Origin of the sequence: Bacillus cereus group sp. MYBK5-2 (assembly GCF_051915685.1) — a bacterium.
GTDB lineage: Bacteria > Bacillota > Bacilli > Bacillales > Bacillaceae_G > Bacillus_A > Bacillus_A cereus.
The window spans coordinates 1-51,112 of record NZ_JBQAFE010000016.1 but is presented as its reverse complement, the minus strand read 5'-3'; the positions used below and the strand labels follow the sequence as shown (position 1 = coordinate 51,112).

Genomic DNA, 51,112 nt, shown 5'->3' with positions numbered 1-51,112 from the left:
ATACACGTTTAAAAAGGAGGATTTAGAGAACCGAGCAGATCGAGGCGCTGAAGCCAGGAGGAGCGCAGTGTAGAAATACTACTCGAGCACCGGACTGGCGAAGCAACGATGAGATGCGACAGTTATCTAAACCGGACTTTTTAAACAACCTCTCAAAAAAAGTCTAGACGGTTATAGTATAACCATCTAGACCCTATTCTTACTTCTCTTCTTTCAAGCTTAATTTTAAGTTCAGTTCTTCAAGCTGCGCTTCTGCAACTGGGCTTGGAGCTTCTGTTAATAAGCAGCTTGCGCTTGCTGTTTTCGGGAATGCAATTGTATCACGAAGGTTCGTACGGCCTGCAAGTAACATAACAAGACGATCTAAACCTAATGCGATTCCGCCGTGTGGTGGTGTACCGTATTCGAATGCTTCTAATAAGAATCCGAATTGCTCTTGCGCTTCTTCTTGTGAGAATCCAAGTGCTTTGAACATTTTTTCTTGTACGTCACGCTCGTAAATACGAAGTGATCCACCACCAAGCTCATAACCGTTTAATACAAGGTCATATGCTTGTGCACGTGCTTTTTCTGGTGCTGTTTCTAGTAACTCAACGTCTTCACGGAATGGCATTGTGAATGGGTGGTGAGCTGCGAAGTAACGATCTGCATCTTCATCGTACTCAAGAAGTGGCCAATCAGTTACCCATAGGAAGTTAAATTTACTTTCATCAATTAACTCAAGCTCTTTACCTAGACGTAAACGAAGTGCGCCTAAGCTATCTGCAACAACGCTCTTCTTATCTGCTACGAATAGTAATAAGTCGCCAGCAGTAGCTTCTAATGTGCTCATTAACACATTTGCATCTTCTTCACCGAAGAATTTCGCAATCGGTCCTTTTAGTCCGTCTTCTTCAACTTTAAGCCAAGCTAGACCTTTTGCACCGTATACTTTCACGAATTCAGTTAATGCATCGATGTCTTTACGAGAATATTTACTTGCAGCACCTTTTGCATTAATTGCTTTTACTTGTCCGCCGCTTTCTACAGCACTTGTAAATACTTTAAAGCCACAACCTGCAGCAAACTCAGATAAGTCTGTTAGTTCCATTTCAAAGCGTGTATCTGGCTTATCAGAACCGTAGCGAGCCATTGCATCAGCATATTTCATACGAGGGAATGGTGCACTCACTTCTACACCTTTTGCATCCTTCATAACTTTCGTCATCATACGCTCCATCATATCTAAAATTTCATCTTGTGTTAAGAATGAAGCTTCGATATCGATTTGCGTGAATTCTGGTTGACGATCCGCACGTAAATCTTCATCACGGAAACAACGTGCTACTTGATAGTAACGCTCAAATCCGCCGACCATAAGAAGCTGTTTAAATAACTGTGGTGACTGTGGTAATGCATAGAATTCACCATCATGTACACGACTTGGCACTAAATAGTCACGAGCTCCTTCTGGCGTACTTTTCGTTAAAATTGGTGTTTCTACTTCTAAGAACTCTTCTGTATCTAAGAAGTTACGAATTGTTTTTGTTACGTCGTGACGCATTTTGAATGTGTTGAACATTACAGGACGACGTAAGTCTAAATAACGATATTTTAAACGCACATCTTCTGATGCATCTGTATCATCAGCAATGATAATTGGCGTTGTTTTCGCTGCATTTAGTACATTTACTTTTGTTGCTTGTACTTCAATACGACCAGTTGCCATATTGTCATTAATTGCGCCTTCACCACGTTCAACAACTGTACCTTCTACGTGTAATACGTATTCGCTACGAATTGTTTCTGCTACTTCTAACGCTTCTTTTGATGTTTCTGGGTTAAATACAACTTGTACGATACCTGTACGGTCACGTAAATCGATAAAGATTAATCCACCTAAGTCACGGCGTTTTTGTACCCAACCTTTTAATTGAACTGTTTGTCCAACAGCTTCTACTGTTACTTTTCCACATGCATGTGTTCTTTCAGCCACTGTAAGTTCCCCCTATATTAATTTCTCTGCTACGTATGAAGCAAATACATCTAACGCTACTTCTTCTTGTTCACCTGTTGCCATATCTTTTAAGTTAATGATGCCTTTATCTAGCTCATCTTCTCCTAATACAGCTACAAATTTCGCCTTTAGACGATCTGCTGATTTAAATTGTGCTTTCATTTTGCGATCTAAATAATCTTTTTCAACTGACAATCCAGCTTTACGAAGATCGAACGCAACTTTTGCAGCATGGTCTTTCGCTTTTTCGCCAAGCGCTACAACGTAACAATCAATGCTATGTTCAAGTGGTAATTCAATGTTTTCAGCTTTTAGCGCCATAATTAAACGTTCAATACTCATTGCAAAACCGATACCTGGCATTTCTGGTCCACCGATTTCTTGTACAAGTCCGTTATAACGGCCACCACCGCTTAATGTAGTGATCGCACCGAAACCTTCTGCCTCACTCATAATTTCAAAAACAGTGTGTTGATAGTAGTCTAAACCACGCACTAAGTTCGGATCTTTTTCAAATGGAACATCCATCATCGTTAATAGTTCTTGAACTTTGTCATAGTATACTGCTGAATCTTCGTTTAAGTATTCTGTAATAGATGGTGCTGTTCCCATTAATTCATGGTTACGGTCCTTCTTACAGTCTAAAATTCGAAGTGGGTTCTTTTCTAAGCGAGATTGACAGTCAGAACAGAATTCGCCGATACGTGGCTCAAAGTGTGCGATTAATGCATCACGGTGTGCTTGACGGCTCGCTGCGTCACCTAAACTGTTTAATACAACTTTAATATTTTTTAAGCCCATGCCGCGGTAAAATTCAACAGCAAGTGCAATTACTTCTGCATCAATTGCAGGGTCATTACTGCCGATTGCTTCGATACCGAATTGTACGAATTGACGATAGCGACCTGCTTGTGGTCTTTCATAACGGAACATTTGACCGATATAGTATAATTTCGTTGGTTGTGTCGCATCACCAAACATTTTATTTTCAACGTAAGAACGTACAACAGGTGCAGTACCTTCTGGACGTAATGTTAAGCTACGCTCTCCACGATCTTGGAATGAGTACATTTCTTTTTGTACGATATCTGTCGTATCACCAACACCGCGTAAAAATAGCTCAGTGTGTTCAAAAATTGGTGTACGAATTTCTTTATAATTGTAACGACGGCAAATTTCGCGTGCTTGCCCTTCGATATACTGCCATAACTCAACAGTGCCTGGAAGAATATCTTGCGTTCCGCGTGGGATTTGAATAGACATATTCAGTTCCTCCTCAAATTGTTTTAATCTTAATAAAAATAAAAAAACTCCCGCCTCTACTGTTTAAACAGTAGGGACGAGAGTATTATACCCGTGGTGCCACCCTAATTGAAGCACGTATGCTTCCACTTTTTTAATAACGCTTAAATATGCGTTCATCCCTACTAAGCATATATGCCGTTCAAGTTGAAACCTCTAGAGTGTCATTCAATCAGTCATCATGCAGAAATGTTTTCAGCCTAAGACATTCCTTCTCTTTCCATGTGTGTCTCATTTACTCTTCTCTATCAACGGTTATATTCATATGTAAATATAAAATTACTATACGTTTGTTAAGTAGGATTGTCAAGTGCTCTAAGAACGTTCAATCTGCTTCTTTAAACGCTTTACATCTTGAAGAGAAATCCCAAACTCCGAAGCAAGCTCCATTGAAGTATTGTTTTGCTCTTTTGAAATAAAATCATGAAAATTCACGTTAAACAGTTGATTTGCACCATTTGTAACAGAATGCCCTTTTTCATTCATACGCATACGTATATCCCTCACATTCAATATGGATGTTTTACTTTTTATTGTTCCATATTGATGAGAGAGTTATACATAACCGAAACTGCTATTGATTCCAAATAAATGAACAAAACATACAACAATGTATAAAAAAGAGAGGATTATATAACCCTCTCTTTTTTATCAACACTATTTACTTTCTACAATTAAGGTCACCGGACCATCATTGATTAAAGAAACGTCCATCATTGCTCCAAACTTTCCTGTTTCCACATGTAATCCTTGTTTACGAACTTCTTCATTAAAGAAATCGTATAAACGCTCTGCATAGTCAGGTTTCGCAGCATCCATAAAGTTTGGACGTCTGCCCTTGCGGCAATCTCCGTATAATGTGAATTGCGAAATAGATAGAACTTGTCCTTCTACATCAAGTACAGAATGATTCATCTTTCCGCTCTCATCTTCAAAAATACGTAAGTTTGCAATTTTTTCCGCAATGTAAGTTGCATCTTTTTCTGTATCTTCGTGCGTAATGCCAACTAGTAATGTTAAACCGAACGGAATTTGTCCTACGATCTCACCGTCTACTGTGACAGACGCTTTCTTTGATCGTTGTAAAACAACTCTCATCTTTCTACACTCCCTATTAATGCATCATGCGTCGTACTGCATAAATTTCTGGAACGCGTTTAATGCGTTCTACTACTTTTTTCAAGTGTTGTAAGTTACGAATCGAGATTGACATATTAATTGTTGCCATCTTATTACGGTCACTTCTACCAGAAACAGCTGAAATGTATGTTTTCGTCTCTGTAACAGCTTGCAGTACTTCATTTAATAAACCGCGGCGATCGTAACCTGAAATTTCAATATCAACGTTATACTCAATTTCTTTTTCAGGGCTACCTTCCCACTCTACCTCTAATAATCGTTCTACAGCTTCTTCTGTATGAACATTTACACAATCACGGCGGTGAATTGATACACCTCGGCCTTTCGTAATATACCCAACGATATCATCGCCCGGAACTGGGTTACAGCATTTCGATAAACGGATTAATAAATTATCAGCACCGCTTACCTTTACACCAGAATCCCATTTTCGAATTTTCATCGGTTTACGGACTTCTTTAACTTCAACAATTTCTTCTTCTTCGCGTTGTTTGCGGAACTTGTCCGTTAGTCGCGTAACAATTTGCGAAGCTGTAATTCCGCTATATCCAACTGCTGCAAACATATCTTCTTCATTTGCAAAGTTAAATTTCTCAGCGACGCGTTTTAAGTTATCCGGCGCCAATACTTCTTTCATCTCATACTCTAGACCACGTACTTCCTTTTCAACAAGTTCACGGCCTTTTTCAATATTTTCGTCTCTACGTTGTTTCTTAAAGAATTGACGAATTTTATTTTTCGCATGAGATGTTTGAGCAAGTTTTACCCAATCCTGGCTTGGGCCATATGAATGTTTCGACGTTAAAATTTCAATGATGTCGCCTGTTTTTAATTTATAATCCAGCGTCACCATTTTCCCATTTACTTTTGCACCAATTGTTTTATTCCCAATTTCCGAATGGACACGATACGCGAAATCAATTGGAACAGATCCAAGTGGTAATTCCATTACATCGCCTTTCGGTGTAAAGACGAATACCATGTCAGAGAATAAATCAATTTTTAATGACTCCATAAATTCTTCTGCATTAGAAGCTTCATTTTGCCATTCTAATATTTGACGGAACCATGTGAGTTTCTTCTCTAATGTACCTGTTGTTTCTGCTGTTTTTCCTTCTTTGTATGCCCAGTGTGCCGCGATCCCAAATTCTGCAATTTCATGCATTTCTTTCGTACGAATTTGCACTTCAAGTGGATCACCTTTCGGTCCAATTACAGTCGTATGAAGAGATTGATATAGATTTGCTTTTGGCATTGCAATATAATCTTTAAAACGACCTGGCATCGGCTTCCAGCACGTATGAATAATTCCAAGCACCGCATAACAATCTTTAATACTATTTACAACGACACGTACAGCTAATAAATCGTAAATTTCATTGAACTGCTTATTTTGCAGTGCCATTTTACGATAAATACTGTAAATATGTTTCGGTCTTCCAGAAATCTCAGGTTGAATTGCAACTTCTTTTAATTTCTCACGAATACCAGTCATTACTTCGTCTAAATATTCTTCACGTTCTGCACGTTTACGCTTCATTAAATTTACAATACGATAATATTGTTGTGGATTTAAATAGCGAAGTGACGTATCCTCTAGCTCCCATTTAATAGTACTAATTCCGAGTCTATGTGCCAAAGGTGCAAAGATTTCTAACGTTTCATTCGCTATGCGACGCTGCTTCTCTTGAGGCAAATGTTTCAATGTACGCATGTTATGAAGACGATCAGCTAGTTTAATTAAAATAACTCGAATATCTTGAGCCATTGCAATAAACATTTTGCGATGGTTTTCTGCTTGTTGTTGTTCGTGAGATTTATATTTGATCTTCCCAAGCTTTGTAACGCCATCAACAAGCATAGCAATTTCTTTGTTAAATTCCCGTTCAATATCTTCTAACGTAATCTCTGTATCTTCCACTACATCATGTAAGAAACCTGCTGATACCGTAGCTGGATCCATGTGTAAATCAACTAAAATACCTGCAACTTGAATCGGATGAATAATATACGGTTCACCCGATTTTCTATATTGTTCGCTATGCGCATCACGTGCATATTCATAGGCACGTGCCACTAGCTCAATATCTTCATCCGCTAAATATTGACTTGCTTTCTCGAGTACCTGTTCAGCTGTTAGTACCTGCTCATTTGCCATCGAATCACCTTTTATTGAAAATTGACTTTATCTTTATTTAATAGAATAAATTATATTCTATCATTATAACCCAATGATTGTGAATTGTGAAAAGGAAAAGATTTTACTGACATTTCACCATAATTTTTTGTTCAATTATACAAAAGTACCCGCTCCTCTCCAAGAGATTCACGGGTACTTTTTATCACCGTAGTTTTACCTATATAGTGATTAGTATTTTTCTAATACTAATACATCGTAACCATCTAACATTTTACGACCATCTAAGTAAGTAAGTTCTACTAAGAATGCAATTCCTGCTACAACTCCGCCTAGCTCTTCAACTAACTTAATTGTCGCTTCGATTGTTCCACCTGTAGCTAATAGATCATCTGTAATTAATACGCGCTGACCTGGCTTAATTGCATCTTTATGGATTGTTAAAACATCTTTACCATATTCTTTACCGTAGTCAACTGTAATTACTTCACGTGGTAATTTTCCTAATTTACGAACTGGCGCAAATCCTACTTCTAACGCATAAGAAACTGGGCAACCGATAATGAAACCACGAGCTTCTGGTCCTACTACAACATCGATATCTCTTTCTTTTGCGTACTCAACGATTGCGTCTGTTGCTGCTTTGTATGCTTTACCGTCATTCATTAAAGGTGTAATGTCTTTAAACACAATACCTTCTTTCGGATAATCCGGTACAATTGCGATATGTTGCTTGAAATCCATATTTCTGAATCCTCCTCAGATCTAAAAGGTTTGTAAATACAAATCCTTTACCCTAACTGTTCTACTTCTTTATGATTACGAATCGTTTCAAACCATGTATATAGTTGCTGATATGTGCTATAAACCAATTCTTTTTCTAATTGTAAGTGGTTCATTTTCTCACGATATGTGTTCGATTCAATTAAATCACGCTTTTGTTTTTTGTCTGCCATAAAAATGACGCCATCTTTTATTGTAACAAATTCTAACTCAAAAAACACCTGTGTCATGAAATTTACTGTATCTTTTGACCAACCTTTATGACGACATAGTTGTTCTCCATATTGTCTTAAAGAAAATGGTGTTTTTTGGCTTAAGAAAGAATAGTACCATTTAAAGTGTTCTCTCGTCGGAACTGTACTAAATAAGTGGTTATTCTCTTGATAAAATAGCGTATAAATTCGCGCTGGGAATCCTACCTTAAATAGCTCACGTAATTCATCTGTTCCTTTTGGTAAATCAAGTAACACGATATATTGATCATCTAAATGCGTTACTTCTGAAGCATGCATGAGCTTTTCTTTATAGCTCTCTAAAGAAAATTTATTCAATACCTCTTCAGAAAAATACACCATTGTTATTTTTTCTTTCGGAAGTTCTGCTAAATTTGCTTCTGCATTACGCATACTACGCCAATCAAATAATTGCCACGCCTCTACAGCAATATCTTGTACCATTAGTTGTGGCTTCTTAAAGTTATTCCATTCATTAATAGACGCTTCTCCTATTACAGATACTTTTGCAACTGGAGAGATTTCTTTCGCATATGCACCAAAGCCAAATCCAATTGTATCCAGTGTTGCTTGTCCATCACGAAGAGCCATTTTTAAATGAGAGCCATCTGATCCGATTGCGCGAATACTTTCTAACTCTGCATCTTTTACTGCAATACGTGGTTTCGGATTTCCAACACCAAACGGGGCTAGTTTTTGCATATCTTCAATTGCCGCTAGCGTTACATCCTCTACTTTACAAAAAACATCAACTGCTGTAATTGGAATAAAATCTTCTTCTGTTAACATTGCATCTGCTTGTTCATTTAAGCGGCGACGTAATTCATCTACATCATTCATATGTAGCGTCATTCCCGCTGCCATCGGATGCCCTCCGAAGTGTGGTAATAACTCTCTACAATCTGATAAATTTGCAAACAAATCAAATCCTGCAATACTACGTGCTGAGCCTTTTGCTGTTTCTTTTATAGGATCAATGCTTAATACAATCGTCGGACGATAAAAACGTTCAACTAATTTCGAAGCAACAATTCCAATTACCCCTGGGTTCCAGCCTTCTTTTGCAAGTACTAATACTTTATTTTCTTCTGGTGGGAAGTTATTTTCCACTTCAGCGATAGCTTCTTCTGTAATTTGCTTTACAATATCTTTTCGCAGTTTGTTCAGCTCATCAATTTCTTCAGCTAGCTCTTTCGCTTCCTCTGGATCATCTGATAATAAAAGGTGTACAGCCGGCGCAGCATCTTCTAAACGCCCGACCGCATTAATACGAGGTGCAATTGAGAAGCCAATACTCTCTTCGGTAATTTCACTTTGCGAAACGTTAGCAACTTTAAACAATGCCTTCAAACCAATATTTCTCGTCATACGCATATGTTTTAAACCGCGTTTCACTAGCAACCTATTTTCACCATGAAGTGATACTAAATCGGCTACTGTACCAATTACTGCGATCTCTAATAAATGTTCTGGTACACGGCCTAATAGTGCATGCGCAACTTTAAACGCAACACCTACACCAGCTAAATAGTGAAACGGATATACACCGCCATCTAATTTCGGATGTATAATCGCAAGTGCTTCTGGCAATTCTGGCGGTGGCTCATGGTGATCTGTAATAATTAGATCTATTCCAAGCTCTTTCGCTACATTCGCTTCATGTACCGCTGCAATACCAGTGTCGACAGTAATAATTAGCGAGAACCCTGCGCTATGCGCCCAACGAAATGCTTCTTCGTTCGGTCCATACCCTTCTGTAAAACGATTTGGAATGTAAAATTCTACTTCTGCACCTAATTCTTGAAGAGCAAGATATAAAACTGTCGTACTACTTACTCCGTCCGCATCGTAATCACCAAATATTAATATTTGCTCTCCATTTTGAATCGCCTTATTTACACGTTCTACCGTTCTATCCATTCCTTCTAATAAAAATGGATCATGAAATTCTTGATTTTCTGTATTTAAAAAATCTAAAATCTTATCTTCTGTATCGAGTCCTCTACCGAGGAATAACGAAACGACAAGTGGCGATAACTGTAATTTACTTGCTAATTCACTCACTCGCTCGTCATTATATTCTTTTTCTTTCCAACGCGTCTTCGGTTGTAACACGAAATCACCCCTTAACCTGTTCATTATACAAGACAGATTAAGGGGTGACAATATAATGCAAACTACGATGCAATATCTATATACTAAAATGTTAATGATGTTTAATTTGGAGAATACGGATTTATATGTACGAATACATTTTGTACATTATCTTGTTTCATAAGTATTTCTTTCACATGTTTTCCAATACGGTGTCCTTCTTCTACAGTAATGTATGGATCTACGGACACTTTAATATCGACAATAACATAATGACCATGCTCCCGTGCATATAAAGAACCAATTTTTTTCACACCATCTACTTGAAGAACTGCTTCTCTAAGCGGAATAACATCCTCCTCATGAAGAACATGGTCAAGCGTTGCATGAATTGCTTCCGCTCCAATGCTCCATGCCATTTTTACAACAAGAAGTGAAACAACTAATCCCGCAATTGGATCAGCGTATACAAGCCAGTCTATACCAAGCTTACCACCTATTATAGCTGCACAAATACCGATTAAAGCTGCAATTGAAGAAAATACATCCGAACGGTGCTCATATGCATTTGCAATAATTGCATCACTGTTTACTCTTTTCCCTAATCGGAATTTATATTGAAACATTCCTTCTTTCACGACGATTGAAAGAACAACAGCAAATATCGTAATTCCTTTCGGCGGTTCTAGTTCTTGCGAAAAAGCTTTTATAGACGAAATCGCGATTTCAAGTCCCACAATAAATAATAATACCGCAACAATAATCGCTGAAATCGATTCCGCTTTACCATGACCATACGGATGATCCTCATCAGGTGGCTGCTTTGCCGCTCGCAATCCAAAAAGTACAGCTAGCGAACCTATTACATCTGATGCAGAATGCACGGCATCCGCTAATAGCGCTTTACTGTTCCCAATATAACCAATTACCGCCTTTACAATCGCTAATATAATATTACCAACGATCCCGACAATAGCACCAAACTCGGCCTGTTTAAAACGTTCATCTTTTTCCATAATTAAAATCCCTTCTTTTCTTAACCTATCTTTTTATTTTAACAAAAACAGCGATAACACCACCACTTTCTTCCATCTTCTTTCTGTTAAAAAGTTGCTATCTTATTGTATCCACAAACGAAAAAAGAGATGCCTCATAAAGAGACATCATCTTTTCTATACTTGCGGTTCAGATTCTACTTTCTCAACCTTCTTCTTGTTTTTTCCCTTTTTCAAACGACGGTTTTCAAGCATTAACCAAATTTGAGAGGCAACGAAAACAGAAGAGTACGTACCTACAATTAATCCAACAAGTAACGCAAACGAGAAGTTACGTAGTGACTCACTACCGAAGATAAGCAGTGCAATTACTGGGAATAACACTGTTAATACGGTGTTAATCGAACGACCAAGCGTTTGGCGAATACTTGCATTTACGATTTCTTCTAGATCTTTTATATCGCGCACTCGTTTTTTCTGTTTGTATAATTCACGGTTTCTATCAAATGTAACAATCGAGTCATTAATAGAATAACCGATGATTGTTAGTACTGCAGCAATAAACGTTAAGTCTACCTCTAGTTGGAAAATACTAAACATAACAATCATAACGAATGCGTCATGTAATAATGCAAGTACTGCAGATAACGCATACGTAAAGCGGAAACGAATACTTACGTATAAAATGATAACCGCAGAAGCAATTAATACTGCGATAAATGCATTTCGTGCAATTTCTTTACCGATTGTCGGTGAAACTGTACTTACGTTTGGATCTGTACCATATTTATCGTGGAAGAATGTTTTTGTTTTCGCAATTTCATCTTTTGATAAAACACCTAATGTACGAACTGCGAAACCTTTATTGTCATCTCCAGTCGGTACAATATTTTCTTCCTTCACATCAATGTTCAATTCTTTAAAATCTTTATGAACATCAGACACAGTAACGGCTTGTTTTGATTGCAAGTCGATACGTGTACCACTCGCAAAGTCAATACCAAGGTTCAATTTGAAAATTGGTAAGATAATTGCTCCTGCAATTACAACTACAATCGAGAAAATAAGGAATTTATGACCGATATTTACGAAATTAATACGATCAAATCTCGTTGGCGGATGTACTACACCTTTTGTTAATGGAATAATATCCTTTTGTTTCACACCAAAATACCCTGGTTTTTTATCGAAGTTACGGCTCTTTACAAGTAAACCTAGTAAGAAACGAGTACCGAATACGTTCGTAATGAAACCGACTAAAATACTTACGATTAAACTTGTTGCGAATCCTTTTACAGAGCTATTACCATAAACGAATAACACACCAGCTGCTGCAAGAGTCGTAACGTTTGCATCTAGAATTGTTGCTAAGGAACGATGGTTACCAGCTCGGAATGCCGACATCATTGACTTACCAATTTTCAGCTCTTCTTTCAGTCTCTCGTACGTAATAATATTCGCATCAACTGCGATACCTACTCCGAGCACTAACGCCGCAATACCTGGCAACGTAAGAACTGCATGCATCCAGTTAAAGACAAGTAATGTAACGAAAATGTATAAACCTAACATAATAACCGCTACAAGTCCTGGTAAACGGTAGAATACAAGCATAAATAAGAAGATAAGAGCGATACCAATCGCACTAGCGAAAATCGTTTGCTCTAACGCTTGTTGACCAAATTTCGCTCCAACAGATGTTGAATACATTTCTTTTAAATCAACAGGAAGTGCACCTGCATTTAATAAAGATGAAAGTTGTTTCGCACTTTCAACTGTGAAGTTTCCACCTACGATAGATACTTCAGCTTGGTTAAATACTTGGTTTACTGTTGCTGCTGATAAGAACTTCGGATTCGGTTTTGCAGATTCTGCTTTGTACGAATCTTTTCCTTCTTCAAAATCAAGCCAAATTACCATTAAATTCGTTGGTGGTGGCATTTTTGAAATTTTTTCAGTTACTTCACGGAATTTTTCAGCGCTCTTTAGTGTAAGACCTACGCTCGCACGGCCTTGCTCATCAAATGTTTGCTTCGCTCCGCCGCCTTTTAAATCCGTTCCGTCCATAAGAAGATTATCATCTACATCACGGAATGTTAATTTCGCTTGTGTTGATAACATTTCACGTGCTTTTTGCTGATCTTGTACACCAGCAAGCTGTACACGAATTCGATCTTGCCCTTCGATTTGAATGTTCGGCTCACTTACACCGAGAACATTGACACGATTCTCAAGAGCACCTACTGTACTTACAAGTACGTCTCGATCGATTTTGTCACCTTTTTTGGCTGGTTTTACTTCATACAGAATTTCAAAACCACCGCGAAGGTCTAGTCCTAGACTAATTCCTTTTGCTATGTCTTTTCCTGCCGCACCAATTACTCCACCGATTAATAAAACGATGAGGAAAAAGGCGGCAATTCTCGTACCACGCTTTGCCATATGTACCCTCTTTCCGCTACTAACACTTTAAATAAATCTCTTACGATTCACTTTTACACGTGTGCATACGTCTAGTTAGTAGACTTCCTTTCTATAATTTTGCTAGCTCATCACTAGCTGTGCCGGTACGTTTTCACGATACCTGCACTTTCATTATTTGTTTTCTCTCTTCACTACCTCCTTTATATATGATCTTAGACATAATTATTTCCTGATTATCAATACCTATCATTATACTGCAAAAGGAAGAACAAACCAATTGCAGTCAGTTATTTATTTTCATATTCATCAAATGACCAAAGTGGCGCTTGATATGCTTCAACAGTTAAATATGTCATATATTCATTAGCACTTACTGTTAATACGTCATTAACTAATTCATACAATCTAACATCGCCGTCTATCTTCTTCCACTTTTTTACTTTAAGAAACTTCCAAATGTCATCATCTGTCACTCTGTCGTAGCCGAACATTTGAAACTCTTCTACTTTACTTTCTAAAACGACTTGTAACTGTCCGCGGTATGATTCTACCAAAGCCTCTCTATCTAACATCTATAACATCTCCTTCTTATTTCGCACGAAAAGTCGCTTTTATTCCCGCTCTAATGGACAGCAATAACTACTTTCAAGAGCACTATCATACTTCACTCTCTTAAATGCTTGTCATTCTTGTCTCGTACGTGCATATAAATTATTGTAAATCATTCCATTGATTTTGAGAAGGTAGGAGAAGAACATGACGAGACAAAGCTTTTTAAAAGGCGCATTTATTTTAATGATAGCCGGCTTCATTACAAAAATACTCGGCTTTATCAACCGCATAGTAATGGCACGTATTTTAGGAGAAGAAGGCGTTGGTCTTTATATGATGGCCGTTCCTACATTCATTTTAGCAATTACATTGACACAAATTGGTCTTCCTGTCGCAATCGCAAAATTTGTAGCAGAAGCGGAAGCTGTGAACGATAAACAAAGAGTTAAAAAAATATTAACCGTATCACTAGCTGTTACATCCGTTATTAGTATCATTTTAACAATCGGAATTATGTTCCTCACACCTATTTTAGCAAAAACATTATTAACCGACGAAAGAACGTACTATCCATTAATGGCCATTTTGCCCGTTGTTCCTGTTATTGCTGTTTCTTCTGTTTTGCGTGGTTACTTTCAAGGGAAACAAAACATGAAACCTAGCGCTTATGCGCAAGTTCTAGAACAAGTCGTCCGCATTACCATTATTGCTATATGCATTCAATTATTTTTACCTTACGGCATAGAATACGCTGCAGCCGGCGCTATGTTATCAGCTGTTCTCGGTGAAGTTGCATCGTTATTATTTTTACTCACGTTATTTCAGCGAGAAAAACATTTATCAATACGCTCTGGATTTTTCACTACTGTAAAGGAAAGCAAAGGGACATTTTATTCTCTGATGGATATTGCCCTTCCAACTACAGGAAGTCGTTTAATCGGCTCCGTTTCATATTTTTTTGAACCTATTGTCGTTATGCAAAGCTTAGCAATCGCTGGTGTCGCTGCTTCTGTTGCAACCCAGCAATACGGTATATTAAACGGTTATGCATTCCCGCTCCTATCACTACCCGCCTTTATTACATACGCTCTCTCTACAGCGCTCGTCCCTTCTATTAGTGAAGCAATGGCAAAAAGACAACATAAATTAGTGGAGCACCGTTTACAACAAGCACTTCGAATTTCATTAATTACCGGCGGATGGTCTGTCGTTATATTATACGTATTCGCTTCTCCTGTTTTAACTCTTATGTATGGATCAGACAGCGCAACAGCATTCATTCAACTTCTTGCGCCTTGCTTTTTATTTCATTATTTCCAAAGTCCACTTACCTCTGTTTTGCAAGCTTTAAACTTAGCAAGAGCTGCAATGATGAATACATTTATTGGTGCCATCGTGAAATTAATCGTTATTTTTGTACTAGCATCAAGGCCAGAATTTCAAATGATGGGGGTTGCTCTCGCTATTGCTGCAAATATTGTAACAGTAACATTTCTTCACTACGCTACTGTTTTAAAAAAGATTACATTTACCATTTACGCAAAAGACTATATTTTCGGTGGACTCGCCATCGGTATCGCGGGCGCCTTCGGTTTTTATCTTCATAAATATATTATTTTCTCTCATGCCCTTGGCATACAAACATTATGGGAAATCACTTTAACAACAATTGTTTATATCGTACTTCTCTTCACTTTCAAACTCATTCGAAAAGAAGAGTTAAGTCGTCTCCCTATCATTCGTAAACTTTCATTTTTGAAATAAGTTGAAACTTTAATCAGTGGGGTAATCTCCACTGATTATTAGTTAAACTAATCATTCTTACTCTTTCAAAGGATAAATCTCTAATCTTCTTTTACATCAACAAAAAATTTTCCGTTTTGAAAACTACAGTATAAAATTTGTGTTACATCGTTATAACCTAAGTTTTTTAATTTCTCAATAAGCCATGCATCTGTATGTTCAATCATTTGTAAATGACTAGATTGAATTTCTCCATCAATAATAAGAGGAAGCGTAAACTGCAATGTATCTTGTTTATTTTTTTGTTTTTGAAAGACAGATAACTTCCCAGACGGTTCCAAAATAGCATATTCTACATCCCGAATATCTCCAACTCCTTGTTCCCTTAATTGCATCATTAAATCATCTATATTATAACGTTGCTTTCTCATCTTCTTTTCATCAATCTTTCCCGCGTTTACAAGAATAGCCGGCTCACCTTCTATTAAATGCCGAAAGCGTTGATACTTTAGGGAAATGACTGACAAAATAATTTGGATGCACATAAGAAAAGTCATCGGAACTAATTGATGCCAAAGTGATTTATCGGTATTTTCAATTGCCACTACAGCCATTTCTCCAAGCATAATAAATACGACTAAATCTAATACACTTAGCTCTCCTATCTCACGTTTACCCATAAGACGAAAAATAATTAAGATGATGATATACAAAAGCATTGTCCGTCCAATTATTGATATCCATTCCATTTCTACATCTCCTTTTTTACGTATAGACTCCCCTATAAAAAAGAAACTAGTCTAACTTAGACAAAAGGAAAATATGCTTGTATTAAAAAGGGGGAATGCATAAATGGATGGAACGAAAAAATTATCAACTGCAATTGGCTTCGGTATTGTTACACTACTAATTCTCGCATCTATTACTAGCATGATTATGGCTCTTTTATTAAAGTTTACGAATATAAACGAAGGGACATTAACCGTTACTATTTTTATACTCGCTCTTTTATCTATGCTTATGTCTGGATTTACTGCCGGCAAAAAGGCTCAAGGAAAAGGTTGGCTAGTAGGTCTCACAACAGGTCTCACGTTCACTATACTCGTTTTTCTAGTTAACTATTTAGGCTTTTCTCAAACTTTATCGAACTCACAATTACTTTATCAATTAGCATTAATGGGGGCGAGTACACTCGGTGGTATTTTCGGTGTAAATATGTCAAAGCAAAGTAACTAAAAAAGGCCCTGCACATTTCATGCAGGGCCTTCCACATTAGTTTTTCACAACTTCACGAATCGCATTGCGATCGAAAGTTAAGTGTGAACCACCAGATTTAATAACGATTTTTGTCTCATCTACTGATTCAATTGTACCGTGTAAACCACCGATTGTTACGATAGCATCACCTTTTGCTAACTCACTTTGCATTTGAGCAACTGCTTTTTGACGTTTTTGTTGCGGGCGAATTAATAAGAAATAGAAAATCGCAAACATCGCAACGATCATAACGATATTCATCATACCTGCATTCATCTTTTGTTCCTCCTTTTAAATTATGTATTAGAAGTTTTTAGCATTCGGTTTATTAAAGCCATACTGTTCAAAGAACTCTTCGCGGAAATCGCCAAGACGGTCTTCACGAATAGCTTGTCTCACCTGCTCCATTAAGTTTAACAGAAAATGAAGGTTGTGATAAGACGTTAAACGAATTCCGAACGTTTCATCACATTTCATTAAGTGACGAATGTACGCACGTGAGTAGTTTTTACATGTGTAGCAATCACAGTTTGGATCAAGCGGACCGAAGTCTCTTGCGAATTTCGCATTTTTTACAACAAGGCGACCTTCACTTGTCATACATGTACCATTTCGAGCGATACGAGTTGGAAGTACACAGTCAAACATATCAATACCACGAATTGCGCCATCGATTAACGAGTCAGGAGAACCTACACCCATTAAGTAACGAGGCTTATTATCTGGAAGAAGTGGTGTTGTAAACTCAAGAACACGGTTCATAATATCTTTCGGTTCACCAACAGATAAACCACCTACAGCGTAACCAGGGAAGTCCATTGAAACAAGATCTTTCGCACTTTGACGACGAAGCTCTTCGTACTCCCCGCCCTGTACAATACCGAATAAACCTTGATCTTGCGGACGTTCATGCGCTTTTAAGCAACGTTCTGCCCAGCGGCTCGTACGCTCTACAGATTTCTTCATATATTCAAAAGTAGCTGGGAATGGTGGACACTCATCAAATGCCATCATAATATCTGAACCTAATGCATTTTGGATTTCCATCGCTTTTTCTGGTGATAAGAATAATTTATCTCCATTTAAGTGATTACGGAAGTGAACGCCTTCCTCTTCAATACGACGGAAGTCACTTAAACTGAATACTTGGAAACCACCAGAGTCTGTTAAGATTGCACGATCCCAGTTCATAAATTTATGCAAGCCGCCTGCTTCACGAATAATTTCATGACCTGGACGTAGCCATAAATGATACGTATTACTTAAAATAATGCCAGAATCCATTGCTTTTAATTCTTCTGGTGACATTGTCTTAACTGTTGCAAGTGTACCAACTGGCATAAATGTTGGTGTATCAAATGAACCGTGCGGCGTATGCACACGACCTAAACGGGCACCCGTTTGTTTACATGTCTTAATAAATTCATAACGAATTGCTGTCATAACTTACTCCTTTTATTTGTTTCTCATTTTAGCGTGAGATGCAACGAACATTGCATCACCGAAGCTAAAGAAACGATATTTTTCTTTTACTGCTTCATTATAAGCATGAAGTACATTATCTCTATTTGCAAATGCACTTACAAGCATAATTAATGTTGATTTCGGTAAATGGAAGTTTGTAATTAAACCATCAATTGCTTTAAATTCATATCCCGGATACATGAAAATATCTGTCCATCCAGAAGCGGCACAAAGCTTACCTTCATGATCTGTTGCAATTGTTTCTAACGTACGAGTTGATGTCGTACCTACAGTAATAATACGTCCACCATTCTCTTTCACACGATTTAATAATGCCGCTGTCTCTTCAGACATATGATAATATTCTGCGTGCATATGGTGTTCTTCAATCGTGTCTGCAGAAACTGGTCTAAATGTTCCAAGTCCTACGTGAAGTGTAATGAATGCTAACTGAACGCCTTTTTGCTTTAACTTCTCAAGTAACTCTTCTGTAAAGTGAAGTCCCGCAGTCGGCGCTGCTGCTGAACCGATTTCTTTCGCATATACTGTTTGATAGCGATCGCGATCTTCTAGCGTCTCTTTAATATATGGAGGAAGTGGCATTTCCCCAAGTTCATCTAAAATTTCATAGAAGATGCCGTCATATGAAAATTCAAGCTGACGTCCACCTTGATCTGCAGTTCCTGTGCAAGTTGCTTTTAATTTCCCTTCGCCAAAAGAGATAACAGTTCCTTCTTTTACACGTTTCGCTGGCTTTACAAGCGTTTCCCACTTATCACCTTCTTCTTGTTTTAAAAGAAGTACTTCAATGTGCGCGTCTGTATCTTCTTTCACACCGTGCAAACGAGCAGGCATAACTTTCGTTTCATTTAAAACTAAGCAATCCCCCTCATGTAAGTAAGAAAGAATATCCGTAAAATGTTTATGCTCAATATCACCTGTTTCACGGTCTAACACCATTAATCTTGATGTTTCACGCTCTTCTAACGGGACTTGTGCAATAAGTTCTTCTGGTAAATGAAAATCAAACAGATTTATATCCATAGCTATATCCACCTATTTCTTATTTAAATCGATTTATTATATACATAATAAAAGATAATACAATACTTAACACAATACATGTAATGATAGGAAAATAAAAGGTAACGTTTCCTTTTTTCACAAAAATATCGCCTGGAAGCCTTCCAATGAACTTCCAAGCTAATCCAACAACGATGAGTAAGATCCCGGCTGTAATAAGCAGCTTTGGCATCTCCGTCATACTTTTGGTATCTCCATTCCGAAATGTTCATACGCAAGCGGCGTTACAATTCGGCCCCTTGGCGTTCGTTGTAAAAAACCAATTTGTAATAAATACGGCTCATACACATCTTCAATCGTATGAGATTCTTCTCCAATTGTTGCTGAAACCGTTTCTAATCCAACTGGACCGCCACGGAATTTCTCAATAATACCAAGCAGTAATTTATGATCAATATGATCTAGACCTAATTTATCTACTTGCAGTAGCTCTAATGCCATTTGTGTAATTTCCATCGTAACCGTTCCGTTACCACGAACTTGCGCGAAATCACGTACACGTCTTAAAAGACGATTCGCAATACGAGGTGTACCACGAGCACGTCTTGCAATTTCTAATGCAGCTAACGAATCGATTTCAACTTCAAATACTTCTGCTGTACGTTCAACAATCGCAGAAAGCTGATCTACTGTGTAGTACTCTAACCTTGAAAGTACACCGAAGCGGTCACGAAGCGGTGCCGATAATGCTCCAGCACGTGTTGTTGCTCCAACTAATGTAAATGGCGGTAAATCTAGGCGTACAGAACGTGCTGAAGGCCCTTTTCCAATTACAATATCAAGGCAAAAGTCTTCCATCGCAGGATACAATACTTCTTCAATTGATCTATGCAAACGATGAATTTCATCAATAAATAATACATCCCCTGGCTGAAGCGCTGTTAATACAGCAGCTAAATCTCCTGGTCTTTCAATTGCGGGACCTGAAGTTGTTCTAACATTAACGCCCATCTCATTGGCAATAATATTCGCAAGCGTCGTTTTACCAAGACCTGGTGGTCCATATAAAAGCACGTGATCTAACGTTTCTTCACGCATTTTCGCCGCTTCAATAAATACTTCTAAATTATGTTTTGCTTTATCTTGGCCAATATACTGACGGAGCGTCTGTGGCCGTAATGAATATTCTAAATCCGCATCTTCATATGCAGATTCCCCTGAAAGGAGACGTTCGTCCATTATACTCACCTCTTACCATTTAGTAAAAGACTAAGTGCCTTTTTAATATACTGATCCGTCGTTAATGATTCTTTTAATAACTCTGGTACAACACGAGAAACTTCGCGTTCTGCGTATCCAAGTGCGCGCAGAGCTTCCAGTGCCTCATCAAGCTCAGCTGATGAACCTTTCTTCTCATCAAAACGTTCTGTGTCTGAGAATAAATCAACAAATGCATCTGGTACGACATCTGCTAGTTTTCCTTTTAAATCTAAAATCATTTGGCGTGCTGTTTTCTTTCCGACGCCTGGGAATTTCACTAAAAACTTCTCATCTTCATGCTCAATCGCTTGAACGACCTGTCCTGTTTGACCAGAAGCTAAAATTGCAAGAGCTCCTTTTGGCCCAATGCCAGACACGCCTAACAACTTTGTAAATAATAAACGCTCTTCACGTGTTTTAAACCCGTAAAGTGCCATAATATCTTCTCTTACATAATGATATGTATAGACACGGATTTCTTGCTTACTTCTTTGAAATACATACGGATTCGGTGTGAAAATTTGATAACCAATTCCATTATGATCAATTACGACATATTCCGGCCCTACATACTCCACGTAACCTGTAACATATTCAAACAAAATACGATCTCTCCCTCTTAAATCATGTATTCCATTTTAACATATTTAATGATAGAAAAGCGAGACTACCCCAACAAATGTTCTCCACTTGAAACTTCTGTTATTTTCCATTGACAGAAAGGTTAAAGCACCTTAATATACAGAAGTCGATAATGATTATCAATACTAATTAAAGGGGTTACATCAGGATGAAACGTAAGCTATTTATTTTATTTACTATTATGCTCGTTGTTCTTTCTATCGTTGGCTGTTCTTCTCAAAAAGAAGAATCGAAGGCAAAAGAACAACCGAAAACAAAAGTTGTAAAACATGCTAAAGGTGAAGCTACAATTCCAGTAAATCCAAAGAGAATTGTTGACTTATCTGGATCAACAGAAGAACTATTACTTCTTGGACACAAACCTGTTGGTACAGCAAATACATATAAAGATAAAATCCAAAATCACTTAACAGACAAGTTAGATGGAGTAAAAGCAGTAGGTTGGTACTGGGCACCTAAAGTTGATTTAGAAGCTGTTACTGCTTTAAAACCAGACTTAATTATTTTAAACAACCGTCAATTAAAAATTTATGATCAACTAGAAAAGGTTGCACCTACAGTTGTTCTAGAAACAAACTTAGAAGACTGGCGTGGTAAGTTTAAAGAAGTAGGTAAGCTATTTGACGAAGAGAAGAAAGCAGACAAATGGATTGCAGACTACGATAAGAAAGCAGACTCTTTATCTAAAAAAATTAAAGAGAAAACAAAAGATGAGAACTTTATGTTCGTTGCAGTTACACCACAAAACTTCCGTGTATACGGTAGCTTCGGATACGGTGACATCATCTTTAATGACTTAAAACTTCCAGCAACAAAAGGTACGGATTTAAAACAAACGATGGCGCAAGTATCACTAGAAGGTCTAGTTGCATTCCAGCCTGACCAAATGTTTATTGTAAACTTCGGCGGCGAAGCTGATAAAGTTTACGAAGACTACAAAAACAGTGCCGTTTGGAAAGACAATAAAGCAGTTAAAAATAATCACGTATATGAAGTATCAAATGAAGTCTTCAATACGAAAGCATTCAATCCAATCGGAAAAGATATGCTAATTGATGAAATCGCAAAAGAAATTTTAGCTAAAAACAAATAAGAAAAAAGCAGCTCACCATGAGCTGCTTTTTTTCTTACTTTGAACTGCGTATTGCTTCATTTTTTCAATCGTCTTCACAAAACCTTCTTTTGATTTAATACGAATGCCACGTTTCAATTTCGCACGTTCATAGCTCTCAAGCTTTTTCATATCAATTTGAAAGAAAGAATGGATCGCATTATCACTTTTCGGTACACCTTTGAAAATTTGTAATATCCCTTCCTCTGAAACACCAAAATACCCGCTCGTTTTCAATAACGGAGAAATATCATCAACTTTCTTTTGCAATACAATTTGTACATCATCACGATCAACGAGCTGCCATTCTTTATACTGCTGTAAAAACTTTTCTAAATCCGTCACTTTTTCTGTAAGTATTTCTTCGCTTACTTCGCCATCAACATACATACGCTCTAATAAAATTGTAACCTCAGGTTCTTTTTTCGTTACTTCTGGTACTGGCCCTTCCGCCTTCACATTCGTTCCATAAACGAAACAAAACATCATAACGAAAGCTTGCATCGCAATCAGTATCCATTTCATTTCCGTTCACCTCTTTTAGGCAAGATCATACTTTCATTAGTAGTTTTTCCGGAAATGGGGGTTTTATCCATATTACATTTCTTTCGAAAAATAAAAAATGCAGATAAGGGTTTACCTCATCTGCATGTATCATTTACTTTTATATAAAATGAAAGACGCCTGCAAAGCAGGCGTCTTGATGCGTTTACGGCGAGAGACCAGGCGACCACATTCGCGTGTTTAGCACTTAAGCATATCTCTCGTCTTACGTAAATTAGCTCATCGCTTTGCTAATATAACATTAATAAAGTATAAGTGCAACATGTTTATAAAAATATTTTATTTCCTCTTTCATCCAAATTATTTTATGTAAATTATAAATTGATAATTGCAATATATATGTTACAATTAATGTGACAGCGAAATCATAATAAGCAGGGGATGAATATTATGAAAAAAATAAAGGATGAACGCCTCATTCTTCAAATGTTAAAAAACATACGTATTGTCTTTCTTTTTCAATACATTGGCGTAGTTGGAATTTTAGGCTATATCGGATTCACTGAAGGCATTGATCAAATTACGAAATCTCCATTGTGGCTATTATTTATGTTTACAAGTATTTTACTTGCTTATTTACAGTTAAGTGTTTCAATCGATGTAGAAGAAGGCGAAAAGGAAATACAGTTAACTCCTTATTACAAACTTGTCTTCCGCTCCCTTATTGTAGGAATCGTTATGGCTATTATTTATATTATTTTCAGTCCAGAAAGACCACTGTTTGAAACTATTTTAACAGGTAGTATTCTTTTCATATGCTTTTTAGTTTCTTACTCCGTTAGTTATTTTATTAAAAAACGTCGTTTACAAGACAACGATGAATAAAGAGGAAGGGCTCACCCTTCCTCTTTTGTTTTGTTATCGCACTGTACCAGTTAAACCGTAACGAATGTCTCGGAACATATTCACTATGTCACGATTAAAATCGTTTGTAACTGTACCGTTACGTAGACGCGTACTCATTGCATCGACACGAGTAAACATATCATTTCTTACAGAAACATATACGTTTCTGTTTCCAACTTCATTTGCAACAGCTTGACGAATTTCGTTAGCCATCGCCGTTTCATTTGTCACTGTGTTACGTGGTTTTACCGCAATCGCTACATCGTTTCCATATACAACTGTAGACACACGGTCTACGTTATTCATACGTTTCACACGATTTGTTATTCTTTCAGCTGTTTTACCATCATTGTTAATGTATGAATTGTTCATTGTAATATTACGAGTTGGATGCGGATTAGCAATTTGTCCATTGTAATTTACATCTCGATAATAATTGTATCCTGTATCGTTACGACCATTTCTATATGTTACATAATCTGTATAACGATCATTACGCGTCACATTATCACGATACTGGTGTGTATCATTATAAGATGTACGCTCGTAATTGTAGTTACGTCCATCCATTGCATTGTTTTTTGGTGTACCACATGCAGCTAATGCACTAGTAACTAACAAAGAAGCAGCAATCACTTTTACTTTCGTATTCAATACAAAAACCCCCTCTGTTAGAATGAGCTTCTCTACTGAAAAGCTCCCTCTTATGATGAGTAACAGAGAAGGTTTTTACACTGTTAATATTTCACTGGGAATTTTCTAGCACTTCATAAAAAAACTTCATTTTCTTAATTAACAGGAATGTAAAAAAGGCGGGAATACTCCCGCCTTTTTAAACTTCTTCTTCGTCCTCTTCTTCTGAAACGGGCTCTCCAAATACATTTGGTGGATCTGGTTGATAATACATCGTTCCTGGCTGTGGTGCATATGCAGACTGAGTTGGTTGATAATATAAAGGATTCGCATATTGCGGACCGCCTGGTTGTGGACTATATAGTCTACTTTCTCCTCCGCATCCACAATCTTCCTCACCCTGCACAAGCGGCGGCATATTATTATTATCCATTGGCATCATATTCGGATTTGGCATAGACGTATATTGCGGTCCAAACGGCGCTCCTTGCTGATATGGCATTTGATATGGATTTTGTTGTTGATAATACGGATTCGGCGGCATCATGGGCTGTTGATACGGCATTTGATACGGCATCATATTGGGTGGTTGATTGTTATCCATAATTGGCATCATATTCGGCATTTGATTGTTATCCATAATTGGCATTATATTCGGCATTTGGTTGTTATCCATAATTGGCATTATATTCGGCGGTTGGTTGTTATCCATAATCGGCATCATATTCGGCATTTGATTATTATCCATAATTGGCATCATATTCGGCATTTGATTGTTATCCATAATTGGCATCATATTCGGCATTTGATTGTTATCCATAATTGGCATTATATTCGGCATTTGATTGTTATCCATAATTGGCATTATATTCGGCATTTGATTGTTATCCATGATTGGCATTATATTCGGTGGCTGGTTGTTATCCATGATTGGCATTTGAATATTTGGCGGTATGACTTGTGGAATAACTACATTTTCTTTCGATACATTTGGCGATACTATATTCCCTACGTTTTCTTTCTTCACTTGTGGTGACACTATATTCCCTACATTTTCTTTTTTCACTTGCGGTGACACTATATTCCCTACATTTTCTTTTTTCACTTGCGGTGACACTATATTTCCTACATTTTCTTTCTTCACTTGTGGCGATATTATATTCCCTACATTTTCTTTCTTCACTTGCGGCGACACTATATTCCCTACATTTTCTTTCTTCACTTGCGGCGATACTATATTTCCTACATTTTCTTTCTTCACTTGTGGCGATACTATATTGTTTTTTTTCGTTTGCGGAGAAATGATATTGTTAGGTTTCATTTTACTAATTTGAGGAGCAATTAACTCGCTTCCTTTTTTTATTACATCTGAAATTTTATATTCTTTTTTCGGTTTTATTGGTGGTTGTGGCGGCTGCGGTAATACATTTACCGAAAACTTCGTGTTTTCTTTTTCCGCCGGTTTTTGTTTTTCTATCACAGGTGGTTTTTGAATAACAGACGGTTTTTCAACTGGTTTTTCTTTTTGAATTGGCTGTTCTTTTTGCACTTCTTTTTGCGGTTTCACCTGTACTTCTTTTTGTGGCTTTACCTGCATCTCCTTCTGTGGTTTCACCTGTACTTCTTTTTGCGGCTTTACCTGCATCTCCTTTTGCGGTTTTACTTGCACTTCTTTTTGTGTTTGTTGCATAGCTGGCTGCTGTGTAATTGGTGCTGATTGATACGTAACTTCTTCTTCATCTTCTATTCCAAGCGGAGTTGGTGTTGCTGCAAATTCTTTTTGCTGCACTTCTTTTACGTATTGCTTTGGAGGCGCTGAACCTGCTCCAGCCTGTTGTTTCATGTGAACACTCTTGGATGGCACTTTAATTTTCATACCTGGCATAATTAAATCTGGATTACTAAGTTGTGTATTTGTTTTTTTCAACGTGTCAAAATCCACTCCGTACTTTTTCGCAATTTTCCAAAGGGTATCCCCTTTTTGCACGATATGAATTTTCAAATTTTCCCCCTCCTGTATAACTTATCTATAAGTAACAAATCTCATGAAGTAACTCTTTCTAAATAACATTAACTTCTTTTCACTTTTATCACTTCTTCGATTTTCAATATCATTCGAAGCGGAATAAGCATAAAGAACCACAATGATTTCTTCAAAACAATGTATGCCCATTTCGTTCTCGTTATGATTATATGTATGAAAAAAAGCAACAGGAATACCGTTGCTTTACACACGCTCTAACATACGATTTAATGCAAGAACCGCTTCTGCCGTTACTTGTTTGTCTACGCTAATAACGTTAATTTCTTCTCCTCTTTCTATCGTTTCAAGTGTCCATAATAAGTGAGGCAGATCAATTCGGTTCATCGTTAAGCACGGACACATAAATGGATTAAGTGAAACAATTTCTTTATCTGGATGTTGCTGAATAATTCGGTTCACTAAATTCATTTCTGTACCAATCGCCCATTTGCTACCAGATGGCGCTGATTCAATCATATCAATAATATATTTCGTTGAGCCTGCATAATCTGAAGCAGCTACAACTTCATAGCAACATTCTGGATGTACAATAATATTCATATCAGAATGATTTTTTCGTACGCTCTCAATGTTCTTCACTGTAAAATTTTGATGAACAGAACAATGCCCTTTCCATAAAATTACTTGAATTTCTTCTATATCCCCATCGTACTCTAATGAATCTGTGTGCGGGTCCCATACTGCCATTTTATCTAACGGGATACCTAAATCGTACGCTGTATTTCTCCCTAAATGTTGGTCTGGTAAAAAGACAAGACGTTCTTTTTGAGTAAACGCCCAAGATACCATTTGCTTTGCATTAGAAGATGTTACTGTTGCTCCTCCATTACGACCACAAAACGCTTTAATTGCAGCTGTAGAGTTCACATATGTTAACGGAATCATCGTATCTCCAAATAATTTCGTGAGCTCTTTCCATGCTCTTTCTGTTTGTTCAATATCTGCCATATCCGCCATCGAACAACCTGCACGCATATCTGGTAAGATGACAACTTGATCATCTGTCGTTAACATATCTGCTGTTTCCGCCATAAAGTGCACCCCGCAAAAAACAATATATTTTGCGTCTTTATTGCTCGCTGCAACTTGCGCAAGCTGAAGTGAATCCCCTGCTGCATCTGAAAATTGTACCACTTCATCTTTTTGATAATGATGCCCTGGAATGAATAACATTTTCCCCATTTTCTCTTTAATTTCACGAACACGCTTTTCCATATCTTCCGTTGACATCGTGTAATAACGCTCTGGTAACATCGTTTCAATTGGCTGTACTTGTTCTAAAATACTCATATACGTTTCTCCCCTCTAAGCCACTTTCCTTATCCTTCAATATTGAAACTAATATCAAGTGCTTTCACTGAATGTGTTAACGCTCCAAGTGAAATATAATCTACCCCTGTTTTTCCGTATTTCGGTAAATCTTCAATTGTGATGCCCCCTGAAGCTTCTGTAACGATAGCACTTGGTACAATTTTTGAAAACTCCCGGATTTCATCTGGCGTACGATTATCGAACATAATAATATCAGCACCAGCAGCAACAGCCTCTCTCACCTGTTCCTCAGTTTCTGTTTCTACTTCTACTTTCACCATATGTCCTAACTTCTCTTTCACTGATGTAACAGCTTTTGTAATAGAACCAGCAAACGCAATATGATTGTCTTTAATCATGACACCATCATATAAACCGAAGCGATGATTAAATCCACCGCCGCACACGACTGCATGCTTATCAAACATACGTAGTCCTGGCATCGTTTTTCGCGTATCACAAATGCGAGTATGACTGCTATCTAAAGCAAGAACCGCTTTACGCGTCATCGTCGCTATTCCGCTTATACGCTGAATAACATTTAATATAACGCGCTCTGCTGTTAATAACGATGCAATTGGACCTTGCACAGTTGCAATGATTTCGCCTTTTTCTACAAGGTCCCCATCTTTTTTATGAAGCTCTACTTCAATTCTCTCATCAATTAATTTAAATCCTGATTCAATTACTAAACGTCCTGCAAAGACCCCTGTATCCTTCGCAAGAAACGTTCCTTTCGAAAGCAAGTTATCTGGAAAAATAAGCTGAGATGTTACATCTCTTTCCCCTATATCTTCTAAAAAAAATCGATTTAATGCTTCTTTAACTTTTATCGTGTTCATAAAGCCCCTCTTCCCCTCATCACACAAGTTGTCGTTTTCTCTTTACTCGAACAATCTCTTTCTTTCCTATATTTCTATCTGGATAATCACTCCGGTAATGCCCGCCAATACTTTCTTCTCTTTGCAAGGCTGACACAACTATAAGCTCACAAACCGTTAACATATTAATAAGCGTTATCTCTTCATTCGTAAGAACATCATGTTGTAATATCATATTTCGAACACCATACTTACTAAGCCATCTCTTCGCATAAGATAAACTTTGCTCTGTTCGCACAATCCCAACATATTTCATCATGCATTTTTGTATTTCTTCTTTCGTCGGTAAATGATTCAGAACGATAAACTTTGCTTCCTTTTCGGCTAGCATGTTCACCTTTTCTTTTGTCTCTCTAGATAAAATGTGTCGTCCGATTCTTTTTCCAAACACAAGACCTTCTAATAATGAATTACTCGCTAATCTATTTGCACCATGAACCCCGTTACAAGCTACTTCACCGACTGCGTATAAGTTCGGAATAGACGTCTCTCCATCACAGTTCGTTTTCACGCCGCCCATGTGAAAATGAGTACCAGGCACGACTGGAATACGTTTTTTATTTATATCGACTCCATTTCTTTTACATATCGATGACACGGTCGGAAAGCGTTGTTCAAAGTTTTGAATCATTTCGATGTTTAAGTACACTTTTTCACCCGCAAGTAGCTGTTCATGAATAGCCCTTGCGACTACATCACGAGGCGCTAAATCCTGTTCGGAATGTATATCCATCATAAAACGCTGCCCTTTTCCATTTATAAGGACAGCTCCTTCTCCGCGAACAGCTTCGGACACAAGACCAGAACAACGCCCACCCGCGTATAACATCGTCGGATGAAATTGTATAAACTCTAAATCTACAAGCTCTCCGCCTGCACGGTACACCATTGCAAGTCCATCGCCTGTAATCGTCTCATCATTAGAAGTAAAGGCGTATAAACCGCCAATACCGCCTGAAGCTAACACCGTATAATCTGCATTGTAACGTTTCAATTCTCCTTTATTGTTGCGAGTTAAAGCCCCAACACATTTATCTTTTTCTATAATAAAATCGAGCACCATTTCCTGTTCCACTACCGTAACGTATGGAGCTACTTCTTGAATAAGATGCTCTAATAAATTCTTTCCTGTTGCATCGCCACCTGCATGTAAAATACGACGTTTTCGATGCGCTCCTTCTTTTCCAAGATGAGGACCTGTTTCATCTCCATCAAATTTCATTCCATTTTCAATAAGGTTATTAATTTCTTTCGGTCCTTCCTCGACTAAATAACGGACCACTTCTTCATTGTTATAATGACACCCTGCTACTAGCGTATCTTCAAAATGATCATTAGGATTGTCGTATGTAGCTACCGCTGCGGCAATTCCACCTTGAGCTAAATGTGTATTATTATTACGTTTCGTCTCCTTTGTGATAATTATCACATTCTTTTCGTGACAAATCTCTTTTGCAACACGAAGTGCCGCAACGCCACTTCCAATAATTAAGACATCTGCGCTTGGCATAATTGTTGCCTCCTACTTTACACTTTTCAACTGTCTTGACACCTATATTTACATAGTTTTAAAATAATGACAAGAGTTTTTTTATAATTCTTATTTTCACTACCATTTAAAAAGTAAAAGAAATGTAACTCTTACTAGAGAGAGGAACTTACATGATGATATATCTTGACTATGCAGCTACTACACCTATGAGCGAGGAAGCGTTACAAACATATATGAAAGCAGCATCGCAATACTTCGGAAATGAACAAAGTTTACATGATATTGGAGGAACGGCTTCTTCTTTATTACAAGTTTGCCGAAAAACATTTGCGGAAATGATTGGAGGAAAAGAACAAGGAATATTTTTCACAAGTGGTGGATCGGAATCGAACTATCTTGCAATCCAATCACTTCTAAATGCCCGAAATAAGAAGCATATTATTACGACACCTATGGAACATGCATCCATTCGAAGTTATTTTCAATCCCTAAAATCAAAAGGCTATACGATCACTGAAATTCCTGTTGATAAAAATGGACTCATTTGTTTAGTAGATTTAGAGGCAGCTATTACGGAAGATACTGTGCTAGCAAGTATACAGCATGGAAACTCTGAAATCGGAACCGTTCAAAACATTACAGAAATCGGGGCACTTTTAAAAAAATATAATGTTTTATTTCATACGGATTGTGTGCAAACGTTTGGTAAACTGCCTATCCATGTTTTTGAGATGGGGATTGATAGTCTTTCTGTTTCAGCACATAAAATATACGGACCAAAAGGTGTCGGCGCTTGCTACATAAATCCGCAAACTCGCTGGGAACAAGTATTTCCAGGAACTTCTCACGAAAAAGGATTTCGCCCAGGTACAGTGAACGTTCCCGGCATCGCATCTTTTTTAACAGCTGCTGAAAATATATTAAAAACTCAATGGGAAGAAAGTTTACGTTTTAAAGAGTTACGATCCTACTTTTTAGAGCAAATACAAACACTTCCGCTAGAAATTGAAGTAGAAGGTCATTCTACTTCTTGTTTACCACATATTGTTGGGGTTACAATAAAAGGAATAGAAGGTCAATATACTATGCTAGAATGTAATCGCCATGGTATCGCCATTTCCACCGGAAGTGCTTGCCAAGTCGGTAAACAAGAACCTTCGAAAACTATGCTTGCAATTGGAAAAACGTATGAAGAGGCAAAACAATATGTCCGCTTCTCTTTCGGACAACAAACAACGAAAGATCAAATTGATACTACTATTCATGCACTACACACAATTGGAAATCAATTTTATAGAGGTGTTAAATCATAATGAAACAAAATGAACAAAAAAAGATTTTAGGTGAAGAAAGACGACAGCTTATCCTCCAGTGGCTTCTTGCTGCAAATGAACCGTTATCGGGGAATGAACTATCGAAAAAGACGAACGTAAGTAGACAAGTTATCGTGCAAGATATTTCCTTGCTTAAAGCACGAAACGAACCAATTATTGCAACTGCTCAAGGCTATTTATATTTAAAGCCACAAGAGAAACAACAAACTTTTGAACGCGTAATCGTATGCCAGCACAAACCAGCAGAAGTACGTCAAGAACTTACAATGCTTGTTGACCACGGCGTTACGATTAAAGACGTAAAAGTTGAGCATCCTGTATACGGTGACTTAACAGCATCCATTATGGTAAGCAATCGCTTTGATGTAGAGCAATATTTACAAAAAATCGAAAACACAAACGCTTCCTATCTATCGCAACTAACAGATGGTATTCACTTACATACAATTGAAGCAGATTCTAAAGAGAAGTTAGATGCTGCTTGCGAAGCTTTAGATAAAGCAGGATTTCTCGTTTATTAATGTAAAGCACAGAGTTTTTATCATTCTCTGTGCTTTTTTAATGCTATAATATTGTAATCAATCGTAAAGGAGATCAAATATGGGAATTGAACTCGTTCACTTTAGCATTGGGAAACCGAAACAAATGAAATATAGCGAAGATAAAGAAATGATTACCGGTATATGTAAAGAACTTACCGAAGAAGCTTTCCTATCAAAAGATGGCTTCCTTGGTGATGATGTAGCAGATTTAAAACACCACGGTGGACCTGATCGCGCAGTTTGTGTGTACTCACACGAGCATTACGCACTATGGGAAAAAGAATTTCAAACAACACTTCCAGCTTCCGCATTTGGCGAAAACATTACCGTAACAAATATGTTAGAGCATGATGTTTGCATCGGAGATACATACAAATTAGGTGAAGCGATTATTCAAGTGACACAAGCGCGCGTACCTTGTAGCACAATTTCAAAACGCCTTGGCATCCCTGGCATACTGCCGCGTATTGTAGCAACTGGATTTACTGGCTACCTATGCCGCGTTCTTCAAGAAGGTACTGTACGTAAAGATTCAAAAATTACATTACTAGAACGTCCATCAAGCAATGTTTCTGTTTTATTCTCTAACGAAATTTATTTTCATAATAGAAAAGATAAAGATGGCATCGAGAAGATTCTTGCTGTTCCAGAACTAGCTGATATTTGGCGTGGTCAATTAGAAGATCGTCTTGCGAAGTTGAAATAAAGTGAAACTTTAATCAGTGGGGGTTTTGTTCATTCCCCACTGATTATCAGCCCGATCCCCTCATAACTTCTTCACTTTCGCTGAATTTTGAGGTGGGGCTCTTACTGCCCGGCAAATAGCGGGATAAAGAATCCCACCTTCTGCAGGTGGGATTTTATTAATCTATTAAAAAATATATTAGGCAATGAAATGATATTGACGATTAGACAAATACCAACATTCCATCTACATCTTACAACCAATAAGAAGAATAACTCCCCAGCACAGTAACAGAAAAACCGAGTGCTTCAAGTTCCATCGTTACGCCTGGCAATAATACGTCATCGTATGCTTTATCGACATCGATTAAGAAAAAGTAATTTCCAAGACCTGTTTTCATCGGACGCGATTCGATTTTTGATAAGTTTAATTTTCTCCATGCGAAAGCTGATAACACTTGATATAGGGCACCTGCATAATCTGCAGGTAACGTTATCATAAGCGTCGTTTTCTCTCCGCGGTTCTCTCCGTTATTCGGGAGTACTGCTTTCTTTTTCTTATGGAGTACTAAGAAACGTGTGTGATTATTTTTATGCGTATGAATACTACGTCTCACAATTGTTAATCCGTATTTTTCTGCAGCCGCTTCATTTGCAATAGCGGCAATTTTCTCTTCAGGATGTTCTTTCACATATTGTGCAGCAGCACTTGTAGATGTCATATCTCGAACAGTTACTCCTTTTAATTCTTCATTTAAAAATTTATGGCACTGTGCAATGGCATGCGGATGAGAATGCACTGCATATACTTCATCCCACACTTCTGCATACTGCGGATGTACAAGTAAATGCTGCTGAATTGGTACTGTAATTTCTCCTACAATGGAAAGTGGCTGCTCATGTACAAGGTAATCAACCGTTATATTCACTGAACCTTCTATTGCATTTTCTAACGGTACAACTGCGAAGTCTACATTTTCATTTGCAGCTGCATCTATACAATCTGGAATCGTTCGATACGGTACATGCTCTGCTTCCGGAAAAAAACGACTCACCGCCATATTTGTAAATGTTGCTTCTGGTCCTAAATATCCTACTCGAATCATCGTCTTTTCCCCTCTTTTTCGTTTTCTTACTGTTATACCATACTTTTTTATATTCTTCTATGTAAATTTCGAATTTTTAAAAAAGACTAGCATTCGCTAGTCTAAATGTTTCTTATACTCTCTTTGAGCGAAGAAGAAATAAATGATACATGCTGCGATATAAAACAGAATGAACAAACCTACTTTTCTTAATGATCCATCCATAAAAAGCGTATTATGAAACGTATATAATGCAACTGCACTATGCATACTCCCTACTATAATTGGCGCAAAAAATAGCATACATAATTGCCAACGAGAAATTTTCCATACTTCTTCCTTCGTCATTCCAAGTTTAGAGAGTGCACCATACTGCTTTCGGTCCGATGCAATATTATGGAACCATTTAAAATACACGATACTACATGAAGTGAGAAAGAATAATATACTAATAAATGAGCCTACAAATAGAGTAATATCGCCGCCTTCTTTCATATTTACATACAACTCCATATTGCTTCGAAATGCATTATTATTATCTTGTTTTATATGTCTTCGTAAATCTTCATTTAATTTCTTCGTCTTTTCGATATTTGATAATGTGTAGCCTCTATATATCATTTTTTCAGAATCAGGAACCTGATTTGCTATACTGTCAAAATCTTCATCATTCATAACGAAGAACAGACCATTAATGTACGAAGGGTGATGGTTAAATTGAACCCCTTCTTTCTGACCGTTAAATACGAATTGATATGGTTGATTCATTACTTGCAATTGAATCTCTTTTTGATTATACACATTCGAATTATTGTATTTATTATAATAAACGAGTGTCACTGTACCTTTTTTAGGACGATACGTTTTCTGTTTTTGTTTCCTTGCTTCTTGGTTATATTCACTTTCTTTTATAAGCGGTACTATTGTTGTTTCTCCCTTATTAGACTGAAAGGATGCATAAACTCCAACAAAACTCATATATTGAAAATCATCATACTCATATTGATGCAGTAATTTTTCAACCGCACCTTCCTCAAAGACTTCATGAGTAGAAATACCTTTTTCTATGTACGAAAACGAGTGTACCCCTCCAGTTCGCCACATATCTTGCATGCTAGAAAAATATAAGAACACCGTACCTGTTGCTGTAACTACAAACGTCGTTGCCATAGACATCAGAAAGAAAAAGCGACCATTTTCCTTCATTCGATGTGACAATTGATTCACAATAAATAAATACGGATATGTATACATAATCTTTTTATTTCGCTTTATCATTTCTAACACTTGGGTAGCTCCATGTGTAAAAGAAAAGTACGTTCCAAAAAAGACAAGTATAGACACAGGGAAAAAGTATATTGCTATCGTAGTCATCGTCACTTGTAGCGCCAACGCATACCCGCCCACTAAACAAGCAAAACCGAATAAACAAAGCCACTTTGATGTTTTCTTCTCTTTTTTATCTGTTCGAAATTCTTTCAATAACCGAATGATTTTTATATTCCATATACGTAAAGCACTTATAAAAGATAACAAAATAAAAACGACCATATATGTAATAAATGTTACACCAATCGCCCTTACGTCAAATATGACAGGGAGTTCTTTCGGAAGCCCCAGTAACATACTAAATACCATAAAAAAGAGTTTTAAAAATATCATACCGAGCACAATACCGAAAATATTCGCGAAGACCCCGATTAAAATTTGTTCGGTCATAATCATTCCTATTACGTTAGATTTCGTTGCTCCCATTAACATATATAACCCTAATTCTTTCTTACGTGCTTCTATGAAAATAGAAGTAGAGTACAAAATAAATATGACGAAAAAAGAAATGATTATAACATTACATATGATAAGTCCCCAACGTACGTTTTGATACCACATCGTCTCTTGCATATACGGATGCACAATGACAGACATATATGCGTAAGAAGCAAATATCGCAAAACAACTACTTAAGAAAAACACTTTATAATTACGCCAATTCCCTTTTATATTTTGCAGCGCTAGTTGCCAAATGTTCATCTATCGTCCTCCTGTAACTTACTACATAGGCAAAAAGCTAGAGGTTCCCCTAGCTTTTTACGTGTTTTAAATATCCTCTTTGCGCGATCATAAAGTAAATGGCAGAAGCTAAAATGTATGCTCCAATTACAAGCCCACCTGATTTCCATAAATCAATATAAAGCATTTTCCCTAACGTATGAAGAGCAACTCCACTATGAATGGAACCGATTAAAATTGGGATAAAGAAGATAACTCCCATTTGTCGAATCGCAATTTTGCGAATTTCTTTATCTGTCATACCGATTCTCTTTAACGATTTAAATTGAATACGATCTTGTTCTTTATCGTTAAACCATTTAAAGTATGTCATACTACAAGCGAAGAAGAAGAACAGTACCGCTACGAAGAAACCGATGAACATTGTAATTGCTCCACCTTCTCTTATATCCTTATACGCAAACACTGAATTTCTCAATTCCCCTTGCTTTTCTGGTGCAATTTCATTTTTCAAATCTAATACAAGATCTTCTGTACTTTTCCAATCCTCGATATAATAACCGTAATATTTCGTCTTTTCTTCATCTGGTACGAGTTTTGCATATTTCTCAAAATCTTGATCATTTACAATAAGATATTCACTATCATTAAAAACAGAATACTGCGTTGGACTATTTAATTGAACAGACTGCTTTTGCCCGTTAATTGTAAATTCATACGGTTTCGTACGATCTATCTTCATCAGTTCATTTGACATATCAACCATAACCATCGTTGCACTACCTGGTGCATTATGAACTTCTGTAGGTTGCTCTCTCTTTTGTTTGCGCACTTCTGCATTATATTCTTTTTCTGAAATAATCGTCATCGGTACTTCATGTTCACTATTAAACAACGTTATTTTCTGTGTTGCCTGTAGTTTAACGTAGGTTACTTTTCGCGCATCTTCAAACCCGTGTCTCTTCACAAGCTCCTGTACCTTTTCTTCATTAATAAGATTATGCGTATTTAACCCCTTTTCCTCATATGAAATAGCATGTGGTGTAAGTTCTACCGTTTTCGCACTCATATTTTCAAAATATACGTACAGTGTACCTACTGCTGAAGATACTACCGCCGTAATAATAGAAATTACAAATAGAAAACGAGCATTATCTTTCATTTTATAAATAAGATTGCTAAGGACGAACATATTTGGGTACGTATAAAAAGATTGTTTTCGTTTTTGTAATGCTTTTAATACGACTGTACTTCCTTGTGTAAATAGTAAATACGTTCCGCCAATTGTCAGTCCTACCACCGGTAAAAAGAGAATAATAAAATTCAGAAACGTTACTTGGAAGCTAAGTACATATGCAGCAATAATACATCCTATACCAACTACACATAACCATGTAAATGCAAACGGCTCTACTTTTTGCTTTCTAGCTTCTCTTAATAAATCAATAATTTGCAAGCGTCCTACTGTCCAAACGCTAAACAATGATAGGATTAAAAATAGGATAAAGTATACGGCAGCTGTAATAAGAACTGCTTTACTATTCCAAACAAGTGGAAGTGTCTTATCTATTTTCAATAATACGCTTAACGCTTGGAAAAATAATTTTGAACAAAGCATTCCAACCCCAATACCAATTACAATTGCAATACTACCTAACATCAGTTGCTCTAATATAATCATTCGGCCGAGCTGCGATTTCGTTCCGCCTATTAATGTTAGTAGACCAAACTCTTTTTTTCTTGCTCGTAAAAACGTTGAATTTGCATATAAAATAAAGAGTGCCGAGAAGATGACCACAATATAATTCATCGATTCTAATCCTTTTGTGATCATCTTTCTCATACTAATATTACCGCTTACGACATCTGGATGATAAATAAAAGAAGCATACATGAAAAATACGACAATCGATAAACAACTACTTATAAGAAACGCTTTATAGTTACGCCAATTTCCTTTTACGTTATTAAGCGCGAGCTGGCGAAAGTTCATGATATTCTCCTCCTAGCATCGCAAGTACGTCCAGAATTTCTTGGAAAAAGGCTTGTTTCGTTCTTCCTTTATGTATTTCCGAGAAAATTTCCCCATCGCGTATGAAAAGGATACGTTCACAATAACTAGCCGCTACTGGATCGTGCGTAACCATTGCAATCGTTACTTTCTTTTGCTCGTGTAAATCTTGCAGAGCGCCCATTAGCGATTTCGCTGACTTCGAGTCTAAGTTTCCAGTTGGCTCATCTGCTAAAATTAACGTCGGTTCATGAATGATTGCTCTCGCTGCTGCTGCACGTTGTTGTTGTCCCCCAGATACTTCGTATACTTTTTTATTTAAAATTTCTTCGATATTTAAAAACTTCGCAATTTCCAGTACTTTCGCATCGATTTCATTTACAGATTTCTTCGCCATTACAAGTGGTAAAATAATATTTTCTTTAATGGATAACGTATCAAGTAAATTAAAATCTTGAAAGATGAACCCTAAATGTGTACGGCGAAACTCCGCTAATTTTGCAGCACGCATTTGATTAATTTCTTCACCATTTACAAGCACATGACCTGAAGTTTGCTTATCAATTGTTGCTAATAAATTTAAAAGCGTCGTTTTCCCGCTTCCTGAAGGACCCATAATCCCTACAAATTCGCCTTCTTCTATTTTAAAATTTATATCGTTTAAAGCAGTCGTCGCTACTGAACCTTTTGATTGGTACACCTTCGTTAATCCTTTTACTTCAAGAACACTCATTTCTAATCCCCCTACGTGTTTTCTTCTTACATTTACTATAAGAAAAATAAGAAAAAGAAACGAGTGATTTCCCTTACAAAACGTTTTGTTATCTTACAGTTTTGTCATTTTTCTCATCAATGTATGATATTCTTCATCTTTTGCAAATTGGAACGTGAATGTTGTCCCTTCTCCTTCAGCCGATTGGACATACATTCCATGATGTAAATTATCGCAAATTTCCTTCGTAATATATAAACCCATTCCAGTCGCTTCTCTCGTTTTACGGCCATTTACCCCCGTAAAGAATGGATCAAATATGCGCTTTACATCTTGCTCTGGAATACCGATTCCATTGTCCTTAATATGTAATAACACCTTTTGGTCTTTCTCTTCAATTTGAAATTGAATTTCTTTTTTCTCTGCCGCTGAAATTTTTGTATACTTAATTGCGTTTACAACAATTTGACCTATAGCAATACTTAGCCATTTTCTATCAGAGGCAACCATACAAGTATCTTCTTCAAACATCACTTTCGGAAATACAGACGATTGAATGAAGGATTTCCGATTTTCATTAATAATACCTCGCACGACATCTATAACATTTACTACTTCTACCTTATAATCTTTCGCAAACTGCTCTAGTCTTGCCATATGTAACGCTAAATCTAAACCATTTAGTATACGGTTATTTTCTTCACGAATACTTTCAACTGTTGCTCTTGCCTCACGATGCTCTTTGCCAAACTTTTGCAGCAATAATTCAATAACAGATACTGGTGTTTTCATTTGGTGAATCCATTGGTTCATAAATATCATTTGCTGTTGCTCTTTCGCATGCTGTTTATGAACTTCATTCATATATTGCTGTCTTAATAACGTAAAAGATTCAACGACCATTTCTTGATCTGATGTATAAGATTCATCAATAAGTAAAGAGTCATGTAATGTATTTCCACCAGTAACATACTTTTCGATCCTCTTTAAAAACACACTCCGTTTTCGGTAATCGTAAATGAGGTATACAGTAAACACAACTGTTCCTAATAAAAGTCCATATAACCACGTACTCCAATCAATGGATTTCTTTTCTAAAAGACTTTGCAACTGTAAAACGAGCCCAAATAAACAAAGGCTAACAATGTAAGAAAGAATTAAAGAAAAGCGGTCCATGAGGTAATTTTTAACCTTCATGCCCTTCGCCCCACTCCGTAAGAAGCGCATAACCATATCCACGTTTCGTTACAATTGCATTTTTAATGCCTAACTCCTCTAGTTTCTTCCTTACACGTTTTACATTTACGGTTAATGTATTATCATCCACAAATGCTACTTCATCCCATAGAGCTTCTAACAGTTCTTCGCGCGTTACATATTGATTCACCTGTTTCATTAAACACTCCAATAAGTAAAACTCATTTTTTGTCAGTTCAGTTTGTTGTCCTTGCCACTCAACAATATGCTGAGACGGGAATAACAACAGTCCATTTACACCTAAACAATCACTCTCAGCAGCAGAGGCATACTCTCCGTAGCCACGGCGAAGCGCACTCTTCACCTTTGCCATTACGATATCTAAATGGAATGGCTTCGTAATATAATCATCGCCGCCATTTTCAATCGCCATTACTTGATCCATTTCCCCTGTTCTTGCAGAAACAAAAATAATCGGCGCATTCGATACAGTACGAATTTGACGACACCAATAAAAACCGTCAAAGTACGGTAAATTAATATCAAGTAACACAAGATGAGGATTTATTTTTACAAACTCATCTTTTATATGACGTAAATCACTTGCTCTAAATGATTGATAGCCATACCTTTCTAAATGCTCCTCTAATATTCCCGCAATTTTCTCATCATCTTCTACAATTAATATTTTATACATGTTCTTTTTCTCCCCATAAAAGAATTCTTCTACATTTACTCCTTTTCCCATTATAAATTGAAAATTTAATTAGTGGGGATTTTTTCCTATACAAATCCGATTTTTACGATATAAAAAAAGACTGCCGTATTTCGGCAGTCTTAATCGATAAATTCAAATTCATATTCAAGAATTTTTACAATATCTCCGTCTTTTGCACCACGTGCACGAAGCGCTTCATCAATACCCATTCCGCGCATTTGACGAGCGAAACGACGTACAGATTCATCACGTGAGAAGTCTGTCATCTTGAATGTTTTCTCGATATCGTAACCAGAGATAACAAACGTGCCATCACTTTCACGTGTAATTTCAAATTTAACACCTTCAGTATCAAATTTGTACATTACACTTGTATCAGACTCATCCGCAACTTCATGTATTGGGAATTCTGGTGTTGTTTCTATTAAGTTCGCTACTTCAAACAGTAAGTCACGAACACCTTGTCTTGTTACAGCTGAGATTGGGAAGATTTTTACTTCGTCTCCCACTTTCTCTTTAAATGCTTGTAAGTTTTCTTCTGCATCTGGCATATCCATTTTGTTTGCAACAACAACTTGCGGACGCTCAGTTAAGCGAAGATTGTATTCTTTCAATTCATTATTAATCGTTACGTAATCTTCATATGGATCACGGCCTTCTAAACCAGACATATCAATAACATGCACGATTACACGTGTACGCTCAATATGACGTAAGAATTGGTGTCCAAGTCCGACGCCAGCATGTGCGCCTTCAATTAGTCCTGGAAGGTCAGCCATAACGAAGCTGCGGTTATCACCAGTTTCAACAACACCAAGATTCGGAACGATTGTTGTGAAGTGATACTCTGCAATTTTCGGACGCGCTGATGATACAACAGATAATAATGTAGATTTACCTACACTTGGGAATCCAACAAGTCCAACGTCTGCTAGTACTTTAAGTTCTAGAATAACATCACGCTCTTGACCTGGTTCCCCGTTCTCAGCGATTTCTGGCGCTGGGTTCGTAGCTGTTGCGAAACGTGAGTTACCACGGCCACCACGGCCACCTTTTGCAATTACAGCAGTTTGTCCATGCGTTACTAAATCGGCAAGAATTTGACCAGTTTTTTCATCTTTTACTACTGTTCCTGGCGGAACCTTTACAAGTAAATCTTCAGATTTACGTCCGTGCTGACCTTTACTCATTCCGTGCTGACCGCGATCAGCTTTGAAATGACGTTGGTAGCGGAAGTCCATTAATGTACGTAAGCCTTCCTCAACTACGAAAACAACATCTGCACCTTTACCTCCGTCGCCACCTGCTGGGCCACCTTTTGGTACATACTTCTCACGACGATACGCAACCATACCATTACCACCGTCGCCGCCTTTTACATATATCTTGACCTGATCTACAAACATTATTTCACCACACTTTTTTCAATTGGTTGTAATATAACTGAGACTTCTTCGTCTCGCACTGTATAAGAAATGGAATACCATTTATTGTTTTGGGTCGCAAGCCAATTCTGTAGTTCTTCTACACTCGTTAGCTTACCACGAAAATCAAAAAAGAAACGAGCATTATCCGCGTCACATTCAATTGTGATACAAACATAATTTTCAACATATACGTCTAAACTATGCTGAAGCATCGAGAAAAATTGATTCGTCCATGTACATACAGTCTCATCTAAGTGAGATAAGTTATGTAATTTCCCTAATACTTCGTACTCCAATAAGCACGGCTGCTGTTTCCAATTATATGTTAAAATCCACTCTGAAAATAAAGGCATTGATAGCCCCATCAGATTGGATTCTTGTCTCGCTTCTTGGACAAAACGATCGATGAGACTATGAATTTCTTCCACTTTTCCAAGGGAAAGGTTTCCTTTCACCATCTGCATACGATTGAGCCAATCATGTCTTGAATGGCGCAATGCATCTATAATTGTCCATTTTTCATTCATTTAGATACCCCTTAATATAGAAAAACTCTAACCTGCACTCAGGTTAGAGTTTTCCGTGAGTTCTTATGCTTCTTGAGCAACAGGATATACGCTCACTTGTTTGCGGTCACGACCAAGACGCTCAAAGCGTACTACGCCGTCAACTTTCGCGTATAAAGTGTCATCGCCACCACGACCAACGTTAACACCTGGATAAATTTTTGTACCGCGTTGACGGTAAAGAATTGAACCACCTGTAACCGTTTGACCATCTGCGCGTTTAGCACCAAGACGTTTTGACTGAGAGTCACGACCGTTCTTTGTACTACCTACACCTTTCTTAGATGCGAAAAACTGAAGATCTAATCTTAACATACGTTACACCTCCTGCACTTTTTCTATTAAACGGATATACTTTCCGTAATCAAGTTCGATCGTCTTAAGCGAAACAACTAATCCTTCTAAAAGCGTTTGTGCTTTTTCTGCTGCATGAACGTCTAAATCATTAGGCAATTCATACGTTAAGAATCCGCCATCACTTCCGAGTTCAATAGTTGCTTGCACATTACAAAGTTCTTCCACTGCATTTATAGAACCAAACACAACCGCTGTAGTTCCAGCACAGACAAGGTCTTGTCCATGTGGCGCATAATCGGCATGTCCAGTCATTTTAAATGATTGGATACTTCCTAATTTCGTGCGACTTATCGTAATTTTAATCATGTTAACCAGAATTAAGCGTTGATAGCTTCAACAACTAGCTTAGTGTAAGGTTGACGATGACCTTGTTTCTTACGATTGTTCTTTTTCGCTTTGTATTTGAAAACGATGATTTTCTTAGCGCGACCTTGTTTTTCAACTTTCGCAGTAACTGTTGCACCTTCTACAACTGGGCTACCAACTTTAACGTTTTCGCCACCAACGAAAAGAACTTTGTCAAAAGTAACAGTTTCACCAGCTTCAACATCTAATTTTTCAATGTAGATTGCTTGACCAGCTTCAACTTTAATTTGTTTTCCACCTGTTTCGATAATTGCGTACATACTTGCACCTCCTCTTAATTACTAAGACTCGCCAAAAACGAGGTAGACATAAATGCCTTTAGGGAACCTGTCTTGTGCGGTTGTAGCATATAGCCGTTTAGGTGCTATAAACTATAACATAAAGATGTTATCATGAATCATAGACGGTTGTCAATAAATGTTCTGCTAACTATTTTTTCCGTTCTACAATTTCTTTTTTACTTCCAAAACGAACGATAGCATACTTTTCGATAATATCATCTTTGAAATAAATTTCAAATGGAATATTTTTTTGTAATCCTTTTTGCAAAAACTGTTTTTGCAGTTCTTTAGGCGCAGCGATTAATACTGCTTCATCTTCTATATTGCCATATGTGATTAGTTCTCTCTCTAACTCATACGCAATTGTTTCATGCGACATCACATAACCCGTCGCTTTGCAAGGTACACACTCTTTTAATAATACGTCCCGTAAAGAATGCTTTTTACGTTTACGTGTCATTTCCAAAATCCCTAGCTCCGTAAAACCGAGCACCCTTGTATATGTTCGGTCATCTTGCATAGCAGCTATGAGACATTCTCTTACCTTTTCTTTATCTTCTCTTTTTTTCATATTAATAAAATCAATTAATATCATACCACCAATATCACGAAGTCTTAATTGGCGTGCAATTTCTTCAGCGGCTAGCTCATTTGTGCGAAGTACTGTATCTTGTAAATTTTGTTTTCCCGTAAACTTGCCCGTATTCACATCAATTACAGTCATCGTCTCCATTTGTTCTACAATTAAATAAGCACCATTTGGAAGCCAAACAATTTTTTGGAGTGCTTTCTCAATCTCACGCTCTATTCCAAAATGGTTAAACATCGAAGACTTTTCATTATAAAAAGATACTTTTTCTTTTCCAACTTTGTCTTCTAATTCCTTTACTATACTTCTTGTATCTACAACTACTTTTTCAATTGTTTCAATTGGGTTCTCTTGAAATACACGATCTAAAAAGGTCGCCGGTCGATGAAGTAATAACGGCACCTTTCCTTGACCCTCTTTTCTTTTTAACTCTTCATACAACTGTTGTAATCCTTGCATTTCAGCTTGTATTTCTTCAATTGCTCCTTTTTCAGAAGCAGAACGGAAAATGTACCCCCCCGTTCCCTCTATTTCAATTTGGAGTAACTGTTGTCTTCTTTTATTATTTTTTATTTTTCGAGAAACAGCGCGCATCTCATCAAACGGCATATAAACGACATATTTCCCGGTAAATTCTATATTCGCTGTCAATTTAGGCCCTTTCGTATCAATTGCCTCTTTCACAACTTGTACGAGTATCGCTTGCCCTTCATGTATACGATAAGAAGATGGTACATCATCGTATGAAAGGTAAGCATGTTTTTCTAAACCGATGTTTACAAAAGCTGCATTCATTCCAGCAATTGTTCTTACGACACGTCCAACATAAATATGCCCAACAATCTCTTGCTCTTCATTACGTTTCCATAAAAACTCAACAATCTTTTTCTTCTCTTCAATTGCAACGCGCTTTTCCGAACCAGCGTAATTCACATATAACGTTTTCAAAATTATTTCCTCACTTTATAATCTTCTTTGCTTTTACAATAATAAAAGGTTAGTGCTATCGTCAACACTAACCGATTAATTCTTCAACTGATGAAGTTGTTCGTTTTTCAGTAAAATATGCATAGAGCAATTCATTTTCATCCAATGTGTAATGCTCTTTATATTTTCCACGGACGATAATAGAATGCTTATATCCTCTACGAAATTTTGTGAAGATCGTATATAAACGATCTTCCGTTTGCACTTCAATAGGTGCAATCTTTTCGATTCCTCTTTTGTTTCCATAATAACGTTCTAATAAAAAACGCATAAATGCATACCGTCTTTGTTTCCACTCTTGATATAATGACACTGCTAAAAATATGAGTAGTACCCACATCATAATATTGTTACTATTCCAAAGTAACTGCCATCCTAATATTACACTAAAAAAAACACATGACAATTGCATCATCTTTTCATGTGCTTGTAAATAAGGGAAACGATATGATAATACATTAAACAATACTTTCCCGCCATCTAACGGCCAAATAGGAAGTAAATTGAATGCTAAAATAATTATATTATTCCACATAAAGAAATAATATAAATCTGCATTCAGCCAACCAGCTTTGAACAACATATAACCTACCAGCATCATCCAAACATGTTGAATCGGTCCTGCAATTACGACAACAAGTTCCTCTTTCAATGACTTATTACCATGTTCCTCAAGCTCGGCAACGCCACCAAACGGCAAAAGCTGAATTCTTTTTATACGCCAATTATAGTGTGCTGCTGCAAAAGCATGCCCAAGTTCATGAATAAGAACAATACAAAATAACAGTAGTAACTCTTTAAAACGCGCAGTAAAAATACCAATGACAATAATAACCCAAAATAATGGATGCACGGAAATTTTCGTTAAAACGTCCCTATATTTAATCAAATGATATCACCTGGATCGGATCAATAAATTTCTCATTCTTTTTTATCGCGAAATAAAACTTTCCATTTTTATCATTTGTATCATTACTCACCGTTCCAATTTTTTGTTTCTTTGAAACGTAATCATATAATTTCACTGACATATCGTTTAAGTTTGCATACCATGACTCCGTACCATCTGCATGTTGAATTTGAACTGTATTTCCAAGTTCCTCTTTCTTGCCTGCAAAAACAACTAACCCTTCATTTACTGACTCCACTTTTGCATTTGTAGCTGTTTGGACAAATACACCTTGGCCATTTTTTTGAAACCCTTGCATTACTTTTCCAGAAGCAGGAATTGCATAATCTTTTTGCTGAATACTTCCTTCTTTTTTCTCGTTCGGCGAATAGAATACAAGCGGTTTTCCAAATTGCTTTTCGTACCATTTCGCTACAGTAGCAAACTGAAATTCCTCTTTCATCACTTTTTCTGTAACAGCTTTAGCCCCATTGAATGAAGAAGGAGCATTCTTATATAAAATAGCAACCGAAAGAACTAATATTGCTGATAATAAAACTTTGAAGAAAAAGACTTCCTTTCGAAATAAGGGATGCATTTCCTTTTCTCCATCTTCAATAAATACTGCTTCACTATCAAAATTCCCTCCGTTAAAATACTGCTCTTCCTCCATCCTTTCTTGCTCGGCCTTCCTTTTTGCAATCCGCTTTTTAATTTCTTCTACGCGTCTATTCTTCATACTGTCTCCTTTCTTTCGTTAAGCTAATTTCATTTAGAAACAGTTGTATACAGTTTGTACATATGTATGAGCTAAGAAAGAAAGATATTCGTGTGAAGAAAAAAGAAAGCACCTCGCATATGTGCGAAGTGCTCTTAACGGATTCCAAAGAAGTTTTTCACCTTTGCAAATACCGATACCTTTTCTTGTTCAAATGCTTGTAATGGTACATTCTCACCTAACAAGCGTCTTGCAATATTACGATAAGCCAACGCTGCTTTTCCGCTTGGTTGCAACGCCACAGGTTCACCTGTATTTGTAGCTCGAATAACTTCATCGTCATCTTCGACAACACCAAGAAGCTCGATTGACAATGTACGTACAATTTCATCAACATCTAACATATCCTGTTCATGAAGCATATGACTACGTACACGGTTAATAACAAGTTTGGGTGGTTCAATATCCTCTTTTTCTAAAAGCCCAATAATACGATCCGCATCGCGCATTGAGGATACTTCTGGAGTCGTAACAACGATTGCTTTATCCGCACCAGCTACCGCATTTTTAAATCCCTGCTCAATCCCCGCAGGACAATCAATTAATATGTAATCATAATCTTGACGTAATACTTGTATTAATTCATCCATTTGTTCAGGTGTTACCGCTGATTTATCACTCGTTTGTGCTGCAGGTAATAAATAAAGATCATCAAAACGTTTGTCTTTAATAAGAGCCTGAGGTAAACGGCAACGCCCTTCAACGACATCAACAAGATCAAATACAATACGATTTTCCAGCCCCATTACTACGTCTAAATTTCGAAGACCGATATCTGTGTCAATTAAGCACACTTTCTTTCCAGATAACGCTAGGGCCGTACCAATGTTCGCAGATGTAGTAGTTTTACCTACTCCGCCTTTTCCAGATGTAATTACTATTGCCTCTCCCACAGCTATACAATTCCCCTTTCTAACTTTGTTAAATTAGGTCTAAGATGAGTGAGAAGTTGCAGGCGATCGACAACAATGTGATTGTTCTCATTAATATACGCACATTCTGCCGCCTCCGCTCCGTCTTCTTTCTCTTCCGGAGCCCGCATTGCCACATCACTAATTCGAAGTTGCATCGGGTTCATAACAGATGCAGCGATTACAGCATCCGAATCCCCATAATACCCAGCATGTGCAATTCCTCTTAATGATCCTACGACAAAAATATTCCCCCCAGCGATAACCGTTCCGCCTGGATTAACATCTCCAATTAACAACAAATTTCCTTTTACATGTAAAACTTGTCCAGAGCGAACAATTTTGGAAATAGGGACAATTTCTGTTTCTTCTTTCCAAGCTATTGCTTCTGCTTTAGTGATAACATCACTTTCAATTGAATCCACAACAAGATTCTTTTTATTACGAATTAACGTACGAATCTCTTCTTGTTGGACTTCTGTTAAATAACGATTTCCTACTTTCACATGCACTTCAATTAAAGAGCGCCCATCACCATCGTAGTAATGTGTAGAAAGTTTTTCGTCTAATTCCATCAATAATTCTGAGAATGAACAACAATCATCTAAATGAAGCGTTATCCCATCTTTTGTCCCTTTTATCGTTACATTTTGTTGCTTTTTTTCTTCCACTAAAGTTCACCCCACCGATTCAATTCGACATAAAATTAGAAAATCCTTTTTTCTTTTTCTTCCATCGCTTTTGAAAGACGCACTATATATCGTCTCAGTGGGAAACAAACTATCAATAAGAAAATAGCATTTAACAATAAAGTAGAAAGGAGACGATCTGTGAAAAAGACATACGCTGGCATATGAGTACGTCCTAATAAAGTTAAGAATCCATACACATAATACTCTAGTGCTACAACGCTAGCTAATATGATAGAAACAACAATAAATAAATTCAATTGTAGTACTTTCATCACACTATATACTAAATAAGCTAAAATCGGATAAGCAAAAATATATATCCCGACAAGTTCTGTGTATACGGTATCAAATAAGAAGCCAAATAATAGTCCGTAATAAATCCCTTGGACCGGACTATAATACACTGTAATAAAACATAAGACGATTATAAAGAAATGCGGTGCTGCTATGCTGTCTTTCCAAAACACATCCGTTGGAACAACAGTAGCAAACATATTTTCAAATAGAAACACAAAAAGGAGCAAAAGAGGAAGAGCTGCTCTTTTTAATATCTTCATCATCTCTTCTTCTCCTCCTATTCTAATGGCGCTGAAGGTGTTGCACGTTTAGCAACCGTAATATGCTCTACGTCATTTAAATCAGCGGCAGGTTTTACATAAGCTGTTTTTGTTAAGCCATATGCATCCGGCTGAACTTCAACGATTTTTCCAATTACAAGACCTTTCGGGAAAATATCACCCAGTCCAGATGTTACAACTAGTTGATCTTTCTCTACCGGTGCATCAGAGCCAATCTTTGTGAAAAGAAGTAATTGCTTTTCTTTGTCATAACCTTCAATCAATCCAAAGATTTTCTCTTGCCCTTGTACAATAGCAGAAACGCGATTTGTTCGGCTCATAGAACTTAGTAATTCTACTGATGATGTAAATTGAGATACACTTTTCACTCTTCCAACTAACCCTTGTGAAGTTACTACAGCCATATCTTTTTTAATTCCTTGCTGTGCCCCTTTATCAATTCCAATTAAATCGTACCATTTATCTGGATTACGAGAAACAACAGTAGCTGGAATTTCAGTATACCCGCTATTTAACTCTTTTTTACCAGTTAGCTCTTGTAACTTCTTGTTATCATCTTCTAATTGTTTTACTTTCCCTGATAGACCTGCATAATTATCTAATTTTGCTTTTAATTCTTTATTCTCTTCATACGTGCGCTTTACATCCTCTACATTTTCGAAGAATCCAGCTACGTATTTCGCTGGCTTTTGGAATACACGTTCTACAACACCGACAGTATCTTTAACAAACTGCTCTGGCCATGTTAAACTGTTCCGTTCTTTCAATGAGATTCCAATCAATGCCACGAGAAGAATAATACTAACCAACAAAACAATTAATCTTTTGTTTAAGAAAAACTGTGGCACGTTCACACCCTCTTAATTTCACTGATTTTTATTTTGCAATATTATCGAGCAGCAGTTTTGAAAAGATCGATATTGTCTAATGCTTTACCTGTTCCAATTGCTACGCAATCTAATGGATCTTCTGCAACAAGAACTGGCATTTTCGTTTCTTCACTAATTACTTTATCTAAATTACGTAGTAATGCCCCGCCACCTGTTAATACGATACCGCGGTCCATAATATCAGCCGCTAATTCAGGTGGAGTTTTTTCTAACGTATTTTTAACTGATTCTACAATCGCATCTACTGTATCTTTTAATGCATCTGCAATTTCTTCTGGCTGAATTAGTACTGTTTTTGGTAAACCACTTACTAAATCACGACCGCGAATTTCCATAGGCTCGATACCTTCTGGCTCGCCTGCAGAACCAATTTCTAATTTTAATGCTTCAGCTGTTCTTTCACCGATCATTAAGTTATAGCTTTTCTTAATGTACTGAATGATTGAATCGTCCATATCATCACCAGCAACACGGACTGACTGGCTTGTTACAATACCACCTAGAGAAATAATTGCAACTTCTGTTGTACCGCCACCGATATCAACAACCATACTACCAGTTGGTTCCCAAACAGGTAAGTTTGCACCAATTGCTGCTGCAAATGGCTCTTCGATAGGATAAGCATCACGAGCACCCGCTTGACGAGTCGCATCGATTACTGCACGTCTTTCTACAGCTGTAATACCAGATGGTACACATACCATTACATACGGCTTACGTGAGAAGAAACCGTTTGATTTTTGAGCTTGTTGAATGTAATATTTCATCATTGTTGCAGTTGTTTCATAATCAGCAATTACACCGTCTTTCATCGGGCGAAGTGCCACAACGTTCCCTGGTGTACGACCAATCATTTGTTTTGCATCGCTACCTACAGCAACGATTTGTTTCGTATCAGTTTGTAACGCAACTACTGAAGGTTCACGTAAAACTACACCTTTTCCTTTTACATATACAAGCGTGTTCGCAGTTCCTAAGTCTATTCCAAGATCGCGAGTAAATCCACCAAATCCAAACATATTATTTATCTTCCTTTCTTGTTTTCACGGACTCATTTTTTCTTACTTTATATTATAAAAACAGTACGTTTTTTATATCTTTATCCTTTTTGTAGATAAATTTCTACAAAAAACTCATAAATCACATTATAAAACAAAATAAGTAAAAAGCATAGTCTTAAATATGACCTTTTTCCTTTAAACTCACGAATTTATGGTCACCTATTATAATATGATCAAGCACTTCAATTCCGATAATCTGGCCGCATTCTACTAAGCGTTTTGTTACTGCAATATCTTCACGGCTCGGCGTGGGATCTCCTGAGGGATGGTTATGAAGACATATGATAGAGGCTGCTGCACGACGGAAGGCTTCTTTAAAAACTTCCCTCGGGTGTACAATTGACGTGTTTAAACTTCCAATAAAGATCGTTTGCCTATGTATAACTTGATTTTTTGTATTTAAATATAAACATATAAAGTTCACGTATATACAAAAAAACGACAAAACAAAAGAGCACAGCGTGTATAAGTAGTGTTGGTAGCACTCTTATACCGTTCACCTGATTGAGCCAGGTAAACA

48 protein-coding genes, 2 pseudogenes and 2 other annotated features are annotated in these 51,112 nt (G+C 37.1%); of the genes and pseudogenes, 7 read left to right on the top strand and 43 right to left on the bottom strand.

Going from position 1 to position 51,112, the window contains the following annotated elements:
* Window positions 1-199: 199 nt before the first annotated feature.
* The 10 genes from aspS to ACTFP3_RS28610 form a co-directional block, all read right to left on the bottom strand.
* A complete protein-coding gene (aspS, locus tag ACTFP3_RS28655) occupies window positions 200-1,975 on the bottom strand; it encodes an aspartate--tRNA ligase (protein WP_000840898.1) in 1,776 nt (591 codons plus the stop codon).
* 12 nt (window positions 1,976-1,987) lie between these two features.
* Entirely contained in the window at window positions 1,988-3,259 is a 1,272-nt protein-coding gene (hisS, locus tag ACTFP3_RS28650) for a histidine--tRNA ligase (RefSeq protein ID WP_000027084.1), read from the bottom strand.
* A 69-nt stretch (window positions 3,260-3,328) separates the two neighbouring features.
* Window positions 3,329-3,559: a binding site (T-box leader), on the bottom strand.
* Between the two features lie 54 nt (window positions 3,560-3,613).
* Entirely contained in the window at window positions 3,614-3,790 is a 177-nt protein-coding gene (locus tag ACTFP3_RS28645) for a hypothetical protein (RefSeq protein WP_001242605.1), read from the bottom strand.
* A gap of 165 nt (window positions 3,791-3,955) precedes the next feature.
* The gene (locus tag ACTFP3_RS28640) at window positions 3,956-4,396 is read right to left on the bottom strand and encodes a D-tyrosyl-tRNA(Tyr) deacylase (RefSeq protein WP_001266965.1); all 441 of its coding nucleotides are present in this window, start codon (window positions 4,394-4,396) and stop codon (window positions 3,956-3,958) included.
* A 16-nt stretch (window positions 4,397-4,412) separates the two neighbouring features.
* A complete protein-coding gene (relA, locus tag ACTFP3_RS28635; RefSeq protein ID WP_001262795.1) occupies window positions 4,413-6,596 on the bottom strand; it encodes a GTP diphosphokinase in 2,184 nt (727 codons plus the stop codon).
* Window positions 6,597-6,806: 210 nt separating this feature from the next.
* Window positions 6,807-7,319 carry an adenine phosphoribosyltransferase gene (locus ACTFP3_RS28630; protein ID WP_000346215.1) on the bottom strand — a complete coding sequence of 171 codons (513 nt, stop codon included), beginning with the start codon at window positions 7,317-7,319 and terminating at the stop codon, window positions 6,807-6,809.
* Window positions 7,320-7,366: 47 nt separating this feature from the next.
* Window positions 7,367-9,706: a single-stranded-DNA-specific exonuclease RecJ gene (recJ, locus tag ACTFP3_RS28625; RefSeq protein ID WP_000941230.1), complete on the bottom strand. Its 2,340-nt coding sequence runs from the start codon at window positions 9,704-9,706 to the stop codon at window positions 7,367-7,369.
* Window positions 9,707-9,807: 101 nt separating this feature from the next.
* The gene (locus ACTFP3_RS28620; RefSeq protein ID WP_000409743.1) at window positions 9,808-10,701 is read right to left on the bottom strand and encodes a cation diffusion facilitator family transporter; all 894 of its coding nucleotides are present in this window, start codon (window positions 10,699-10,701) and stop codon (window positions 9,808-9,810) included.
* Between the two features lie 156 nt (window positions 10,702-10,857).
* Complete coding sequence (gene secDF / locus ACTFP3_RS28615; RefSeq protein ID WP_322370205.1) at window positions 10,858-13,122, bottom strand: protein translocase subunit SecDF; 2,265 nt, start codon at window positions 13,120-13,122, stop codon at window positions 10,858-10,860.
* 269 nt (window positions 13,123-13,391) lie between these two features.
* Entirely contained in the window at window positions 13,392-13,676 is a 285-nt protein-coding gene (locus ACTFP3_RS28610) for a post-transcriptional regulator (protein WP_000886976.1), read from the bottom strand.
* Window positions 13,677-13,860: 184 nt separating this feature from the next.
* On the opposite strand from ACTFP3_RS28610, the gene spoVB reads away from it, so the two are divergent.
* Window positions 13,861-15,420 (top strand): stage V sporulation protein B, encoded by a 1,560-nt coding sequence (gene spoVB / locus ACTFP3_RS28605; RefSeq protein ID WP_000198300.1) that lies wholly within the window; start codon window positions 13,861-13,863, stop codon window positions 15,418-15,420.
* Between the two features lie 80 nt (window positions 15,421-15,500).
* On the opposite strand, the gene ACTFP3_RS28600 is transcribed toward spoVB, so the two are convergent.
* Window positions 15,501-16,148, bottom strand: a complete 648-nt coding sequence (locus tag ACTFP3_RS28600) for a DUF421 domain-containing protein (RefSeq protein WP_000454817.1) — start codon at window positions 16,146-16,148, stop codon at window positions 15,501-15,503.
* A gap of 103 nt (window positions 16,149-16,251) precedes the next feature.
* Here ACTFP3_RS28600 and ACTFP3_RS28595 point away from each other — a divergent pair, with 103 nt between their 5' ends.
* On the top strand, window positions 16,252-16,635 hold the full coding sequence (locus tag ACTFP3_RS28595; protein ID WP_000349150.1) for a TIGR04086 family membrane protein: 384 nt from the start codon (window positions 16,252-16,254) through the stop codon (window positions 16,633-16,635).
* 36 nt (window positions 16,636-16,671) lie between these two features.
* Here the strand turns inward: ACTFP3_RS28595 and yajC are convergent, their stop codons facing one another.
* Genes yajC through ruvA form a run of 6 tightly spaced genes read right to left on the bottom strand, consistent with a single transcriptional unit; the run spans window position 16,672 to window position 21,005 of the window.
* Window positions 16,672-16,932: a preprotein translocase subunit YajC gene (gene yajC / locus ACTFP3_RS28590; RefSeq protein WP_000991115.1), complete on the bottom strand. Its 261-nt coding sequence runs from the start codon at window positions 16,930-16,932 to the stop codon at window positions 16,672-16,674.
* Window positions 16,933-16,959: 27 nt separating this feature from the next.
* Entirely contained in the window at window positions 16,960-18,099 is a 1,140-nt protein-coding gene (tgt, locus tag ACTFP3_RS28585; protein ID WP_000125365.1) for a tRNA guanosine(34) transglycosylase Tgt, read from the bottom strand.
* A 12-nt stretch (window positions 18,100-18,111) separates the two neighbouring features.
* Window positions 18,112-19,164 (bottom strand): tRNA preQ1(34) S-adenosylmethionine ribosyltransferase-isomerase QueA, encoded by a 1,053-nt coding sequence (queA, locus tag ACTFP3_RS28580; RefSeq protein WP_326035937.1) that lies wholly within the window; start codon window positions 19,162-19,164, stop codon window positions 18,112-18,114.
* 19 nt (window positions 19,165-19,183) lie between these two features.
* Window positions 19,184-19,384 carry a DUF2905 domain-containing protein gene (locus tag ACTFP3_RS28575; protein WP_000138162.1) on the bottom strand — a complete coding sequence of 67 codons (201 nt, stop codon included), beginning with the start codon at window positions 19,382-19,384 and terminating at the stop codon, window positions 19,184-19,186.
* Window positions 19,381-20,382 carry a Holliday junction branch migration DNA helicase RuvB gene (ruvB, locus tag ACTFP3_RS28570; RefSeq protein ID WP_000344449.1) on the bottom strand — a complete coding sequence of 334 codons (1,002 nt, stop codon included), beginning with the start codon at window positions 20,380-20,382 and terminating at the stop codon, window positions 19,381-19,383. The genes ACTFP3_RS28575 and ruvB overlap by 4 nt, the downstream gene beginning before the upstream one ends.
* Before the next feature lie 5 nt (window positions 20,383-20,387).
* Window positions 20,388-21,005, bottom strand: coding sequence for a Holliday junction DNA helicase RuvA (gene ruvA / locus ACTFP3_RS28565; RefSeq protein WP_000464511.1), 618 nt, complete (start codon window positions 21,003-21,005; stop codon window positions 20,388-20,390).
* Window positions 21,006-21,193: 188 nt separating this feature from the next.
* Here ruvA and ACTFP3_RS28560 point away from each other — a divergent pair, with 188 nt between their 5' ends.
* Complete coding sequence (locus tag ACTFP3_RS28560) at window positions 21,194-22,138, top strand: iron-hydroxamate ABC transporter substrate-binding protein (RefSeq protein ID WP_000823606.1); 945 nt, start codon at window positions 21,194-21,196, stop codon at window positions 22,136-22,138.
* A gap of 12 nt (window positions 22,139-22,150) precedes the next feature.
* On the opposite strand, the gene ACTFP3_RS28555 is transcribed toward ACTFP3_RS28560, so the two are convergent.
* A complete protein-coding gene (locus ACTFP3_RS28555; protein ID WP_000871192.1) occupies window positions 22,151-22,681 on the bottom strand; it encodes a BofC C-terminal domain-containing protein in 531 nt (176 codons plus the stop codon).
* A 429-nt stretch (window positions 22,682-23,110) separates the two neighbouring features.
* Here ACTFP3_RS28555 and ACTFP3_RS28550 point away from each other — a divergent pair, with 429 nt between their 5' ends.
* Window positions 23,111-23,545, top strand: coding sequence for a branched-chain amino acid ABC transporter substrate-binding protein (locus ACTFP3_RS28550; RefSeq protein ID WP_113304279.1), 435 nt, complete (start codon window positions 23,111-23,113; stop codon window positions 23,543-23,545).
* A 33-nt stretch (window positions 23,546-23,578) separates the two neighbouring features.
* Here ACTFP3_RS28550 and ACTFP3_RS28545 read toward each other — a convergent pair whose 3' ends face one another.
* The 5 genes and pseudogenes from ACTFP3_RS28545 to nadB form a co-directional block, all read right to left on the bottom strand.
* A complete protein-coding gene (locus tag ACTFP3_RS28545; protein WP_001093542.1) occupies window positions 23,579-24,220 on the bottom strand; it encodes a YhcN/YlaJ family sporulation lipoprotein in 642 nt (213 codons plus the stop codon).
* A 1,824-nt stretch (window positions 24,221-26,044) separates the two neighbouring features.
* A pseudogene (gene safA / locus ACTFP3_RS28540) lies at window positions 26,045-26,201 on the bottom strand (SafA/ExsA family spore coat assembly protein); the annotation flags it as partial.
* 225 nt (window positions 26,202-26,426) lie between these two features.
* Window positions 26,427-27,533: a quinolinate synthase NadA gene (nadA, locus tag ACTFP3_RS28535; protein ID WP_000025339.1), complete on the bottom strand. Its 1,107-nt coding sequence runs from the start codon at window positions 27,531-27,533 to the stop codon at window positions 26,427-26,429.
* A 29-nt stretch (window positions 27,534-27,562) separates the two neighbouring features.
* Window positions 27,563-28,396 (bottom strand): carboxylating nicotinate-nucleotide diphosphorylase, encoded by an 834-nt coding sequence (nadC, locus tag ACTFP3_RS28530; RefSeq protein WP_088362138.1) that lies wholly within the window; start codon window positions 28,394-28,396, stop codon window positions 27,563-27,565.
* Window positions 28,397-28,415: 19 nt separating this feature from the next.
* The gene (nadB, locus tag ACTFP3_RS28525; RefSeq protein ID WP_440011933.1) at window positions 28,416-29,945 is read right to left on the bottom strand and encodes an L-aspartate oxidase; all 1,530 of its coding nucleotides are present in this window, start codon (window positions 29,943-29,945) and stop codon (window positions 28,416-28,418) included.
* Window positions 29,946-30,097: 152 nt separating this feature from the next.
* On the opposite strand from nadB, the gene ACTFP3_RS28520 reads away from it, so the two are divergent.
* The 3 genes from ACTFP3_RS28520 (at window position 30,098) to ACTFP3_RS28510 (ending at window position 32,509) form a co-directional block, all read left to right on the top strand.
* The gene (locus ACTFP3_RS28520; protein WP_000973766.1) at window positions 30,098-31,240 is read left to right on the top strand and encodes an IscS subfamily cysteine desulfurase; all 1,143 of its coding nucleotides are present in this window, start codon (window positions 30,098-30,100) and stop codon (window positions 31,238-31,240) included.
* Window positions 31,240-31,782, top strand: a complete 543-nt coding sequence (locus ACTFP3_RS28515; RefSeq protein WP_000812275.1) for a transcription repressor NadR — start codon at window positions 31,240-31,242, stop codon at window positions 31,780-31,782. The genes ACTFP3_RS28520 and ACTFP3_RS28515 overlap by 1 nt, the downstream gene beginning before the upstream one ends.
* Before the next feature lie 79 nt (window positions 31,783-31,861).
* Window positions 31,862-32,509, top strand: coding sequence for an MOSC domain-containing protein (locus ACTFP3_RS28510; protein ID WP_000510698.1), 648 nt, complete (start codon window positions 31,862-31,864; stop codon window positions 32,507-32,509).
* Between the two features lie 232 nt (window positions 32,510-32,741).
* Here the strand turns inward: ACTFP3_RS28510 and pheA are convergent, their stop codons facing one another.
* The 20 genes and pseudogenes from pheA to radC all read right to left on the bottom strand — a co-directional run.
* Window positions 32,742-33,593, bottom strand: a complete 852-nt coding sequence (gene pheA, locus ACTFP3_RS28505; RefSeq protein ID WP_000621701.1) for a prephenate dehydratase — start codon at window positions 33,591-33,593, stop codon at window positions 32,742-32,744.
* Window positions 33,594-33,689: 96 nt separating this feature from the next.
* Window positions 33,690-35,603 carry an ABC transporter permease gene (locus tag ACTFP3_RS28500; protein WP_086389516.1) on the bottom strand — a complete coding sequence of 638 codons (1,914 nt, stop codon included), beginning with the start codon at window positions 35,601-35,603 and terminating at the stop codon, window positions 33,690-33,692.
* Between the two features lie 49 nt (window positions 35,604-35,652).
* Complete coding sequence (locus tag ACTFP3_RS28495) at window positions 35,653-37,575, bottom strand: ABC transporter permease (protein ID WP_086412191.1); 1,923 nt, start codon at window positions 37,573-37,575, stop codon at window positions 35,653-35,655.
* Window positions 37,550-38,326, bottom strand: a complete 777-nt coding sequence (locus tag ACTFP3_RS28490; protein ID WP_000114529.1) for an ABC transporter ATP-binding protein — start codon at window positions 38,324-38,326, stop codon at window positions 37,550-37,552. The genes ACTFP3_RS28495 and ACTFP3_RS28490 overlap by 26 nt, the downstream gene beginning before the upstream one ends.
* 93 nt (window positions 38,327-38,419) lie before the next feature.
* A complete protein-coding gene (locus ACTFP3_RS28485) occupies window positions 38,420-39,502 on the bottom strand; it encodes a HAMP domain-containing histidine kinase (RefSeq protein WP_086389518.1) in 1,083 nt (360 codons plus the stop codon).
* Window positions 39,492-40,199, bottom strand: coding sequence for a response regulator transcription factor (locus ACTFP3_RS28480; RefSeq protein WP_002082113.1), 708 nt, complete (start codon window positions 40,197-40,199; stop codon window positions 39,492-39,494). Before ACTFP3_RS28480 ends, ACTFP3_RS28485 begins: the two co-directional genes overlap by 11 nt.
* 140 nt (window positions 40,200-40,339) lie before the next feature.
* Entirely contained in the window at window positions 40,340-41,626 is a 1,287-nt protein-coding gene (gene obgE / locus ACTFP3_RS28475; protein WP_000497128.1) for a GTPase ObgE, read from the bottom strand.
* A complete protein-coding gene (locus tag ACTFP3_RS28470; protein WP_001003584.1) occupies window positions 41,626-42,174 on the bottom strand; it encodes a sporulation initiation phosphotransferase B in 549 nt (182 codons plus the stop codon). Before ACTFP3_RS28470 ends, obgE begins: the two co-directional genes overlap by 1 nt.
* Window positions 42,175-42,237: 63 nt before the next feature.
* Window positions 42,238-42,528 carry a 50S ribosomal protein L27 gene (gene rpmA / locus ACTFP3_RS28465; protein WP_000944958.1) on the bottom strand — a complete coding sequence of 97 codons (291 nt, stop codon included), beginning with the start codon at window positions 42,526-42,528 and terminating at the stop codon, window positions 42,238-42,240.
* Between the two features lie 3 nt (window positions 42,529-42,531).
* Window positions 42,532-42,876, bottom strand: a complete 345-nt coding sequence (locus ACTFP3_RS28460; protein WP_001973720.1) for a ribosomal-processing cysteine protease Prp — start codon at window positions 42,874-42,876, stop codon at window positions 42,532-42,534.
* An 11-nt stretch (window positions 42,877-42,887) separates the two neighbouring features.
* Window positions 42,888-43,196 carry a 50S ribosomal protein L21 gene (gene rplU, locus ACTFP3_RS28455; protein ID WP_000270907.1) on the bottom strand — a complete coding sequence of 103 codons (309 nt, stop codon included), beginning with the start codon at window positions 43,194-43,196 and terminating at the stop codon, window positions 42,888-42,890.
* 14 nt (window positions 43,197-43,210) lie between these two features.
* Window positions 43,211-43,288: a sequence feature (ribosomal protein L21 leader region), on the bottom strand.
* A gap of 77 nt (window positions 43,289-43,365) precedes the next feature.
* Window positions 43,366-44,754: an Rne/Rng family ribonuclease gene (locus ACTFP3_RS28450; protein WP_000855491.1), complete on the bottom strand. Its 1,389-nt coding sequence runs from the start codon at window positions 44,752-44,754 to the stop codon at window positions 43,366-43,368.
* Window positions 44,755-44,821: 67 nt separating this feature from the next.
* Window positions 44,822-45,682 carry a stage IV sporulation intramembrane metalloprotease SpoIVFB gene (gene spoIVFB / locus ACTFP3_RS28445; RefSeq protein ID WP_000599058.1) on the bottom strand — a complete coding sequence of 287 codons (861 nt, stop codon included), beginning with the start codon at window positions 45,680-45,682 and terminating at the stop codon, window positions 44,822-44,824.
* On the bottom strand, window positions 45,675-46,421 hold the full coding sequence (gene spoIVFA, locus ACTFP3_RS28440) for a stage IV sporulation protein SpoIVFA (RefSeq protein WP_000797471.1): 747 nt from the start codon (window positions 46,419-46,421) through the stop codon (window positions 45,675-45,677). Before spoIVFA ends, spoIVFB begins: the two co-directional genes overlap by 8 nt.
* Before the next feature lie 134 nt (window positions 46,422-46,555).
* Window positions 46,556-47,353 (bottom strand): septum site-determining protein MinD, encoded by a 798-nt coding sequence (minD, locus tag ACTFP3_RS28435; protein WP_000503309.1) that lies wholly within the window; start codon window positions 47,351-47,353, stop codon window positions 46,556-46,558.
* A 2-nt stretch (window positions 47,354-47,355) separates the two neighbouring features.
* Complete coding sequence (gene minC / locus ACTFP3_RS28430; protein WP_000391521.1) at window positions 47,356-48,042, bottom strand: septum site-determining protein MinC; 687 nt, start codon at window positions 48,040-48,042, stop codon at window positions 47,356-47,358.
* 35 nt (window positions 48,043-48,077) lie between these two features.
* Complete coding sequence (mreD, locus tag ACTFP3_RS28425) at window positions 48,078-48,623, bottom strand: rod shape-determining protein MreD (protein ID WP_000975766.1); 546 nt, start codon at window positions 48,621-48,623, stop codon at window positions 48,078-48,080.
* A gap of 14 nt (window positions 48,624-48,637) precedes the next feature.
* Complete coding sequence (gene mreC, locus ACTFP3_RS28420) at window positions 48,638-49,489, bottom strand: rod shape-determining protein MreC (protein WP_001135488.1); 852 nt, start codon at window positions 49,487-49,489, stop codon at window positions 48,638-48,640.
* A 41-nt stretch (window positions 49,490-49,530) separates the two neighbouring features.
* Complete coding sequence (mreB, locus tag ACTFP3_RS28415; protein WP_000466736.1) at window positions 49,531-50,550, bottom strand: cell shape-determining protein MreB; 1,020 nt, start codon at window positions 50,548-50,550, stop codon at window positions 49,531-49,533.
* Between the two features lie 157 nt (window positions 50,551-50,707).
* Window positions 50,708-51,010: pseudogene (gene radC, locus ACTFP3_RS28410) on the bottom strand (RadC family protein); the annotation flags it as partial.
* Window positions 51,011-51,112 lie beyond the last annotated feature (102 nt).

What these genes read in the sequence shown, in the direction of transcription:
- hisS (WP_000027084.1), bottom strand. Translation starts at nt 3,259, where the DNA reads ATGTCTATTCAAATCCCACGCGGAACGCAAGATATTCTTCCAGGCACT.
- ACTFP3_RS28645 (WP_001242605.1), bottom strand. Translation starts at nt 3,790, where the DNA reads ATGCGTATGAATGAAAAAGGGCATTCTGTTACAAATGGTGCAAATCAA.
- ACTFP3_RS28640 (WP_001266965.1), bottom strand. Translation starts at nt 4,396, where the DNA reads ATGAGAGTTGTTTTACAACGATCAAAGAAAGCGTCTGTCACAGTAGAC.
- relA (WP_001262795.1), bottom strand. Translation starts at nt 6,596, where the DNA reads ATGGCAAATGAGCAGGTACTAACAGCTGAACAGGTACTCGAGAAAGCA.
- ACTFP3_RS28630 (WP_000346215.1), bottom strand. Translation starts at nt 7,319, where the DNA reads ATGGATTTCAAGCAACATATCGCAATTGTACCGGATTATCCGAAAGAA.
- ACTFP3_RS28620 (WP_000409743.1), bottom strand. Translation starts at nt 10,701, where the DNA reads ATGGAAAAAGATGAACGTTTTAAACAGGCCGAGTTTGGTGCTATTGTC.
- secDF (WP_322370205.1), bottom strand. Translation starts at nt 13,122, where the DNA reads ATGGCAAAGCGTGGTACGAGAATTGCCGCCTTTTTCCTCATCGTTTTA.
- ACTFP3_RS28610 (WP_000886976.1), bottom strand. Translation starts at nt 13,676, where the DNA reads ATGTTAGATAGAGAGGCTTTGGTAGAATCATACCGCGGACAGTTACAA.
- spoVB (WP_000198300.1), top strand. Translation starts at nt 13,861, where the DNA reads ATGACGAGACAAAGCTTTTTAAAAGGCGCATTTATTTTAATGATAGCC.
- ACTFP3_RS28600 (WP_000454817.1), bottom strand. Translation starts at nt 16,148, where the DNA reads ATGGAATGGATATCAATAATTGGACGGACAATGCTTTTGTATATCATC.
- ACTFP3_RS28595 (WP_000349150.1), top strand. Translation starts at nt 16,252, where the DNA reads ATGGATGGAACGAAAAAATTATCAACTGCAATTGGCTTCGGTATTGTT.
- yajC (WP_000991115.1), bottom strand. Translation starts at nt 16,932, where the DNA reads ATGAATGCAGGTATGATGAATATCGTTATGATCGTTGCGATGTTTGCG.
- tgt (WP_000125365.1), bottom strand. Translation starts at nt 18,099, where the DNA reads ATGACAGCAATTCGTTATGAATTTATTAAGACATGTAAACAAACGGGT.
- queA (WP_326035937.1), bottom strand. Translation starts at nt 19,164, where the DNA reads ATGGATATAAATCTGTTTGATTTTCATTTACCAGAAGAACTTATTGCA.
- ACTFP3_RS28575 (WP_000138162.1), bottom strand. Translation starts at nt 19,384, where the DNA reads ATGACGGAGATGCCAAAGCTGCTTATTACAGCCGGGATCTTACTCATC.
- ruvB (WP_000344449.1), bottom strand. Translation starts at nt 20,382, where the DNA reads ATGGACGAACGTCTCCTTTCAGGGGAATCTGCATATGAAGATGCGGAT.
- ACTFP3_RS28560 (WP_000823606.1), top strand. Translation starts at nt 21,194, where the DNA reads ATGAAACGTAAGCTATTTATTTTATTTACTATTATGCTCGTTGTTCTT.
- ACTFP3_RS28555 (WP_000871192.1), bottom strand. Translation starts at nt 22,681, where the DNA reads ATGAAATGGATACTGATTGCGATGCAAGCTTTCGTTATGATGTTTTGT.
- ACTFP3_RS28550 (WP_113304279.1), top strand. Translation starts at nt 23,111, where the DNA reads ATGAAAAAAATAAAGGATGAACGCCTCATTCTTCAAATGTTAAAAAAC.
- nadA (WP_000025339.1), bottom strand. Translation starts at nt 27,533, where the DNA reads ATGAGTATTTTAGAACAAGTACAGCCAATTGAAACGATGTTACCAGAG.
- nadC (WP_088362138.1), bottom strand. Translation starts at nt 28,396, where the DNA reads ATGAACACGATAAAAGTTAAAGAAGCATTAAATCGATTTTTTTTAGAA.
- nadB (WP_440011933.1), bottom strand. Translation starts at nt 29,945, where the DNA reads ATGCCAAGCGCAGATGTCTTAATTATTGGAAGTGGCGTTGCGGCACTT.
- ACTFP3_RS28520 (WP_000973766.1), top strand. Translation starts at nt 30,098, where the DNA reads ATGATGATATATCTTGACTATGCAGCTACTACACCTATGAGCGAGGAA.
- ACTFP3_RS28515 (WP_000812275.1), top strand. Translation starts at nt 31,240, where the DNA reads ATGAAACAAAATGAACAAAAAAAGATTTTAGGTGAAGAAAGACGACAG.
- ACTFP3_RS28510 (WP_000510698.1), top strand. Translation starts at nt 31,862, where the DNA reads ATGGGAATTGAACTCGTTCACTTTAGCATTGGGAAACCGAAACAAATG.
- pheA (WP_000621701.1), bottom strand. Translation starts at nt 33,593, where the DNA reads ATGATTCGAGTAGGATATTTAGGACCAGAAGCAACATTTACAAATATG.
- ACTFP3_RS28500 (WP_086389516.1), bottom strand. Translation starts at nt 35,603, where the DNA reads ATGAACATTTGGCAACTAGCGCTGCAAAATATAAAAGGGAATTGGCGT.
- ACTFP3_RS28495 (WP_086412191.1), bottom strand. Translation starts at nt 37,575, where the DNA reads ATGAACTTTCGCCAGCTCGCGCTTAATAACGTAAAAGGAAATTGGCGT.
- ACTFP3_RS28490 (WP_000114529.1), bottom strand. Translation starts at nt 38,326, where the DNA reads ATGAGTGTTCTTGAAGTAAAAGGATTAACGAAGGTGTACCAATCAAAA.
- ACTFP3_RS28485 (WP_086389518.1), bottom strand. Translation starts at nt 39,502, where the DNA reads ATGAAGGTTAAAAATTACCTCATGGACCGCTTTTCTTTAATTCTTTCT.
- ACTFP3_RS28480 (WP_002082113.1), bottom strand. Translation starts at nt 40,199, where the DNA reads ATGTATAAAATATTAATTGTAGAAGATGATGAGAAAATTGCGGGAATA.
- obgE (WP_000497128.1), bottom strand. Translation starts at nt 41,626, where the DNA reads ATGTTTGTAGATCAGGTCAAGATATATGTAAAAGGCGGCGACGGTGGT.
- ACTFP3_RS28470 (WP_001003584.1), bottom strand. Translation starts at nt 42,174, where the DNA reads ATGAATGAAAAATGGACAATTATAGATGCATTGCGCCATTCAAGACAT.
- rpmA (WP_000944958.1), bottom strand. Translation starts at nt 42,528, where the DNA reads ATGTTAAGATTAGATCTTCAGTTTTTCGCATCTAAGAAAGGTGTAGGT.
- ACTFP3_RS28460 (WP_001973720.1), bottom strand. Translation starts at nt 42,876, where the DNA reads ATGATTAAAATTACGATAAGTCGCACGAAATTAGGAAGTATCCAATCA.
- rplU (WP_000270907.1), bottom strand. Translation starts at nt 43,196, where the DNA reads ATGTACGCAATTATCGAAACAGGTGGAAAACAAATTAAAGTTGAAGCT.
- spoIVFA (WP_000797471.1), bottom strand. Translation starts at nt 46,421, where the DNA reads ATGAAGAATAGACGCGTAGAAGAAATTAAAAAGCGGATTGCAAAAAGG.
- mreD (WP_000975766.1), bottom strand. Translation starts at nt 48,623, where the DNA reads ATGATGAAGATATTAAAAAGAGCAGCTCTTCCTCTTTTGCTCCTTTTT.
- mreB (WP_000466736.1), bottom strand. Translation starts at nt 50,550, where the DNA reads ATGTTTGGATTTGGTGGATTTACTCGCGATCTTGGAATAGACTTAGGA.